Origin of the sequence: Meiothermus sp. CFH 77666, from assembly GCF_017497985.1 — a bacterium.
GTDB lineage: Bacteria > Deinococcota > Deinococci > Deinococcales > Thermaceae > Meiothermus.
Genome location: NZ_JAGDFV010000007.1, coordinates 56,864 through 112,387, shown reverse-complemented (window position 1 = coordinate 112,387; position 55,524 = coordinate 56,864). Strand labels below are relative to the sequence as shown.

56 protein-coding genes and 1 CRISPR repeat array (3 of these 57 cut by a window edge) are annotated in these 55,524 nt (G+C 61.7%); of the genes, 37 read left to right on the top strand and 19 right to left on the bottom strand.

The genetic code is table 11. The annotated features are described in order from the left end of the window. A protein-coding gene (locus tag J3L12_RS05725; protein ID WP_208014085.1) for a biotin transporter BioY crosses the window boundary here: on the top strand, positions 1-4 show its 3' portion. 593 nt of this gene lie to the left of the window's left edge; the window shows 4 of its 597 coding nt (coding positions 594-597); the start codon falls outside the window, past its left edge; the stop codon is at positions 2-4. Here J3L12_RS05725 and J3L12_RS05720 read toward each other — a convergent pair. Together J3L12_RS05720 and aroQ are read right to left on the bottom strand one after the other, a co-directional pair. Further along, a protein-coding gene (locus J3L12_RS05720; protein ID WP_208014084.1) for a hypothetical protein crosses the window boundary here: on the bottom strand, positions 1-236 show its 5' portion. 25 nt of this gene lie to the left of the window's left edge; 236 of the gene's 261 nt are visible here — the first part of the coding sequence; it begins with the start codon at positions 234-236; the stop codon falls past the left edge of the window. The two genes, J3L12_RS05725 and J3L12_RS05720, sit on opposite strands and share 29 nt — an antisense overlap. Further along, positions 233-673 (bottom strand): type II 3-dehydroquinate dehydratase, encoded by a 441-nt coding sequence (aroQ, locus tag J3L12_RS05715; RefSeq protein ID WP_208014083.1) that lies wholly within the window; start codon positions 671-673, stop codon positions 233-235. Before aroQ ends, J3L12_RS05720 begins: the two co-directional genes overlap by 4 nt. A gap of 180 nt (positions 674-853) precedes the next feature. Between aroQ and J3L12_RS05710 the strand changes: the two genes are divergently transcribed. The 3 genes from J3L12_RS05710 (at position 854) to J3L12_RS05700 (ending at position 4,312) form a co-directional block, all read left to right on the top strand. After that, a complete protein-coding gene (locus tag J3L12_RS05710; RefSeq protein WP_208014082.1) occupies positions 854-1,426 on the top strand; it encodes an LUD domain-containing protein in 573 nt (190 codons plus the stop codon). A 173-nt stretch (positions 1,427-1,599) separates the two neighbouring features. Continuing rightward, positions 1,600-3,021 carry a sigma 54-interacting transcriptional regulator gene (locus tag J3L12_RS05705; RefSeq protein WP_208014081.1) on the top strand — a complete coding sequence of 474 codons (1,422 nt, stop codon included), beginning with the start codon at positions 1,600-1,602 and terminating at the stop codon, positions 3,019-3,021. Between the two features lie 73 nt (positions 3,022-3,094). Further along, complete coding sequence (locus J3L12_RS05700) at positions 3,095-4,312, top strand: VWA domain-containing protein (protein ID WP_208014080.1); 1,218 nt, start codon at positions 3,095-3,097, stop codon at positions 4,310-4,312. A gap of 876 nt (positions 4,313-5,188) precedes the next feature. Here J3L12_RS05700 and J3L12_RS05695 read toward each other — a convergent pair. Continuing rightward, positions 5,189-7,333, bottom strand: coding sequence for a sensor domain-containing diguanylate cyclase (locus J3L12_RS05695; RefSeq protein WP_347708849.1), 2,145 nt, complete (start codon positions 7,331-7,333; stop codon positions 5,189-5,191). A 169-nt stretch (positions 7,334-7,502) separates the two neighbouring features. Here J3L12_RS05695 and J3L12_RS05690 point away from each other — a divergent pair, with 169 nt between their 5' ends. The 3 genes from J3L12_RS05690 (at position 7,503) to J3L12_RS05680 (ending at position 11,699) form a co-directional block, all read left to right on the top strand. Further along, positions 7,503-7,748 (top strand): hypothetical protein, encoded by a 246-nt coding sequence (locus J3L12_RS05690; protein ID WP_208014078.1) that lies wholly within the window; start codon positions 7,503-7,505, stop codon positions 7,746-7,748. 145 nt (positions 7,749-7,893) lie between these two features. Then, on the top strand, positions 7,894-10,284 hold the full coding sequence (locus J3L12_RS05685; protein ID WP_208014077.1) for a G8 domain-containing protein: 2,391 nt from the start codon (positions 7,894-7,896) through the stop codon (positions 10,282-10,284). Between the two features lie 62 nt (positions 10,285-10,346). Next, positions 10,347-11,699 carry a hypothetical protein gene (locus J3L12_RS05680; protein WP_208014076.1) on the top strand — a complete coding sequence of 451 codons (1,353 nt, stop codon included), beginning with the start codon at positions 10,347-10,349 and terminating at the stop codon, positions 11,697-11,699. A 43-nt stretch (positions 11,700-11,742) separates the two neighbouring features. On the opposite strand, the gene J3L12_RS05675 is transcribed toward J3L12_RS05680, so the two are convergent. The 5 genes from J3L12_RS05675 to paaA all read right to left on the bottom strand — a co-directional run bounded on the left by J3L12_RS05675 (position 11,743) and on the right by paaA (position 15,263). Continuing rightward, positions 11,743-12,333, bottom strand: coding sequence for a hypothetical protein (locus tag J3L12_RS05675; RefSeq protein WP_208014075.1), 591 nt, complete (start codon positions 12,331-12,333; stop codon positions 11,743-11,745). A gap of 100 nt (positions 12,334-12,433) precedes the next feature. Beyond that, complete coding sequence (paaD, locus tag J3L12_RS05670; RefSeq protein WP_208014074.1) at positions 12,434-12,931, bottom strand: 1,2-phenylacetyl-CoA epoxidase subunit PaaD; 498 nt, start codon at positions 12,929-12,931, stop codon at positions 12,434-12,436. 9 nt (positions 12,932-12,940) lie between these two features. Next, positions 12,941-13,699 (bottom strand): 1,2-phenylacetyl-CoA epoxidase subunit PaaC, encoded by a 759-nt coding sequence (gene paaC / locus J3L12_RS05665; RefSeq protein WP_208014073.1) that lies wholly within the window; start codon positions 13,697-13,699, stop codon positions 12,941-12,943. Continuing rightward, entirely contained in the window at positions 13,665-14,246 is a 582-nt protein-coding gene (locus J3L12_RS05660; RefSeq protein WP_208014072.1) for a phenylacetic acid degradation protein, read from the bottom strand. The genes paaC and J3L12_RS05660 overlap by 35 nt, the downstream gene beginning before the upstream one ends. Positions 14,247-14,291: 45 nt before the next feature. After that, a complete protein-coding gene (gene paaA / locus J3L12_RS05655; protein WP_208014071.1) occupies positions 14,292-15,263 on the bottom strand; it encodes a 1,2-phenylacetyl-CoA epoxidase subunit PaaA in 972 nt (323 codons plus the stop codon). A gap of 101 nt (positions 15,264-15,364) precedes the next feature. Here paaA and J3L12_RS05650 point away from each other — a divergent pair, with 101 nt between their 5' ends. The 5 genes from J3L12_RS05650 (at position 15,365) to J3L12_RS05630 (ending at position 19,443) form a co-directional block, all read left to right on the top strand. Further along, entirely contained in the window at positions 15,365-15,889 is a 525-nt protein-coding gene (locus J3L12_RS05650) for a Uma2 family endonuclease (protein WP_208014070.1), read from the top strand. 291 nt (positions 15,890-16,180) lie between these two features. Further along, a complete protein-coding gene (locus J3L12_RS05645) occupies positions 16,181-16,702 on the top strand; it encodes a DUF402 domain-containing protein (protein WP_208014069.1) in 522 nt (173 codons plus the stop codon). A gap of 51 nt (positions 16,703-16,753) precedes the next feature. Beyond that, entirely contained in the window at positions 16,754-17,905 is a 1,152-nt protein-coding gene (locus J3L12_RS05640; protein WP_208014068.1) for a pyridoxal phosphate-dependent aminotransferase, read from the top strand. Between the two features lie 148 nt (positions 17,906-18,053). Further along, entirely contained in the window at positions 18,054-18,284 is a 231-nt protein-coding gene (locus tag J3L12_RS05635) for a hypothetical protein (RefSeq protein ID WP_208014067.1), read from the top strand. A gap of 112 nt (positions 18,285-18,396) precedes the next feature. Continuing rightward, positions 18,397-19,443, top strand: a complete 1,047-nt coding sequence (locus J3L12_RS05630) for a hypothetical protein (protein ID WP_208014066.1) — start codon at positions 18,397-18,399, stop codon at positions 19,441-19,443. Between the two features lie 92 nt (positions 19,444-19,535). Here J3L12_RS05630 and lspA read toward each other — a convergent pair whose 3' ends face one another. Next, entirely contained in the window at positions 19,536-20,024 is a 489-nt protein-coding gene (gene lspA, locus J3L12_RS05625; protein ID WP_208014065.1) for a signal peptidase II, read from the bottom strand. A gap of 104 nt (positions 20,025-20,128) precedes the next feature. On the opposite strand from lspA, the gene J3L12_RS05620 reads away from it, so the two are divergent. From J3L12_RS05620 to J3L12_RS05605, 4 genes are all read left to right on the top strand, one after another. Then, entirely contained in the window at positions 20,129-20,425 is a 297-nt protein-coding gene (locus J3L12_RS05620) for a L28 family ribosomal protein (protein ID WP_208014064.1), read from the top strand. A 135-nt stretch (positions 20,426-20,560) separates the two neighbouring features. Beyond that, positions 20,561-21,274, top strand: a complete 714-nt coding sequence (locus J3L12_RS05615) for a M23 family metallopeptidase (protein ID WP_208014063.1) — start codon at positions 20,561-20,563, stop codon at positions 21,272-21,274. Between the two features lie 18 nt (positions 21,275-21,292). After that, positions 21,293-22,399: an AI-2E family transporter gene (locus J3L12_RS05610; RefSeq protein WP_208014062.1), complete on the top strand. Its 1,107-nt coding sequence runs from the start codon at positions 21,293-21,295 to the stop codon at positions 22,397-22,399. Between the two features lie 2 nt (positions 22,400-22,401). After that, a complete protein-coding gene (locus tag J3L12_RS05605) occupies positions 22,402-23,538 on the top strand; it encodes an AI-2E family transporter (protein ID WP_208014061.1) in 1,137 nt (378 codons plus the stop codon). Between the two features lie 232 nt (positions 23,539-23,770). Here J3L12_RS05605 and tgt read toward each other — a convergent pair whose 3' ends face one another. From tgt to J3L12_RS05590, 3 genes are all read right to left on the bottom strand, one after another. Then, complete coding sequence (gene tgt, locus J3L12_RS05600) at positions 23,771-24,925, bottom strand: tRNA guanosine(34) transglycosylase Tgt (RefSeq protein WP_208014060.1); 1,155 nt, start codon at positions 24,923-24,925, stop codon at positions 23,771-23,773. A 142-nt stretch (positions 24,926-25,067) separates the two neighbouring features. Then, positions 25,068-26,285: a hypothetical protein gene (locus J3L12_RS05595; RefSeq protein ID WP_347708848.1), complete on the bottom strand. Its 1,218-nt coding sequence runs from the start codon at positions 26,283-26,285 to the stop codon at positions 25,068-25,070. Continuing rightward, positions 26,282-26,788, bottom strand: coding sequence for a DUF4384 domain-containing protein (locus J3L12_RS05590; RefSeq protein WP_208014059.1), 507 nt, complete (start codon positions 26,786-26,788; stop codon positions 26,282-26,284). The genes J3L12_RS05595 and J3L12_RS05590 overlap by 4 nt, the downstream gene beginning before the upstream one ends. 82 nt (positions 26,789-26,870) lie before the next feature. On the opposite strand from J3L12_RS05590, the gene crcB reads away from it, so the two are divergent. From crcB to J3L12_RS05565, 5 genes are all read left to right on the top strand, one after another. Beyond that, positions 26,871-27,245: a fluoride efflux transporter CrcB gene (crcB, locus tag J3L12_RS05585; RefSeq protein WP_208014058.1), complete on the top strand. Its 375-nt coding sequence runs from the start codon at positions 26,871-26,873 to the stop codon at positions 27,243-27,245. Continuing rightward, complete coding sequence (locus J3L12_RS05580) at positions 27,242-27,574, top strand: DUF190 domain-containing protein (protein WP_208014057.1); 333 nt, start codon at positions 27,242-27,244, stop codon at positions 27,572-27,574. The genes crcB and J3L12_RS05580 overlap by 4 nt, the downstream gene beginning before the upstream one ends. A 54-nt stretch (positions 27,575-27,628) precedes the next feature. Then, complete coding sequence (locus J3L12_RS05575; protein ID WP_208014056.1) at positions 27,629-28,222, top strand: sulfite oxidase-like oxidoreductase; 594 nt, start codon at positions 27,629-27,631, stop codon at positions 28,220-28,222. Positions 28,223-28,625: 403 nt separating this feature from the next. Next, a CRISPR array of direct repeats spans positions 28,626-28,887; the repeat unit is 35 nt; unit sequence GTCGCAAAAAAATAGCCCCGCAAGGGGATTGCAAC. An 80-nt stretch (positions 28,888-28,967) separates the two neighbouring features. Then, complete coding sequence (gene plsY / locus J3L12_RS05570) at positions 28,968-29,600, top strand: glycerol-3-phosphate 1-O-acyltransferase PlsY (protein ID WP_208014055.1); 633 nt, start codon at positions 28,968-28,970, stop codon at positions 29,598-29,600. A gap of 200 nt (positions 29,601-29,800) precedes the next feature. Further along, positions 29,801-30,706, top strand: coding sequence for a GGDEF domain-containing protein (locus J3L12_RS05565; protein WP_243454972.1), 906 nt, complete (start codon positions 29,801-29,803; stop codon positions 30,704-30,706). Positions 30,707-30,709: 3 nt separating this feature from the next. Here J3L12_RS05565 and J3L12_RS05560 read toward each other — a convergent pair whose 3' ends face one another. Further along, positions 30,710-32,440 carry a VanW family protein gene (locus J3L12_RS05560; RefSeq protein ID WP_208014053.1) on the bottom strand — a complete coding sequence of 577 codons (1,731 nt, stop codon included), beginning with the start codon at positions 32,438-32,440 and terminating at the stop codon, positions 30,710-30,712. 379 nt (positions 32,441-32,819) lie between these two features. On the opposite strand from J3L12_RS05560, the gene J3L12_RS05555 reads away from it, so the two are divergent. From J3L12_RS05555 to murQ, 3 genes are all read left to right on the top strand, one after another. Further along, a complete protein-coding gene (locus J3L12_RS05555; protein WP_208014052.1) occupies positions 32,820-34,253 on the top strand; it encodes an amidohydrolase in 1,434 nt (477 codons plus the stop codon). Next, entirely contained in the window at positions 34,250-35,146 is an 897-nt protein-coding gene (locus J3L12_RS05550; RefSeq protein ID WP_208014051.1) for a BadF/BadG/BcrA/BcrD ATPase family protein, read from the top strand. Before J3L12_RS05555 ends, J3L12_RS05550 begins: the two co-directional genes overlap by 4 nt. A 68-nt stretch (positions 35,147-35,214) precedes the next feature. After that, positions 35,215-36,108, top strand: a complete 894-nt coding sequence (gene murQ / locus J3L12_RS05545) for an N-acetylmuramic acid 6-phosphate etherase (RefSeq protein WP_208014050.1) — start codon at positions 35,215-35,217, stop codon at positions 36,106-36,108. 183 nt (positions 36,109-36,291) lie between these two features. On the opposite strand, the gene J3L12_RS05540 is transcribed toward murQ, so the two are convergent. Together J3L12_RS05540 and J3L12_RS05535 are read right to left on the bottom strand one after the other, a co-directional pair. Further along, complete coding sequence (locus J3L12_RS05540) at positions 36,292-37,179, bottom strand: hypothetical protein (protein WP_208014049.1); 888 nt, start codon at positions 37,177-37,179, stop codon at positions 36,292-36,294. A gap of 271 nt (positions 37,180-37,450) precedes the next feature. After that, positions 37,451-38,101, bottom strand: coding sequence for a GntR family transcriptional regulator (locus J3L12_RS05535; protein ID WP_208014048.1), 651 nt, complete (start codon positions 38,099-38,101; stop codon positions 37,451-37,453). A 72-nt stretch (positions 38,102-38,173) separates the two neighbouring features. Here J3L12_RS05535 and J3L12_RS05530 point away from each other — a divergent pair, with 72 nt between their 5' ends. The 11 genes from J3L12_RS05530 (at position 38,174) to J3L12_RS05480 (ending at position 48,546) form a co-directional block, all read left to right on the top strand. After that, positions 38,174-38,518 carry a UxaA family hydrolase gene (locus J3L12_RS05530; protein WP_208014047.1) on the top strand — a complete coding sequence of 115 codons (345 nt, stop codon included), beginning with the start codon at positions 38,174-38,176 and terminating at the stop codon, positions 38,516-38,518. Further along, the gene (locus tag J3L12_RS05525; RefSeq protein ID WP_208014046.1) at positions 38,518-39,696 is read left to right on the top strand and encodes a UxaA family hydrolase; all 1,179 of its coding nucleotides are present in this window, start codon (positions 38,518-38,520) and stop codon (positions 39,694-39,696) included. The genes J3L12_RS05530 and J3L12_RS05525 overlap by 1 nt, the downstream gene beginning before the upstream one ends. Before the next feature lie 49 nt (positions 39,697-39,745). Beyond that, positions 39,746-40,672 carry a hydroxyacid dehydrogenase gene (locus tag J3L12_RS05520; protein WP_208014045.1) on the top strand — a complete coding sequence of 309 codons (927 nt, stop codon included), beginning with the start codon at positions 39,746-39,748 and terminating at the stop codon, positions 40,670-40,672. Beyond that, positions 40,669-41,667 (top strand): Ldh family oxidoreductase, encoded by a 999-nt coding sequence (locus J3L12_RS05515; protein WP_208014044.1) that lies wholly within the window; start codon positions 40,669-40,671, stop codon positions 41,665-41,667. Before J3L12_RS05520 ends, J3L12_RS05515 begins: the two co-directional genes overlap by 4 nt. Then, on the top strand, positions 41,664-42,923 hold the full coding sequence (locus tag J3L12_RS05510) for an ABC transporter substrate-binding protein (RefSeq protein WP_208014043.1): 1,260 nt from the start codon (positions 41,664-41,666) through the stop codon (positions 42,921-42,923). The genes J3L12_RS05515 and J3L12_RS05510 overlap by 4 nt, the downstream gene beginning before the upstream one ends. Before the next feature lie 103 nt (positions 42,924-43,026). Beyond that, a complete protein-coding gene (locus J3L12_RS05505; protein ID WP_208014042.1) occupies positions 43,027-43,932 on the top strand; it encodes a sugar ABC transporter permease in 906 nt (301 codons plus the stop codon). 77 nt (positions 43,933-44,009) lie between these two features. Then, entirely contained in the window at positions 44,010-44,837 is an 828-nt protein-coding gene (locus J3L12_RS05500; protein ID WP_208014041.1) for a carbohydrate ABC transporter permease, read from the top strand. A gap of 90 nt (positions 44,838-44,927) precedes the next feature. Continuing rightward, entirely contained in the window at positions 44,928-46,259 is a 1,332-nt protein-coding gene (locus J3L12_RS05495; protein WP_243454971.1) for a fucose isomerase, read from the top strand. Then, positions 46,253-47,095, top strand: a complete 843-nt coding sequence (locus J3L12_RS05490) for a PfkB family carbohydrate kinase (protein ID WP_208014040.1) — start codon at positions 46,253-46,255, stop codon at positions 47,093-47,095. The genes J3L12_RS05495 and J3L12_RS05490 overlap by 7 nt, the downstream gene beginning before the upstream one ends. Next, positions 47,096-47,560: an NUDIX hydrolase gene (locus tag J3L12_RS05485; RefSeq protein WP_347708847.1), complete on the top strand. Its 465-nt coding sequence runs from the start codon at positions 47,096-47,098 to the stop codon at positions 47,558-47,560. Then, the gene (locus J3L12_RS05480) at positions 47,557-48,546 is read left to right on the top strand and encodes a tagatose 1,6-diphosphate aldolase (RefSeq protein WP_208014039.1); all 990 of its coding nucleotides are present in this window, start codon (positions 47,557-47,559) and stop codon (positions 48,544-48,546) included. Before J3L12_RS05485 ends, J3L12_RS05480 begins: the two co-directional genes overlap by 4 nt. A gap of 126 nt (positions 48,547-48,672) precedes the next feature. Here the strand turns inward: J3L12_RS05480 and J3L12_RS05475 are convergent, their stop codons facing one another. Next, positions 48,673-50,025, bottom strand: coding sequence for a hypothetical protein (locus J3L12_RS05475; RefSeq protein WP_208014038.1), 1,353 nt, complete (start codon positions 50,023-50,025; stop codon positions 48,673-48,675). A 608-nt stretch (positions 50,026-50,633) separates the two neighbouring features. After that, positions 50,634-51,851 carry a Gfo/Idh/MocA family oxidoreductase gene (locus tag J3L12_RS05470; protein ID WP_208014037.1) on the bottom strand — a complete coding sequence of 406 codons (1,218 nt, stop codon included), beginning with the start codon at positions 51,849-51,851 and terminating at the stop codon, positions 50,634-50,636. A gap of 71 nt (positions 51,852-51,922) precedes the next feature. Between J3L12_RS05470 and glpK the strand changes: the two genes are divergently transcribed. Further along, positions 51,923-53,413: a glycerol kinase GlpK gene (gene glpK / locus J3L12_RS05465; RefSeq protein ID WP_208014036.1), complete on the top strand. Its 1,491-nt coding sequence runs from the start codon at positions 51,923-51,925 to the stop codon at positions 53,411-53,413. A 298-nt stretch (positions 53,414-53,711) separates the two neighbouring features. Then, complete coding sequence (locus J3L12_RS05460) at positions 53,712-54,050, top strand: dolichyl-phosphate-mannose-protein mannosyltransferase (RefSeq protein ID WP_208014035.1); 339 nt, start codon at positions 53,712-53,714, stop codon at positions 54,048-54,050. Between the two features lie 44 nt (positions 54,051-54,094). On the opposite strand, the gene J3L12_RS05455 is transcribed toward J3L12_RS05460, so the two are convergent. Both J3L12_RS05455 and J3L12_RS05450 read right to left on the bottom strand, forming a co-directional pair. Beyond that, positions 54,095-55,201 carry a DUF11 domain-containing protein gene (locus J3L12_RS05455; protein WP_208014034.1) on the bottom strand — a complete coding sequence of 369 codons (1,107 nt, stop codon included), beginning with the start codon at positions 55,199-55,201 and terminating at the stop codon, positions 54,095-54,097. A gap of 77 nt (positions 55,202-55,278) precedes the next feature. After that, positions 55,279-55,524: the 3' portion of a DUF4388 domain-containing protein gene (locus J3L12_RS05450; protein WP_208014033.1), read on the bottom strand. 513 nt of this gene lie beyond the right edge of the window; 246 of the gene's 759 nt are visible here — the last part of the coding sequence; its start codon lies beyond the right edge, outside the window — the gene reads right to left on this strand; its stop codon occupies positions 55,279-55,281.

The following is a 55,524-nucleotide window of genomic DNA, read 5'->3' as shown; positions in this document are numbered from 1 at the left end:
CTAGCTTGGGAGCCTTGGGCCTCCTTCCCATTGGGAAGGGGGTTTTCATTTTGGCCCCGGGCCGCCCAGCGAATCACCCAGGGCATCAGGAGGCCGTAAGCCACTCCCGCCAGCAACCCCAGCGGCAGGTTGACCAGCAGTGATAGCCAGAAGCCTTTTTGCTGGATTTGTGAGACGATGCCAAAAATCCAGACGATGGCCGCTACCATCGCCACTTCCTGCCAGTGAACCCTCATGGCTGGGCCTCCAGTAGATCCGCCAGGTATACTAGCGCCATCTTGTAAGACATGGGGCCAAAGCCCGAAACCAGTCCTCTGGCTCCTGCTGCCGTCACCGAGCGGCTGCGGTATTCCTCACGGGCATGGATGTTGGAAAGGTGCACCTCGACTACCGGCAGGCTTTGTCCCCGAATGGCGTCCAGCAGAGCGATGGAGTAGTGGGTAAGGGCGCCGGGGTTGAGTACAATGCCCCGGAAGCCCTCATCCCTGGCCTGCTGTATCCATTCCACAAGCTGTCCTTCAAAATTCGACTGCCGACAGACCACCCCCAGGCCCAGCTCCACCCCCCAGCCCTCGCAGAGCTCTTCCAGCTCGTCCAGGGTGGTTTTGCCGTATATTTCGGGCTCGCGCTTGCCCAGCAGGTTCAGGTTGGGGCCGTTCAAAACCAGGATCATTTGCCTCTATGCTAAGGGGGCAGCGTTGCGATGGGCAATTGCAGAAGCAAACACCTGGCCTGAACCCGCTTCGAGTCATGTCGCATGTCGCAGGTCAGCCTGGGCTTTTGACCATCTGGCGCTAGCTTGGGGAGCGCACTCAGACAAAGGGGTTCAGGGTCGGGCCGTTATACTGGCGCTATGCGCGAACGGATTCTGGGCCGTATCCACCGCGCCCTCGAGCACCGTCCCAAAACCGCCCTGCCCGAGCCCCTCTCGGCGACTGTTGCACCATCGGAGGCTCTAACCCTCTTTACCGAGCGCCTGAGCGGGAATGGGGGCGAGGTGGTACGGCTGGAGGGCCTGGGGGCTGCCCAGGAGTGGCTTGGCCACTTTGCCCAGACCTTTGCCGGGGTATCGGTGGGCCAGACCGTACCCGAATCGCTTCGCCCCGGGTTGCCCCTTCTGCCCCCCGAGGAGGCCCCGCTGGGCATCTCCTGGGCGTTGGGGGCGGTGGCCGAGACCGGGACGGTGCTTCTCTGCAGCCAGGAGGGCCGTCGCAACCAGCTTTTGCCGCCCACGCATCTGGTGTTTGTTTCCGAAGCCCACATTTACCCCACCCTTCTTACGGCCCTGAACGCCCTGAAACCCTCGCTGCCCTCGGCCATCGGGCTGCACTCCGGCCCCAGCAAGTCTGCCGACATCGGGCAGATTATGGTCAAAGGGGTGCACGGGCCGGGGCGACTGGTGGTGGCCGTGCTATCGGGTAGCTGAAAGCCGAAGGCCCCAAGCTTGGTGAAGCCGTTAGGCATTCTCCACGAGCCACGCGCTACAAGCCACTTGCCAATGCACAAGCCCCTCGACCTGCATTGAGCTTGCAACCCGTTACCTTCTCAATCCCAATCTGATTTACACAATCTTGAGCCATACCGGACTACACTCGAGCAATGACCAAGGCCCGAACCCTCGGCGAACTCAAGCGCACTTACCCCCTGGAGAAGCTCCGCCGCAGCGTCAAGGACGAGGCGCGGGAAAACCTGATTGGAAAGCTCAGGGCCGGGGAAAAACTCTTTCCGGGTATCCAGAGCTACGACGACTCGGTCATTCCCAGCCTGGTCAATGCCATCCTGGCCCGGCACAATTTCATTCTGCTGGGCCTGCGTGGTCAGGCCAAGAGCCGCATTCTGCGTCAGCTTACCGAGCTGCTGGACGATGAAGTTCCGGCCCTGCCCACCGAGATCCGCGACAACCCCCTGTTCCCGCTCTCGGCAGAGGCCAAGCGCCTCCTGGAAGAAGCCGGCGACGAAGCGCCCATCGTCTGGATTCCCCGCTCCGAGCGCTACGTGGAAAAGCTGGCCACCCCCGACACCACCGTGGCCGATATCCTGGGCGATATCGACCCCATCAAGGCCGCCAAGCGGGGCACTGGTCTGGGTGACCTCGAGGCCGTTCACTACGGCCTTTTGCCCAGGGCCAACCGGGGCATCTTCGGCATCAACGAGGTGGCCGACCTGGCCCCCAAGGTGCAGGTGGCCCTCTTCAACATCCTGCAAGAAGGCGACGTGCAGATTCGCGGCTACCCGGTGCGGCTGGAACTGGATGTCTGGATTGCCTTCACCGCCAACCCCCAGGACTACACCGCGCGGGGCAAGATCGTCACCCCCCTCAAAGACCGCATCGGTTCGGAGATTCGTACCCACTACCCGCGCACCCTCGAGGAAGGTCTCTCCATCACCCAGCAGGAAGCCTGGATTGCTCGGGAGGAGGGGATGTACGTACCGGCCTACGTGGCCGAGGCCTCGGAGGCGGTGGCCTTTGTGGCCCGCGAGGATAAGCGCGTAGACAAGACCTCGGGGGTCTCGCAGCGCCTCTCGATTAGCTTGCTGGAACTGGTGGCCTCCAACGCCGAGCGCCGCGCCCTGCGATACGGCGAGCGCCCGGTGGCCCGGCCCCTCGACCTGTATGCGGCCCTGCCGGCCATCACCGGCAAGATTGAGCTGGAATACGAAGGCGAACTCCAGGGGGCCGAGCGGGTAGCCCGCGACCTGTTGCTCAAGGCCTTTGGTCTGGCCTATGGCGAACGGGCCCGGGGCCTGCCGGTGGACGAAATCGTGCAGTACTTTGCCGACGGCAACCTCCTTACCCTGCCCGAGGGCAGCGCCAAAGCGGTGTTGAAGGAAATGGAAAAAGTGCCGGGCCTGCTGGCTGCCGCAAAAAAATTGGAACCCCAGACCACCCCCGAAGCCCTGGTGGCCGCCGGGGAGTTTATCCTCGAGGGCCTGGCGGGCCGCCGCAAGATTGCCAGGGGTGAGGAGAGCTACAGCGCCCCTATCGAACGGGAGCGCGAGCGGTGGGGGAGCGGGAATTGATGTACATAGCACATAGCCAATAGCTAATGGCAGAACCAAAAAGCTATCCGCTATTAGCCATCAGCGAGGAAATATGCGTGTCCGATACTCCAGGTACGAGCCCGGCTTCGACGACCTCAGCGGCGCCGACCTGATGGATATGATTCAGGATTTTCTGATGGACTCGGGCTTTTCCGACCCATACAACCGCTACCAGCCCGACCCCAACCGAAGCCCCACCGCCGAAGACCTCTACGATGCTCTCCTGCAAGCCCTGCTGGAGCAAGACCGCATCCCCGAGGAATGGTTGCGCGAGGCCCGCTTCGCCAACCGCAAGGAGGAAACCCGGCTCTACCAGGAGATTCAAAAGCTCATACAGCGCCTGCAGGACGAGGGCTTCATCCGCCTGCCGGGCGCCGACCCCTCCGAGACAGGACAGGGTTTCCAGAGCGAAGCGCAGGAGACGCGGCTCGAGCTCACCAACAAATCAGTAGACTTCCTGGGCCTCAAAAGCCTGCGCACCTTGCTGGGTTCGCTGGGCAAGAATGCCCCCGGCGCCCACGTCACCCGGCACTACGCCTCGGGGGTGGAGTCGAGCGGCGAGACCAAGCCCTACGAGTTTGGCGACCAGCCCAACATCAATATCGGCGAAACCCTCAAAAAGGTGGTGATGAAGGGGCTGGAAAACATCGAAGAGCACGACCTGACCATCGAGCTGGCCGAGTACACCGCCGCCATGAACACGGTGGTGCTGCTAGACTGCTCCCACTCCATGATTCTGTATGGTGAAGACCGCTTTACCCCCGCCAAGCGCGTGGCCCTGGGCCTGGCTCACCTGATTCGCACCCAGTACCCTGGCGACCAGGTACGTTTTGGGGTCTTCCACGACAGCGCCGAGGAAGTGCCGCTGGGCAAGTTGCCCACCGTGCAGGTCGGGCCCTACCACACCAACACTGCCGAGGGTCTCAAGCTGGCCCGCAAGATGCTCAAAAAGATGAGCGGCGAGATGAAGCAGATCATCATGATTACCGACGGCAAGCCCTCCGCGCTCACCCTGCCCTCGGGCCAAATTTACAAGAACGCCTGGGGCCTCGACCCGGTCATCCTGGCCGAGACCCTTAAAGAGGCCACCCTGGCCCGCAAGGAAGGTATTCCCATCCACACCTTCATGCTGGCGCGGGAGCCCGAGTTGCTGGCTTTTGTCAAGAAGATCACGCAAATTACCAAGGGCAAGGCCTACATGACCACACCGGGGAACATCGGACGATACGTGCTGATGGACTTTTTGAACCGTAAGGTGAGCCGGAACTAAGTACAGCGTCGTAGAGATGTCCGTACACCTCCGGGTTTCCAGGAGGGATTGACATAGAGCCCCCTCCCTACCACGTAGGGAGGGTGGGGGAGGGTATTGGGTGAGGCCCTGAACCGACCTGCTGTGTGAAGGCGCTGCTCAGCAACCCCACCTAACCTCCCCTATACGGTAGGGGAGGAACGAAAAGGTTTCTGCTACGGCTTTTGCAAGAGCGTACTGCATAGTTCGTGCCGCAATGAACACTTTGTACGGGTATTTATACGACTGTGCACTAAGTACCTCCCGCCCATGTTTTGGATAATGGCATGATCGAAAATCATTCGGGTATTGCGCCCGGAGCATGATTTTCTAGCGTGGCCTGGATTCATCTCTAAACCTTATACAGGCGCAACTTAGTGCTCTGGTAATAAAGTAATCGGGATGCTTCCAATGAACCTAACCCCAGCTCTAGACTTCTTTTTGCCATTCCGTGGCGCACGCAGTGCAACGAGGAACCTGATGCTGCATGGGTACAGTGGATACCCTGGACTGGGTCGCATCAGATTCTCCACTTCGCTTTGCTGCGTTCGGAATGGCCAGTAAAGTTACCTGACCCTAAGAATCCTTTGTCCTAAACAGAATATTGGCCGTCTGAAAACTCGAAACCCAAGCACCCCTGGGCCGGGCCGGGCCCGCGCTTGGGTGCGTAACCTGCGTCCGGGCCTAGACGCATTCTCGTTTTCGTGAGCGGCCAAGTCTGGTATTCGAACAAGCACCATACAGGTCAGCCGTATCAACGACCTGCATACTCCTCGCAGAGCCTTTGGCTTTGCGCTTTCGGCCCTGGGTGTCGCCGCGTGTGGGGATTCATCAAAGCTGAGTGTTCAGGTGAAGCTGTTACACAGCATCGCCGGCTTTTTTAATGTCGTACATTCGTTGGTCGGCCAGCGATAGCAAGGCATCGGGGGTGTCTGCTTCTGTAGGGAACGTAGCCTGCCCAATATCAACTGACAGGCACATGTTTTCAATGCAAACTTTTGTGATGCCTTGGTAAAGGCGATGCGACAGACGCTGTGCTCCTTGCGCGTCGGTCTGGGGCAGCAGCACGGCAAATTCATCCCCACCCCAGCGGAAGGCTATGTCTTCTGCTCGCAGCTCACGGGTGAGGACATTTGCGACCTCTCGGAGCGCTAAGTCACCCAGGGCATGACCCAGCTGATCGTTGATGGGTTTGAAGTTCTTGAGATCCAAAATAAGTAAAGTAAGGGGGTGGCCAGATCGGGTAGCCCGTGAGATCTCCTCCTGTAGCCGTAGATTGAATGCGCGGCGATTGTATAGCCCGGTCAGGCTATCCGTCAAAGACGCTTTTTCAAGTTCAGAGCGGTAGCTGAGCTCGTGGATCAGGGTGGCAAGGGGTGCCGCGAAAAGCTGCACAGCAGCCAAAGAGTCTTCGGCAAATGCGGCAGGGTCTTTGGTGCTACCCAGGTTCAGGTATGCTAACACTTGACCTTGATGACCTACCGGCAGGCAAAGGCTGGCCTTGAGCCCGTGGAGCTGGGCGGCATGCGTCGTTAATATTCGTGGAAGTCCCTTTAGGGCTTGTGATCTAGAGCCACCATACCAGGCAAGGAGTTCAGTTTCGCTTTGCGCGGGGCACTCCGTGGATACGCCTAAAGCCGCCTGGCAGGAGTAAGCTTCACCGACCCGCACCCAAAGGCTTCCTACCTCACCTCCGGGCACCAACTCCACAGCAGCTTCCAGAATGTGCTGATATACCTTCTCTGAGGGGTACGACCAGGCTTCCGTTAGCAGTTGGTTGATGCGTTGCTGCTGCTCATCCAGCAATACCCGCTCCAGCGCGCTGCTCAAAAGCCGCTCCACCCCTAGCAGAATTTCTCTTCTTTTGCGGCTCCAAGGAATATGTTTCCGATGACCTAGTACCAGCACCGCTCTGCTCTGAAAAGCGTCACGGCTGTGGATGGGGTAGGCTGCAAAGGTTTGAATACCTACCTGCTTTAGTACAGGCAAGCCTTCGGGAAGCGCCGGGTAGCTTTCGATGAACAACGGTGTGCCGGTTTCCAAAGCCCGCCAGGTTATGCCCTGGTCGCGCTCGAGCCGTTGAGCCAGGGGTGCCAGGATGGGCTCGAGGCTCTCTGGTAACTGAGAGGACAGGGCCTGTAGGACTCCTTGACGGTAGAGCATGACCGCTCCTGCTTCCATCTCCAGAGCGGGCAGCAGATGGCGCAAGGTCACCTCGGCAATCTTCCTTTTGTCATTTTCGTTTGCCAGGGCACCTGCAAGCTCGAGTAGCAGGCGGCGTAGCTCGAGGTCGTACAGGCGCTCGAGCTGATAGGCAACGATGCGGGCTAGCCGATGGAACAACTCGGCCTCCTCCTTGCGCCAGGCCTCGCCTCGGGTGAATTGCAGCACTGCTATAACCTCTTGGCGAACCCGTAGAGCAACAGCAAGCTCAGCGGGCTTACTGGTCTTGGTGGTACGATGCCCAATAGTTGCTTTGGTAGTGGAACCCTCCGAGTAGACTAAACCATCCTCATTTAGAGCTCGTAGTACCAGAGGTGGCCCGCTTGAAGCATCCTCATGCCCAACTGCATTTTCTAGCGGATGCACCAGGTTAGCCCCAACAGGTACCCAGACGCGAAGCGTAGTTCCTCGTAAAAGCGACGAGAGCATGGTGGGCAAATCTTGCAAGAGCTGCTTTTGCGTGAAGTAGCGCGGTATGAGTTCTAGTCCCTGTAATAAGACATCCTGAATCAGGACAAGCTGCTTGGCTCGGCGATGGGCCTGACGCAGGCTATCCCCTACCAGAAAAGCAAGATACGCCGATAAAAATAGGATCAAGATCATCGCGTAAAAATCTGGGTATACCGAAGGAAAAAAGGAAAGAGCCAGCACCGACCCCAAAGCCGCCGCCAGTCCGACCCACAGGCCTCGTACGCTGGCCAGGGTAGCGGTCAAAAACATCAACCAGGGCAGGGCGTAGATACCTGCCATACCCAGGGCATGTACCACCACAACCCCCACCAGGGACAGGATCAGGGTGAAGTAGTACACAGAGGCCATATAAAATCTCAGAGCCCAGTAAAACCAACTTTAGCAGAAAGACGTTGTCCTGCTTCCCAATTTCAACCCGGGTGTTGTTTGGGCGTACCCCCACATAACTGCTTCCTGAATCTCTGCTACACTTCCCGCTATGAAATCGGCCCAAACCTGGGGAATCGCAGCCTTCCTGGCGCTCCTCATTGATCGTATATCGCAAGCTGTGCGGCTTCGGCCCTGGCCTGTCTTCAATCCGGCGCAAATTCGGCGCTACGAGGGTGCCACGCGGGAGTTACGCCTCGACATGCCTTATTACCCTGCGCAAACCGCCAGGGGCTATGTGCTGATTCCCAGAGATGGTTACTTTCAGCAGACCGAGGAGGTTCTGGAGCAGCTTTAGGTGTAGCTGTGCGACAGGACAAAAGCCCTGTTTTTGCGTGTCATGCGACGTAACCTTAAGTTGAGCGATTGAGGTTTTGCCAATACCCCAGCTACTGTATGAACTAATAGCAGCATGTTTGAGAGGGTGTGCTGGCTGAGTTCATATGAATTTACGCTTCCCGTCTCTACTCCTCCTGGTGGGTCTGAGTGCTTGCCAGCTTGGTTCGCCGTTGCCGGCCAATTCGGGCTACTGGTCGGATGCGCGTTTCTGGGCCAGCCTCAACCTGCAAAAGCCCCAAGCTGGCGACTCGGTGGTCATTCCGGCGGGTAGCAGGGTCATCCTGGATGAAGACCCGCCCCCCTTGACGGGCATTACGGTGCTGGGGGAGTTGGAGTTTGCGCGAAAGAACCTCAACCTCAGTACCGGCTACCTGATGGTGCACGGCCCCGGTAAGCTCAGCATTGGCTCGGAGGCCCAGCCCTTCACCCATCGAGCGGTCATCACCCTCACCGGATCCAACCCAGAAGAAAACATCATGGACATGGGAACCAAGTTTCTGGGGGCCATGATGGGGGGCAAGCTGGAAATTATCGGGGAGAACCGGGTGGCCTGGACCAAACTGGCCGCCACGGCGCCTGCGGGAAGTACCCAGATTGTCCTCAGCAGTCCGGTGGACTGGCGGGTGGGGGAGAAAATCGTCATCGCCTCCACCGCGCTTGACCCCCACCAGGCCGAAACCCGTATCATCCGGGCTATCAGCGGCAACACCCTCACGCTGGATCGGCCGCTAGACTACGGGCACTTTGGCCAGTTGCAGACCTTTGAGGGTCGGGTTCTGGATCAGCGGGCCGAGGTGGGGTTGCTCTCGCGGAACATCGTGATACAGGGCGACGACCACCATGCGGGGGGCTTTGGCGGGCACGTGATGGTGATGGGCTCGAGTCCCCTGCACCGCGAAACCAACCCGGCCATGCGCAGCAGTGGCAAGGTGCGAGGGGTGGAGTTTCGGCGGCTGGGTCAGTTCAACCGGCTGGCCCGCTATCCCTTCCACTGGCATCTGAACGGGGATTCAAACGGCGACTACCTGGAAAACTGTAGCTTCCACAGCAACTTCCAACGCGGCATTGTGGTGCATGGCACCGACAATGTGCGGGTCAAGAACAATGTTTTGTACGACACCCTGGGCCACAGCATCATGACCGAGGACGGTTCGGAACAGGGCAACCGCTTTGAGGGCAACCTAGCCGTGTTGACCCGGGCCTTCCCGTACTTGCCTAGCAACCCTATCCAGGTTGGGCAGAACGATGATCAGGCGGCCACCTTCTGGGTCAAGGGCCCCAGCAACCGTTTTGTGGGGAATGTGGCCGCCGGGGGCGAGTTTACCGCCTTCTGGTTCGACAATGTGGGCTCGGTGGATGCCAGCCGCTTCGAGTTTCGCGACAACGTGATTCACTCCTACCTGCTGGGCAAGGCCATCGGCGCTCCGGGCAACGTGGGCGACCTGGGGGCGTTGTGGATTACAGGCAACCGGGCCGCACCTACCACCCACGGGCCGTTTTTGCTCGAGCGCACCACCATCTACAAAACTCGCTCGGCGCTGTGGGCCAACCCAGTAGGTGACCCAGCCGGCGAGGTGATCATGGAGGTGCGCGACTCGATTCTGGCAGATAATAGCGTGAGCATCGGCAGTCACGGTATCCGCGATTCGCTCATTGTGGGCAGGAGTGCCAACCTCGACACAGAAGGGGAGATTGGCCGGTTGGGGGTGCAGGAGTATGGCGGTACCACCACCTTACAGAGTGTAACCTTCGTGAATTTTGAGCCGGGCACCAGCGCCATCCAGACCCGTACCTGCCTTCGCGAAGGGCCGAACATGATCACCCAGAACATTCGTCTGGTGAACGCCCAGTTTAGCCTCTGCAACGGCAGCAGCGATCTGGCGGTGCAAGACCTCGATGGCTCCCTGAGTGGAAGTGGGGTACCCAGTGTGGTGGTACCGGCATCGGTGGGCTCGAGGGCCATGTACACCGAGGCTTGTGCACTCTGGGTGGCGGCAAATGCCAGGGTTTGCCCCGGACAGATGGAATACCTCAACCTAATTCCCGAGACCAACACCTTTTTCCGCAGCTACGCGCCGGGTGCGCCCACTCTGACCCGTGACGATGGGGTACAACAGAGCGGTAGCGACGTGACCAATGCGCCGTTCTACTGGACGCTAATTCATGGGCGAACCTATACCCTGGACACTGACCTGAGCCTCTGGCAGTACTTCCGCTTACGTCTTTATCCCAAATACAAAAACCACGATGGAACCCCCCGGGCAGCGCGGGTGGTACTGCCTACCAGCACATCTTCCTTCACGGTGTATCGCTGTGCGCTGGAATCCTCGCAGCCCGGCACCAACTGCGCCGGCAAAACCGCGCTCACTTCGCTCACGAGCCTGGCCGAGCTGGACGCCGCTACCCAGCCTGCTTACTTCTACGATTCGGCTGCTCAGCGTATCTACCTGAAACTGTTTAGCAACACCAATACCTCGCTGCTGGTACAGCGCTAGGCATCTGTCGCAACGTGTACTGAATCCTACCTACTCCAGGTTCCATCCGCTACCCTGAACCCATGCACTGGGTGTGGGCGGTAAGGCGGGCATGGCGGGTGCGGCTCTTGCTGGCTGCAGGGCTGGCGCTTTTGCTGCTGCCTCTGGCCTGGTTGGTACATCCAGCCTGGGTTTTGCTTTCGCTGGTAGGGTTGCTGTACCCCACCCGCTGGGAAGAGCCCAAAGCCCTGGCCGACCTCGACCGACGCTATGGTCTGGCCTACCGCAGTGCCCTCGAGGCGCCCCTCAACCACCCCTGGCGGAGCCAACTGCAAAGCGAATCGGAGGCCAGCTTGCGCGAGGCCCGACCCCCGGCTTGGCCCTGGGTTTTGGTGGCCCTCTACCTGACCCTGCTGGGCGTGGTGTGGGTCTTGCCCCCATTGCAACTACCTTTTGTATCGCCGGTAGTGGCTCCTGCTCCTTCCAGCCCAACTACCCCCGCTTCACCCGAGACAGGTAGCCCGACCAGCCCGGCACAACCCAATCCCAGCCCACAAACCAGGCAACCCCTGTTGCCGGAAGGTTCGCCGCAAAGCCAGCAGCAAGGCCCGGATGCAGCCAGTCCTTCGGAAAGGCCCGAAAGCCCGCGTAGCCAGGAAGCGCAGGATCGTGCGGGCGAGGCCTCGAGCCAGGGAGACTCCCAGGAGGCTGCCAACCAGGATGCGGCCCGCCCTGGCCAACCCGCTGAGAGCCCTCAAAGCCGTGAGCAGCCTGCATCCAGCCAAAATGGTCAGGGCTCCACGGGCCAGCCCCAACCCGACCAGACCGGTCAGCCAGGTCAAAATCCACCGGCAGCCCAACCTGAACAAGCGCAGCCATCCCAACCTGGACAAACGCAGCCCCAACAACCAGGGCAAGCACAGCCCCAGCAATCGGGGCAAGCACAGCCGTCTCAAACAGGCCGTTCGCCCTCCGAGCAAACCCCGCAGGGGCAACCCGCGCCTGGTTCAGAGGGCAGAGAGCCCAGCCCGTCCGGGCAGCCCTCCCCGCAACCCGGACAAGCACAGCCATCCCAACCAGGGCAAGCGCAGCCATCCCAACCCGGACAGGGCCAGGCTTCCCGAGAGAACCAGGGGCAGAATGCCGAGGGCCAGGGTCGGCCAGGGGGCACTGAGCCGGGCGGCACCGGGGCCCAGGGTCAGCAGGCCCGACCACCCAAGAGCCCTCCAGCCAGCCCGCAGCGTCCGGCGGGAGAAGCGCCACTCAGCCGGGGTGAAAACCGGCAGGGAAGACCCCAGCCCCTGCCCAGCCCCTGGCAGGCGGGCCAGCCCCCGCAAAATGTGCAGCGTCAGGCCGAAAAGTACCTCGAGTCCGAACCCTTGCCCCCCGAGGTACGCGACATTGTGCGTCGCTATTTCGAGCTACCCCAGCGATAAAAACCCACTCCGCCAGGAGTGGGCTTTGGTGTATTGAAAAACGCTAGAACTTGAGAACGCCCTGTCCACCGCCCCAGGTGATGGTCATGGTGCAGCCCGCCAGATCAGGGCTGCTGGTGGTGTTAACAGTACCGTTCAAGGTAGCCGTGTTCTGGCCGCCGTTTTGCAGAATATCCAGAAGGGTGTTCAGGTTGGAAAAGCTGATGGTACCGTTGCTGAAATTGCTGGGAGTGTAGTTGCTGCCTGACTGGGTAAGGGTAAATTGCACGTTGTTGGCATTCGCAGAAGCCTGCCGTTGACCCGTAGGCGGATTGTCGGACACGGCCAGGCTTATGCTCATCGAAACGCTGATACTGGAAGGCAAGGTAGACGGACAACCGCTGCCGCTCAGCGAAACATTCGAAATTGCCAGGTTGTAGTTGAAACCGGTGGGTGTAACAGGAAAGTTGAGGGTAGTGTCGTTGAAAGTTGCATTAACGTTCAACGTACCGGTAGCTGCACTGCTTGGGCCCAAGCTAATCTGGCTTTGTTGTCCTGCCAATCCAAAGGGGTTATCAATGGGGGGGCTGCTGATCATTCCACAACCCGCAACAACCAGAGCCATAACACTACCGAGTAAGGCCAAACGTTTCATAGATTCCTCCTGCTCGCTATTTGAAGCAAATCAAATTGTATACCCAAGATTTGGAGGAAGGTAGTTATATTTGACCTAAAAAGGGTTCGCTGGCGTTACATCAGACCGTTTTGAAGCTCTCGAAGGGCTCTTTGCAGTTGTTGCAGACGTGGATGGCCTTGCACAGGGTGGGGCCAAAGGTGTTCTTGACCGAGGTGTTGAGGGAGCCGCAGCGCGGGCAGCGGGTGGGGGCGGCCTCGAGCTGAATCAACACCCCTTCCTGCCCCGCTCTGGGTTTGGGAGGCGCAATCCCGTACTGGCGCAGGCGCTCTTTGGCCTCGGGGGTGATCCAGTCGGTGCTCCAGGGGGGCGAGAGCACGGTTTTTACCTCGACCTCTGCAAAGCCCAGCGAGCGGGCGGTGGCTTCCAGTTGCTCCCGGATCAGGTGCAGGGCCGGGCAGCCCGAGAAGGTGGGGGTCATGGAGATAATGGCCCTGGGGCCCTCTATCTGCACGTCCCGCACAATGCCCATCTCGACGACGTTGATGACCGGAATCTCGGGGTCGGGAATCCGGGCCAAGGCCTCCCAGACTTGCTCGGTGTTGGGTAGGGTGGTCATATCACCAGATCACCAGACTTTGGCCTCGGCGTCCCAGCGGGCGGTGGACTGCATCTCGGCCAGGATGCTCCACAGGTGCTCGGTGTGGTAGGCGCGGGAGGTGGGCTGGTAGCCGGGGTTGATGGGCAGTTTGAGGCCGGCGTTTTGCAGGTGACGGGTGGCGAGCTCGAGCCAGCGCTCTCTTAAGGGCGAGAGGTCGGGCACGATGCCCTCGGCCACCAGGAGCTCTTCGCCGGGGATGGGCACAAATAGCTGCTGGGCGTAGCCCCACTGCATATCCAGGGCCTGCTGCAAGCGCCGGTTGGATTCCTCGGTGCCCAGGCCCAGCCGCTCCACCCAGGCGCTGGTGTGCTGGAGGTGGAAGCGTTCCTCGCGCACGATCTTCTGCACCGCCTCGGCCAGGGGTTTGTAGGTGCTGTGCTGGGCGGCCTCGAGCCACAAGGACTCGTAAAGGTCGAACAAAAACTGCCGCAGCATGGTGAAGGCCCAGTCCCCCTTGGGCAACTCCACCAGCTCACAGTTGCGATACTCGTAAGCATCGCGGAAGAAAGCCAGCTGGTCGGGGTCGGAGCCATCCAGCGCTTGACGCAAGCCATACCAGAGGGTGGCGTGACCCAGCTCGTCCTGCACAATGTTGGCCAGGGCAATGTCCTCTTCCAGAATGGGGCCGTGGCCCGTCCATTCGCTGTTGCGTTGGGCCAGGATGACCTCGTCGTCGGCCAGCGCGGTCAGCTTAGCAACTAGCGCATTCTTCACCTGAGCGTTCATCTTCTACCCCCCGCCCCCCTTTGTGCTTGCTTACATGGGAGCCGACTGTGGCGTAATACTGCTGCTGCTTGTAGGTTTTGTCTTTGGCCGGGGCAAACCAGCTCTCGATGGTTTCTGGACTGGGGTCGCTTTTGACGATTTTAGCCGCGGGCACCAGCCACCAGGCCAGGGCCTCGGCGTCGGTAAAGGTTGCCTGGGCCTTTTGCAGGGCTTCTTCGGGGCTGGCCGCCTCCACCTCGCCCACGTAGTCCACAAAGGTCATGGAGCGCTTATGGCTGGTTTTGCGGAATGCGGCAAAGGCTTGTGGCTTGTGGCCTGTGGCTTGTGGCTCGTGGTTTGCCTCGAGCAGCTCTTCTTTGGTAACGGAAAAAACATCCTCGGCTCGTACCACCCACATGCTCACCGCCTGGGGCCGGCGGGCGAAAACGTTGCGGGCCGTAAGCAGGGCGTGCTGGGGGTCAGCGGCGTGAACTGAGCCGACCGCCTGGTGGGGCTTATTTGGGGTGTCTTGCTTGAAGACTTCCCAGCGGGGCCACTCTGTGTCCATATTGCTCCTCCAGAGCGCCTGTAGCAGATAGCTTCTTGCTACTGGCTAGACTGCGACAGCGGTTTTGTGCTGCTTGGCGGCGTAGGCCTCGAGCGCCTCGCGCACCCAGGCCCCTTCGGCGTGGGCGCGGCGGCGGGCTTCCAGGCGCTCTTTGTTCATGGGGCCGTTGCCTCCCACCACCTGCCAGAACTCATCCCAGTTGATGGGGCCGTGCAGCCAGTTGCCGCTTTTTTCGTCGTAGCGCAGCTCGGGGTCAGGAATGGTCAGGCCCGCTTCCAGAATTTCGGGGGCGTGCTCGTTGATGAACTCCTGGCGCACGGTGTCGTTGGATTTGGTCTTGATGCCCCAGCGGGTCAGGATTTCGGTGTTGGGGCTGTCTTTGTCGTGGGGGCCCATCATCATCAGGGCGGGCCACCACCAGCGATTGATGGCATCCTGGGCCATCTGGCGCTGCTTGGGGGTGCCCTTGGCATAGAGCAGCACCATCTCCTTGCCCTGCTTGTGGTGGAAGGTTTCTTCGGCGCAGATGCGCACCATGGCCCGGCTGTAGGGGCCATAGGAGCAGGCCGCCAGCATGGTCTGGTTCTTGATAGCCGCCCCGTCCACCAGCCAGCCGATGGTGCCGATATCGGCCCAGGTCAGGGTGGGGTAGTTGAAGATGGAGGAGTACTTGGCCTTACCCGCGAGCAAGGCTTCCAGCATGGCCTCTCGGCTGACGCCCAGGGTCTCGGCGGCATGGTAGAGGTACTGGCCGTGTCCGGCTTCGTCCTGCACCTTGGCCACCAGGATCATCTTGCGCTTGAGGGTGGGCGCGCGGGTAATCCAGGCCCCCTCGGGGAGCATCCCCACCACCTCGGAGTGGGCATGCTGGGAAATCATGCGAATAAGCTGGCGGCGGTACTCCTCGGGCATCCAGTCACCGGGCTCAATTTTCTCGCCCCGGTGGATGCGAGCCTCGAACTCGGCCAGGCGCTCGTTGTAATCAGGGTCGCTGGGTACTCCGTACTTAACTGGCATCTCTCCTCCCAAGAACCAAACTAACGCTCGTTAGTTTTTGCTAGTTTAGCTCGAGGCAATCAAAATTTCAAAGTGGCTAGGACAGGCGCTATACTCAGGCCATGGTGAAGCACCGTTTCACCGTCGAGGACTATCACAAAGCCTATGCCGCCGGGGCTTTGGGGCAGGGCCGGGTGGAGCTGATTAATGGAGAGGTTTACATTATGTCCCCCATGGGCCACAAGCACCGCCGCTACATTGGTGCTCTGAACTACGAGATCGTCACCAAGCTGAAGGGTAAGGCCTACATGTTCTGCCAGGTTCCAATCCAACTCGACAACAGGTCGGAGCCTGAGCCGGACTTCGTACTCACCGTGCCGCCTGCATCGCGCTACGACGACCGTCCACCCGGCCCCGCCGACATCCTGCTGGTCATCGAACTGAGCGACTCGACGCTGATCTTCGACCGCACCGTGAAGCTTCCCCTGTACATTCGAGCGGGCATTCCCGAGATCTGGATTGTGAACCTGCTGGAAGAAAAGCTCGAGGTCTACCGCGCCCCGGACTACCAGCCCGTTTACTTCGAGAAAGGCACGGCGGTGGCGCCGCTGGCCTTTGGGGAGGATAGGCTCGAGTGGTGGGTGTGAACTCGAGCCCGTGGGTGGCACACATCATCCGAAACAGCTAAGTACCTCCCGCCTATGTTTTGGATAATGGCATGATCGAAAATCATTCAGATATTGCGCCCGGAGCATGATTTTCTAGCGTGGCCTGGATTCATCTCTAAACCTTATGCGGGCGCAACTTAACTCCAGTGTTTTGCTGCTTCACTTCTATGCCGTAGGGGGAGCTGGGTGGGGGGGTGCTAACCGGCTTCTTCACCCAGCATGCTGGATTCACCCTGGTTTTTGCGAAATGATCGGGTTTGGAGAGTCTGCATGGATTACCAGATAGGCCAGATGGTGCGCGTGGAGTTCTGGAAATACCCTGCCGATACCCTGCACTACTGGTGGGAGGCCCAGGTGTGCGAACAGCGAGAAGATGCCGTCCTGGTTCACATGCCCTGTGGCTTTACCTTTCACCACGAGAGCAAAAACCGGGTGCTGCGGGTGGATCACCAGGCCTATGTGGCCTTTTTTGTGGGGCGCTGGTACTCGGGGGGGCCCGACCTGGACGCCGAGGGAAAGGTGCTGGAATACTACTGGAATATCCAGACCCCCCCACGTTTCGAGCAGGGCCGCATCTGGCAGTACGACCTGGAAATAGACGTCAAGTGCCGGGCCGACCACCACTGCCAGACCTTCGACCTCGAGGAGTTCGCCGCCAAGGCACCGCACTATCCCGCCGAATGGGTAGAGCAGGCTACCGGCGCGGTGGAGCAGGTGCAGCGCCACATGCGAAGGCGGCAGTGGCCGGTGTTGCCGCCGGGGCCGGGGAGATCCTGGCTCGAGCGGGTGTAGCAAGCCTGTAGCTCTTGACCCTTGCCCCTCGACCCTGGACAATCTACTGGTATGCGAGGCCTGTCCAAGCGCGTCAAAACCATGAAGCCCTCCTCCACGGTGGCGGTGAATGCCAAAGCCCTCGAGCTGCGTCGTCAGGGGGTAGACCTGATCGCCATGACTGCCGGCGAGCCCGATTTCGATACCCCGCAGTTCGTCAAGGACGCTGCGGCCAGGGCCATGGCTGCGGGTAAAACCAAATACGCCCCGCCTGCGGGCATCCCCGAGCTGCGCGAAGCCATCAGTGCCAAGTTCAAGCGCGAAAACGGCCTCGAGATTCCCCCCGACCAGACCGTGGTAACGGTAGGCGGCAAGCAGGCCCTCTTCAACCTCTTTCAGGCCATCCTCGACCCGGGCGACGAAGTGATTGTGATTGGGCCGTACTGGGTCAGCTATCCCGAAATGGCCCGTTTTGCCGAAGGGGTGCCGGTGGAGGTCAACACCGGCCCCGAGTCGGGCTTCATCCCCGACCCCGCCGAGGTCGAACACAAGATTACCCCCCGCACCAAGGCCATTGTGCTCAACTCGCCCGGCAACCCCACCGGAGCGGTCTACCCCAAAGAGGTGCTGGTAGCCATTGCCGAACTGGCCAACAAACACGACCTTTATATTGTTTCCGACGAAATCTACGAGCACCTTATTTACGAAGGTGAACACTTCTCGCCCGCCCACGTGGCCCCCGACCGCACCATCACCATCAACGGTGCAGCCAAAGCCTACGCCATGACCGGCTGGCGCATCGGCTATGCCGGTGGCCCCAAAGACGTCATCAAGGGCATTATTGACGTTTCCAGCCAGTCCACCACCAGCCCCGACACCATCGCCCAGTGGGCCATGGTCGAGGCCCTGAACAACGTGGAGGAGGCGCAAAAATTCATCTCTATGGCCCGCGAGGCCTACCGTGCAAGGCGGAGCATCATTGTGGACGGTCTGAACGCCCTGGGCCTGCCCACGCCCAGGGTCAACGGCGCTTTTTACGTGCTCTCCGATGTGTCCAAAATTGACCCCGATGAGAACCAGGCCGCCCTCAAGCTGCTCAACGAAGCCCGGGTGGCGGTGGTGCCCGGCACCGACTTCGCGGCCCCCCACCACGTGCGCTTCAGCTACGCCACCAGCGAGGCCAACATCCGCAAGGCCCTGGAGCGTATCGCCTCGATTCTCTGAGCCTTGCCGCGCCTACCTCTGCTCACCTTTTCGTAACGCTAAAGTAACGCCCTCGCTGTTACGCTGGTCGAACGGTGTTTTCCGCCAGCACCGAATTGTTGCCCCGGGTGCTGAATGTGCGGAAGTGTCCGGGGGGAACGGAGGGGGTATGACCGAGGAGACCCTACAGGTGCTCATCGACAAACACACCCCTCGCTTGCTGGCCCTACCCAATGTGGTGGGGGTGGGGCGGGGGGAGGAGCAGGGCCGTGCGGTGGTGGTGGTGCTGGTCAGCCGTAAGCTGCCACTCGCTGCTTTGCAACCGCACGAGCGGGTGCCCAAGGACCTCGAGGGGGTACCGGTGCGGGTGCGGGAAGTGGGTTCGGTGCAGGCTCAGTAACGGGGTTTTCCGGTCGCAAGAACGTCGAGGCCACTTGGCTCAAAGCCGCCTCTGAGATTCTTCATTGCGTTGGAATTTGCAGGGGACTATTACCCAAGTGCAGGGGGACGATATGCCTATTAACGAAGCAAAAGCCATGCTTTCGGCCAGCGCCCAGGCCGAAGCCGAAAAAGCCAGGCTGGCTGTGCAGGACACCTTTTTAGCGCCCGAGGCCATGCGTTTGAATGTGCGGGGCATGGGTGTGGGGGTCAAGTGGAAGAACGGCGAGCCCACCGGCGAGCCGGCTCTGGTAGTTCTGGTCAGCCAGAAATTAGAGCGCAGCCAGCTCAGCCGGGCCGACCTGATTCCGGCCAAGCTGGGCGATATGCAGACCGACGTACTGGCTATTGGCGAGGTGTTTGCCGGCAACGCCGAGGAAGCAGGGGTACAGACCCTCACCCGGCGCATTCGGCCCGCCGAGGGCGGTTATAGCGTGGGGCACTTTAGAATCACCGCAGGTACCATGGCTACCGCCGTCTACGACCTTCTGCCGGGTGCGACCGTCAGCCCCCCCGCGCACGGCCTGGGCATTCCACCGCGTTTTTACATCCTCAGCAACAACCACGTGCTGGCCAACTCCAACGATGCCAGCCTGGGCGACCCCATTTTGCAGCCGGGGGTGTTCGATGGGGGAACCCTCCCTGCCGACCTGATTGCCCGGCTCAGCCGCTTTGTGCCCATCACTTTCGAGCCTCCGGTGCCCCGGGCTCAGCACCGCAACCTGGTGGACGCGGCCATTGCCGAGGGCCAGTTCCACGACCTAGACCGGGAGATTTACTGGAACGGCTACGTGCAGGGCTGGCAGCCCCGCTCCAAAACCCTGGTGGGGCAGCGGGTCAAAAAGACCGGACGTACCACCAACATGACTACCGGGCGCATTACCGTGCTGGGGGCAACCATTGACGTGAACTTTGGGGGTGGACGGGTGGCTCGCTTCATAGACCAGATTGTCACCACCAACATCTCGGCACCCGGCGACTCCGGTTCGCTGGTGCTGAGTGAGCGGGGTAATCTGGCCCTGGGCTTGCTCTTTGCCGGCTCGTCTGTAGCCACCATCGTCAATCACTTTGAGCACGTGCGCTCGTTGCTGCGCATCGAGGTAGCGGAGGGCGTGGGCTAGCGCTGAACCGCCGTTCAGGGTACAGGGCTCACCTTCAAGCCTTCGGCCCTGCCCCTCTCCCCTGGGGAGGGGGGTTTTGGTATGCCTGCTCTTCAGTACCGCCGCCTGCGCTGGGGCAGTAATAAAAGAATGACCCCGATGACCACCAGGCTATCGGCCAGGTTCCAGATGGGAAAGTTGTCCAGGATGGCCAGCCCGGTGCGGTTGATATCCACATAGTCCACCACCCAGCCGTGGCCCAGCCGATCCACCGCGTTGCCGAGGGCGCCTGCGGCAATCAGGGAAAAGGCAAGCTGGTTCAGGAGCGAAACCCGGCGGTGGTTCATGCTCAGGTAGATTAGAATCCCGATACCTACCACGAGGCTCACCCAGACCAGAATGCGGGCGCCCCCCTGGAAAATGCCAAAAGCCGCGCCGGTGTTTTTGATAAAGGTGGCGTCTACAATCCAGAACAAATTGGCCAGGAAAATAGCGCCTACCTCAGGATCAAAGATGCGAGGGCCCACCGCCCACAGCACCACCAGTTTGATGGCCTGGTCGGCGACCAGCAGGGCAGGAACCAGCCAGGTGGCAATATTCATACCGCTGGGAAGTCTAGCACGGTAGCGTGAGGGTATGCTATACTCGCCAATGTTGCCCTAAAACAAGGGGGCTTCCCCTTGTGTCGGCAGTTAGGAGTCCTGCGATGTCGAAGATTTGCGAAATTAGCGGCAAGCGCCCCACGGTGGCCTACAGCATCATCACCCGTGGTAAGGCCAAGCGAGAAGGCGGGGTAGGCACCAAGATTACCGGCTACACCAAGCACTGGCAGGAGCCCAACATCCGCAAAGTGACCGTGAATGTGGCGGGACAGCCCATCACCTTCCGGGTAGCGGTGAGCCACGTACACAAGGTCTACGAGCTGGTTGAGCGCTCTAAGGGGATGAAGCTCGAGGGCCTCACCGCCAAGCAGATCAAAGCTCGGCTGTTGAGCCTGCTATAAGGAAAAAAGTCCTGAGGGACACAGCGTGCTGTGTCCTTTTTTATTTGGTTCAGAGCGGCCTCCCAGGTATGCTTATGAGCAAAGTACCTGCTGGGTGAGGCGGGAGTTTTCTGGCAACCGCGATACAATGAACTCATGCCGATCAAGCCCGGCTGGATCGCGCTGGCTCTGGTAACGCTACTGGCCCTCTGGCAGAGCGTTCAGCTATCCAGTGCTCGCAGGCAGGTGGCGGGTTTACAGGCCGAAATTGCCCGGCTCAAACAAGACCTGCAAAAAGGCCCGGAGGGCTTTACCCTGCCCTTGCCGGGGGCTTGTTTGCCCAGAACCGACAGCAACCTGCCCGGCGCCCCCCGCGAGTACCGCAAGGGCACTAACCCCGGCTTTGTTTTTACCGGCGATGACGCCTGTGTGCCGGTGCGCTTTGGGATGGGGGTGGTGGCAGCAGCCGGGGGTGAGGTGGTCAAGGCCGAGACCAACTACAAGGAGTTGACCCGCGCCGAGTTCGAGGCCCTGATTCGTGCGGTGGCTGGGGGTGCTAGCCCTGAGCAAATGGACAAACTGCGGGGGCGGGAGGTCTGGATTCGCCACGCGGAGGGCTTTACCACGGTATATGCCCATCTTTCAGGAATTGCCCCAGGGCTAAAAGTGGGCAGCAAGGTGTTGAAGGGTCAGTGGATTGGGCGGGTGGGCAACAGTGGTACTGAAGCGGCGCTGCGGGGCACGGGCGAGGGGGCCCGTCTATTGTTCGAACTTTGGGATGGCGAGCCTGACAAGGACAAATATTTTGGTCAGGGACTTACGGCCGAAGCGGTGCGGGCCCGGGCCAGGCTCGAGTTCGGCCTTCCCTGATGCGGTATTGTAGTGCCCATGCGCCAGGACTTTGCCGAAATCTGGAAGCTGTTGTGGGTGCGAATCGCGGTCTACGCGGTTCTTTTTTACCTGCTCATCCAGGCGCTGGGGGTGGTTTTGGGTGGAGCCCGGGCCGCTTTGGTCACGCTGGCTCTGGCGTTTGTGTTCGCCTACCTGACCTCTCCGCTGGTGCGGGCGCTGGAGCGCAGGGTGCCCCGCTTTGTGGCGGTACTGTTGATTTATTTGGGTTTGCTGCTGCTGATGGGGCTGGCTTCGTTTTTGATAGCCGATATGGTCAATGTGCTGGCCCGTTTTGCAACCGACCTGCCCCGCATTCTGACGCCCCTACTTGCCTGGATTGAGAACCTGCCCTCGAGGATCGGACAAATCGAAGTTCCACCTGCCCTCGAGGGTGCTTTTGCACAGGCCGCTCAGAACCTGCAAACCCTATTGCAAAGCTTCAACCAGACCCTTTTGCAGGGCCTGCGGGCGCTCTTAGCCCAGGGTGGCAACCTGGTGGGCTTTCTGGCCTCCCTGGTGGGGGGTGTACTCCAGCTTTTCGCCGCGCTGATTATCTCGATTTACCTGCTCTACGACCTCCCCCAGATCTCCAAAGCCCTGTTTCAGGCCATCCCCCTGCCGTATCAGCCCCTGGCTGCGGATATTCTGACCAAGCTCGACCGGGCTGTGGGGGGCTACCTGCGCGGGCAGATTCAGGTGGCCTTCTGGGTGGGCCTGCTGGTGGGGGTGGGGCTCTGGATTTTTGGCATCCCCCTGGCGGGTTCGCTGGGCCTCTTGGCGGGGGTGTTCAACCTCATTCCGTTTGCCGGGGTGATTATTTCCACCGTACCGGCCTTGCTCCTGGCCCTTACGGTTGGGTGGCCGCAGGTTCTGGCGGTGCTGGGGGTGGTGGTAGCGGCCAACCAGATAGAGGCCCACCTCCTGAGCCCACGCATTCTGGGTCAGGCCACCAGCCTGCATCCGGTCAGTGTGATTGGGGCTATTCTGGTGGGCTCGAGCCTCTACGGGCTGGTAGGAGCCCTGCTAGCCGTTCCGCTCCTGGCGTTCTTGAAAGTGATCTACACGGAGTTTTACCTGAATAGCCGGTTTTATCGGGAGGGCTGAGCATGCGCGAAACCCTGGCCTGGGCCTGGCAGAACCGTTGGCTGCGCTTGTTCGTTTATCTGGCGCTGGTGGGGCTGGTCTTGTGGCTGCTGGCCTGGCTGCTAAACGGCGCTCGAGCGGCCCTGGGTATTGTGATGGCGGCCTTTGTCTTTTCCTACATGGTGAGTCCGGTGGTGCGCTTTTTTGAGGCCCGCAGGCTGACCCGCGCCCTGGGTGTAGCGGCGGTTTTTGTGGGCATGCTTTTTGTGCTGGGCCTCTCCACGGTCATGCTGGCCAGCATGGTGGGGCAGTTGGCCCGCTTTGCAGCCCGACTACCGGCGCTTTTTCAACCGCTCTTGAGCTGGGCGCAGGGCCTGCCTGAGGCGCTGGGTCGGGTTGAGCTACCGCCTCTGCTGCGCGAGGCGCTGGCCCAGGCCACCCTCAACCTGCAAGACCTGCTACAGAGCTTCACCCAGGTGTTGCTACAGGCTTTGCAGGGCATATTTGCACAGGGGGGTAACGTCCTGGGCTTCCTGAGCGGCTTGCTGGGGGGCGCCTTTCAGCTTCTTACCGTCATCACCATTTCTATCTACCTCCTCTACGACCTGCCCCGCATTGGAGCAGCCCTGTTCCGGGCCGTACCCCAGCCCTACCAGCCCCTGGCCCAGGAGCTGGCCCACAAGGCCGACATGGCCTTTGGGGGATACGTGCGGGGCACCATTCTGGGCGCCCTGGCCAACGGCGCAATAGTGGGCCTGGCAATGTACCTTTCCTTTGGGATTTTTCAGGGTTTTGGTTCGTTTGTACTGACCCAGGCCATCTCGCTGGGTTTTTTGGCTTTCATCTTTAGCTTTGTGCCGGTGTTGGGGGTGATTATCTCGGCTATTCCGGCCCTGGTGCTGGCCTTGCCGCTGGGCTGGGTGGCTTTTTTGGTCGTCAGTGTGGCCCTCTGGCTTTGCAACCAGATTGCTGGGGTCATCTGGCCCATCATCATGGGTCGCACCACCAGCCTTCACCCGGTCACGGGCATTGCTGCGGTGCTGATTGGGGCCTCGCTCTTTGGGGTAGCCGGGGCGCTGCTGGCGGTGCCGCTGGTGGCATTCCTGAAGATTCTCTACACCGACTACTACCTGAAGAGCCGCTTTTACCAGGAGGGTTGAAAGACATACCGGTAAAAAGATTGTTTGCCAAAAAGAAAAGCCCCAGAGGCAACCGTACTCTTCATATACCCTCTTCGCCTGAAGACTTTGCATATCGCGGGAACGGTGAAGTAGGGGGCAGGGGTTTGGGGGTAGGGCAAGACGTTTGACAACCGCAACCTACCACCGACCACCCACTCCCACCCTGAGTGTCGTTGAAAGTTGGGTGTAGGGGCTAAAGTTGGTATCTGCATCAGTCCCAGTGTCCGCCTTCTTGAAGGGCCCTGGTAAACCAGGCTGGAATATCGTGCCCGAAGCGCCTTCCGGCAAAGTCTTTGGCGAACTCGCCGTAGTCGCCCGACTGGATAGCGGCCCTGGCCGCTTCCATCAGGCGGTGCAGGTAGCGCAGGTTATGCAGCGAGATCATGCGGGGGGCCAGCATCTCCTCGGCCCGCACCAGGTGCGAGAGGTAGGCCCGGCTGTAGTGAGTGCAGGCGTAGCAGTCGCAGCCTGGTTCAATGGGGCGGGCGTCGTCGAGGTGGCGGCTCAGCTTCAGGTTCAGCCGCCCTTCGGGCGCCAGGGCATAGCCAAAGCGCCCGGTGCGGGTGGGGTACACACAATCGAACATATCTACCCCCAGGGCCACCGAGGCCACCAGGTCTTCGGGGTGGCCCACCCCCATCAGGTAGCGGGGCTTTGCTTCGGGCAACAGCCGGGTGGAAAGCTCCACTGCCGGGTACATGCCTTCCTTGGGCTCGCCCACCGCCAGCCCGCCAATGGCAAAGCCAGGGGTATCGAATGCCACGGTGGCCTCGGCGCTGAGACGGCGTAGCTTCAGGTCAACCCCTCCCTGGGCAATGGCAAAAAGGGCCTGGTCGGGGCGGGTTTTGGCCTTCAGGGAGCGCTCGAGCCAGCGCAGGGTACGTTCGATGGAAGCCTTCAGATACTCCGGAGAGGCCGGGTAGGGGGGGCACTCGTCAAAGGCCATGATGATATCGGCCCCCAGGGCTTCCTGTACCTCAATGCTGTACTCCGGGGAAAGCTCAATCAGGTCGCCGTTCAGGTGGCTGCGGAAGGTCACGCCCTGTTCGCTGATTGTTCGCAGGTCGCCCAGGCTCATTACCTGAAAGCCGCCCGAGTCGGTGAGCCAGGGGCCGTCGTAGGCGGCGAACCGGTGCAGCCCGCCCAGCGCCCGCACCCGTTCGGGGCCGGGGCGTAGCAGCAGGTGGTAGGTATTGCCCAGAATAATCTGCGAACCGATTTCGTTTAGCTCCCGAGGCGAAATCCCCTTCACGCTGCCCTGGGTGCCTACCGGCATGAAGAGTGGGGTTTGCACCACGCCGTGGGGGGTGGTAAAGAGCCCAGTGCGGGCCCTGCCGGACTGGGCGGTAATGGAAAACTCGAACACCTGGGTATTTTCGGGGTTGCGGCGCTTTCGTGCAAGGCCGAATATAGACCGCTAGAAACTTGCTGCGGCAGGAATCATCACCAGTGTTCCGGCGAGTCCAAACCCTGCATTGCTTAGCCTTCAGCTTTGAGCTTTCGGCAGCCTAATTTGCGGTACACGTGCTGGGAGCCTGGCAACTGAAGGTGCGGGCATGCTCGATGCTGGGGCCGTTGTAGGCGGCCTCGAGGCCCTTCCCCAGCACCTTAAAGCCAGCCTCGACCTTGCTGCTGCCGTTGATGCCGCTTTTGAGCGTAGCCGCGCCGTTGTTGCCGGAGAGGGTCAGGTTGATGAAGGGTTTGGCCTCGAGGCTGGGCCCCGCAACACCATAAAACTTGATGTCCATCGCCAACCCAGCAAAGGCGTTGCCTGAACCCTGCACCGGTACCGCGTAGTTGAAGGTGGGGTTGAGGGCAAAGTTGGCGGTAAAGGTGTTGTTCCAGCCGCCGTTGGTGGTGCGGCTGCGGTTGTAGTCGAGCTGGAGGTTGGTGGTGAAGGTGGGGGCGATGCCCACCGTTACCGTCACCTTGCCGCTGGCGTTGCTGCTCACCCCGGCAATCAGCTTGGGCTGCAACACCACCACCACCGGCACGCTCCCCACCAAAAAGGCCCGTTTGATGTTCCAGGAGGCCAGTTCGCGGCTGACGTCGAACGCGCTGTAGCTGGCGTTGGCCTGGATGGTGGCGGTGATCTGGGCCTTAAGGGTGCCGCTCATCCCGGCCTTAAACACCTCGATGCTGCCGCTGCTGAACTTGAGGTTGAAGTTGGGCTTGAGGGTTTGTTCGATAAAGCCGTTCAGGGTGATGGAAGCGCCGGGCACTCCCTGAATATCGAACTTGACGTTGGTCAGGTTGATTTTCCCGGTGAAGTCCTGCACGCTCACCCCGTCCAGGGCCTGCACCATGTTGGCCTCGCCGATGGTCAGGTCGGTCTCGAGGGTCACCTCGCCCGAGGCAATGGCATCCTCGAGGGCAGCGTTCTCGGTTTTGAGGTAAACCTTACGTACTGCCTGGCTGGAAACCCCATTACTACCTACAAACTGTGTTGAGACCCCGGTTACTTTGCGTAATAGACCGTCGTTGCAGTTGCTGACCAGCAAATCTCCCGCATTTGCGCTAAATGCACTGTCGGTAACCACCACCTCGCTAGGCGCAACCTCGGTTTTGTCGGGGTCGAGTACCTTGAGTGTGCTGACCGGTGTAAGGCTCCCGGTCACGGTGCCCAGATCGGTTACGGGGTTGCACACCTGGGTCTGTGGGCCTGGAGGGGTACAGGCCGATAGCCCCAAAACCCCTACCAGTGCAATCGGTAGCCAGCGTATCACTGCACCGCCTCCATCCAGGTCTCGGCCACGTCGCGCACCGGGGCCTCGCTCAGGTAGGCCTGGGTGTGGCGGTTGAAATCCTCGTTGCTCAGTTTGCCCCGGAATAACTCGCGGTTGGTGGCCGGGATATTGCTGTACAGGAGCCTAAAGCGGGAGGGCCCCAAAGGCGGCACCACCAGGTAGGTGGCCTGGCCCTGGGCGTTGCGGTCGGTGGCCAGGGGGAAGGTGTGCCGTCCGGCGGGCAGTTGTACGTTGCGCTCGAGTACCACCGTAGTACCGTCGGAGTCCATCGTGACAAGCGTCACGTAGCCCGGCTGGCTCAGGGTAAAGCTGAAAAACACCCGTTCGCGCAGCTTGTACTGGCCCCCCTCGCCCCGGTCGGGCGCAAAGCCGCTAATGATGGGCTGCAAACCCCATTCCCGGCGCTGATTATCGCTAACTCCAAGCTGCGGGGCACAACCTGCCAGCAAGAGCAAGACCAACGGGATACCCAAAAATCTCATATCTCTCAAGTCTACCCCGGCTTTGCTGAGAGCATGCCAGAGGGCTGGATTAAGGTGGCCTTTAGGGAAGATACTTGGCAGTGTGGAGCGCTACTTGCTGGTCATGCTGGGCGGGGCCATTGGCGCGATGTTGCGCTATGGGCTGGGGGCCTGGGTGCAGGGCCTCAGTGGGCCGGGGTTTCCCTGGAGTACCTTTCTGATCAACCTAACCGGTAGCTTTCTTATCGGCATTGTGCTGCGCCTGAGCCTGGAAGGGGCCCTGAGCCCGGAGTGGCGGCTGTTTCTGGCGGTGGGGGTGCTGGGGGGTTACACCACCTTCTCCACCTTTAGCTGGGAAACCCTTACGCTGGTGCAACAGGGAGAGTGGTTCAAGGCTTTCTTGTACGTGGTGGGCAGTGTGGTGCTGGGGTTTGGAATGGTCTTTTTGGCCTACCGCTGGGCTGGGAGGTTGTTGTGAAGCTACAAGGGGAAGCCAAGCTGGTGCGGATTTTTCTGGGCGAGTCGGACAAGTGGCAGGGGCGGCCATTGTACGAGGCGATTGTCCTCGAGGCCAAAAAAGCGGGCCTGGCCGGAGCCACAGTCTTCAAAGGCTTCATGGGTTTTGGCGCTCACTCCCGCATCCACACCGCCAAAATTTTGCAACTCTCCGAAGACCTGCCCATCTGCATCGAGATTGTAGATGCCGAAGAGAAAATCCAGCAGTTTCTACCCACCCTGGACCAGATGGTGCGGGAGGGGCTTATCACCATGGAAAAAGTCGAGGTGATTCAGTACCGTTCGCGCTAAGGTTTTGTGCCCCCGCTTACCCGAGTGCCACGGCCCTGCGGCTATTCTTCGGGTATGTTTGGCAACTTCTTCAAGCCCAAAAACCTCGACACCCACCGTGTACCCCCCGGCCAGGTGCTCACCGAGAAATTCCCGGTACTGACCTACGGCCCCACCCCCACCGTACGCCCCGAGGAGGTGCGCTTTGAAATCAAGGGACAGGTGGAGGAGCCCAAAACCCTGAGCTGGGCAGACCTGATGGCCCTCCCGCAGTCCAACCTGACCGCCGATTTCCACTGTGTAACCCGCTGGAGCAAGCTGGACGTGCAGTGGAGCGGTATTCGCGTGCCGGACCTCATGCAGCAGGTCAAACTCAAACCCCAGGCCCGGGCGGTGCTGGTTCACTGCTACGGCGGCTACACCACCAACCTCACCCTGGAAGACTTTTTGCTCGAGCAAAACCTGCTGGCGCACACGCTTTTTGGCCAGCCTATCCCCCGCGACCACGGCGGCCCCCTGCGACTGGTGGTGCCCCACCTCTACGCCTGGAAAAGCGCCAAGTGGGTGCGGGCCCTCGAGTTTCTGGACAAAGAGGAACTCGGCTTCTGGGAGGTCAACGGCTACCACCGCCGGGGCGACCCCTGGAAAGAAGAGCGCTTTAGCGACTAGCCCGCCCCAAGCCAGGCCAAAGCCGCCCTGTTACAAGTTGCGTTGCGTGCAATAAGCCCAACAAAAATGCTTTCGCAAACGCACCTTTCGCCACGGTTAGTAAGCGGAAAATGCCCTTCCAAACGGCATAAAAGCGCTTCCAAAATTTGACCCATTATGTTTTGCGCAAAATGCTATACTATAGGTGTTGGAAGTTTCCAACGCGCTTCTTGACAGCAAGTTTTGGCGATGCTTATCGCAAAGCACCGCCACAAAAAATCCAAAAGTGCAACTTTGTAAGTATCCATCGCAACAAACCGCACTTTTTGGAGAGTTATCCACAGGCAACCTGTGGATAACTGGTAGTTCTCATAAATACCCCCCTCGAGAGCCCTTTACAGAACGGCACTTAACGGGGTATGCTGTCGCAAAAAAATAGCCCCGCAAGGGGATTGCAACCTGTAGAGCGTGGCGGGGGCAAAGCCCTGATCCCTGGATCCCGTCGCAAAAAAATAGCCCCGCAAGGGGATTGCAACCCCTCTTCAAATCCAATCCACTAAAAATCCTGTAGGAAAGGTCGCAAAAAAATAGCCCCGCAAGGGGATTGCAACGAACCCTCTAACAGCAGGAGCGCTACCCCGAACCCTTACAGTTGCAAACAAATAGCCCCGTAAGGGGATTGGTCCGAAGTTTGCCTGACAACGGGCTTTGTGGTGGCCCTTGCCGGGGTCTCGGAGAAAAGCCAAAGTCCATATAAAATGCCCGTGTGGAGTGGACAACCTGGCTCATCTTGCTGCTGGCCTATTTGTTCGGCGCGATTCCTGCGGGCGCCTGGGTGGCCCGTTACTACGGCGTGGATATTCAGAAGGTGGGCTCGGGGAATACCGGGGCTACCAACATTCTGCGCACCCTGGGGGCAGGCCCGGCAGTCTTGGTAGCTGCGTTCGACGTGTTCAAGGGGGGTATTGCGGTTTTGCTGGCCCGCTTGTTCGGCATCGAGGACTTTTTGCTGGGGGGGGTGGCCCTGGCTGCGGTGCTGGGCCACAACTACTCGGTGTTTTTGCGCTTTACGGGGGGTAAAGGGGTGGCGACCAGCTTTGGCACCCTGCTGTTCCTTGATCCCCTGGTAGCCGTGCTGGCCTTTCCGGTGGGCATACTGACCATGTGGCTCACCCGGTTTGTATCGGCGGGTAGCATGATTGGCGGTCTGACGGCGGTGGTGATTACCATCGCGCTGAGACGGCCGTATTGGGAAATCCTGACCGTGCTGGTGCTGGCGGGGCTAATTTTCTGGACTCACCGCGAAAACATCAAGCGCCTGCAAGCCGGCAACGAGCGTCGCCTGGGGGAAAAATCCTCCGCCGCGGGGGCGGGCGGGCAAACCTCCGTTACGCAGTGACTGTGCCTCACTACAAAATTTGAACCGAGGTTCCATCCTTTGCCCTCTAAACTGATACTGTGCAGGGGTTGCGACTGGGAGATAAGAAAAGAAGCGTCTACTTTTGGGGCCTGATATTGGCCATTCCGGTTTTTGTCTTAATTTGGGCGTTGCGTCCAGAGGAAGAGTTTATTCGCTGGTTGTATCCCGTGTTTATGCTGATGTGCGCTGTCTGGGCCTGGCGGTTATTCCGCAAGGCCAGCCTGAGCCGCATTGAACAGGAGACCATCGGGTTTACCGCGGCATTCTTTACCACCAAGCTGGGCTACTCCCTGTTCTGGGGTGACCTGCGGGAGAACTGGGTCGAGATTGAGAGTACCTACTGGGTCATGGCCTTTGTGATGATCCTGCTCTACATTGTTCTGGACGCCCGCAGGGGACTCATCTACAGCCTGGCCCTGGTGGGGGTAACGCTCAGCCTGGGGTTGTTGCGCCTGGGGGGGGAGGTGGCGCTGGGGCAGCACCGGGAGGAGTTTTTAGCCTTTGTGCGCAGCGAGATGCGCTTGTTTGCCATGGCCGGGCTGCTCTATGCCCTGGCCATCGTGAAGGATCAGCTGGCCGATGCCCACCGGCAGGTGTTGCAGATGCACACCCTGGCCCGCACCGACCCCCTGACCGGGCTGCCCAACCGCCTGGCCCTGAGCGAGTACCTGGAAGGGGAAGCAAACCGGGCGCACGGGCTCTATGTGGTGCTACTAGACCTCGATCACTTCAAGCAAATCAACGACCGCTACGGTCACGCAGTGGGGGACGAGGTGCTCAAGGAGGTGGGCCGACGCCTGCGCTCTTCTTTGCGGAAAGACGACATGCTGGGGCGCTGGGGCGGCGAGGAGTTCATGATTGTGATGCGCGGTGAAAACCAGCACGATGTGCTGGCTGCGGTGGAGCGGCTGCGCGAGGACATTGCCTTCTGGCCTTTCGAGCAGGTGGGGGCTGTCTCGGCCAGCTTTGGGGTGGCCGAGGGGCATATGGGCGATAGCATTCACAACCTGCTCGAGCGGGCCGACAAGGCCCTGTACCAGGCCAAGCACCTCGGGCGCAACCGGGTGGAGCTCAGCCCGGCATAGGGGCTACCTCGAGGCCACCTCTTCGGCTGGAGCCGGGGGTTGGGGCCCGACCTGATAGACCGCCCGCCAGGGGCGGAAGTTGGAGTTGAGCACATCCACCGCCACCTGGCCATCGGGGCGGGTAATGGTACGGGTGATGCGGGTACGGTAGCCGTCCACCGCCCAGTCTACCTGCTTGACCTGGCCAGGTCGCAGGCTATTGTCCACGATGTACTGCGGGGGTGGATGCGGGGTGCGGGAGAGGATGGTGGGCTTGGAAACCGAAACCTGCCGTCCGTCGGGAATGCCATAGAGCCGCACCGTGAGGGTGGAGCGGGTGAAGGCGGTGCGTACCACGATGGGGCCTGGGGTGTCGTTGGCGGCCCGCAGGTTGAGGTAGGGCTGGTACACCGCGGCGTCGTAGCCCACGATGGGGTCGTACCAGCGCACCCGGTAGGCGTGCTGGTGGCGCTCGAGGATGGGCAGCCCGGCCTGGTACAGGGCCCGGAAGGCGGTGGTGGAGACCTGGCAGACCCCGCCCCCCACGCCCTTGATGGTGCGCCCCCCGGAGATGACCAGGGCCTCCATGAAACCGTTCTCGGGGCTGATGTTGCCGATGGCGTTGTTGAAGTTAAAGACCCCGCCTGCGGGCACGATGTAGCCATCCAGATTGCGGGCGGCGGCGTGGACGTTGGCAATGCGCTCGTTGCTCGAGCCGCCGTAATAGGTGGTGGCTTCGGCCAGCAACTGAAGGTTTTGGGCCTGGGGGAGGTCGGCAGCCCGCACCTGGGCTGTTTTGGGTACTACGGTGAGCCTGACCTCGCTCAGATCGGGGCGCAGCAGGGCCAGTTCCAGTTGCTTGCGGGTTTCGGGCTGGTTCATCTTCCAGCCCTCCACCTCCGGGCGCACCACCAGTTGCCCCTCGGGGTTCAGCACATACCGCGCATCCACCGGCAGCCGGTCGTGGCGGGCCATCTGGGTCAGGATTTTGTTCAGGGCCGTGGGGTTAACCCGCACGTCTTCCTGCACGTTCAGGAGCGTGGCCACCTCGCTAACCTTCAGGGTGCGGCGGTGAACCTGTCCCCCGCCGGCCAGCCTGGGTTCGGCGTAAACCAGGGTGAGGGGCCGCAGGAGCTCGTTGGCCCGCTGGGCTACCGGTTCCAGCATGGCCGCCGTAAGGCGGGGGGTGAGGGTTTTGGGGAAAAACTCGAGCACGGTCTGCTCGGGGTGCTGCACATAGGTTTCAATGGCGCTCTGAATATCCAGCTTCAGCCCGGCTTTTTCGGGGGTCACCCGGTACTGCCCGTTTTGGAACACCACCTGGGCGTTTTTGGGGGGGTACTCGAGGGACTGGGCAATGGCTTGCAGCCGTTTTTCCAGGGCGGCAGCGTCCACGCTGGGTACAAGAGGTATCTTGACCTGCCCCAACAAAGCCGCTGTGCGCTCGGCAAAGCGGGTGCGACCCACGGCAAAGGCCCGCTCAGCGGTGGCGCGGGCGTCGGGCTTCCAGCCGAGCTCGGCAGCGGAGACCTCGAGGGTCTTCTCGCCTGCCTTGAGGGTGAGGCGAGGCGGGGTGATGCTCTGGGTGGCAGCGGCAATTTTGGCGGCAGCCTCGTCCAGGGTCAGGCCGCCTACTGCGACCCCCGCAGCCTCCACGCCCGCAAACACCCGCTGGTGGTGGTAGCGCTCGAATACCGCCCAGCCCAGTACCAATCCGGTGAAAATGCCCAAACCAATCAGCAATCCCCGTCTCATTCGGTTCTGAGTATAGCCTGGAGATGTGGGCAGGATATGAAGGCAATGACCCAATCAGCGTCTCATGTCGCAGGTCTCAGGTCGCGAGTCCAGTACCATGAACGAGAAAGCAGGGAACAGGGGTCAGGGGATAGGGGACAGGCTTTTCAAAACCGCAACCTAATACCAACTCTGCGCGTGAGCGGCGCTAAACGCGCCCCTCACTTGCCGCGCCAGGGGGCGCGTCCGAGGGATTTGTATATCGCTTTTGGGTCACCTCTGAGCAGATTTGGTATAACTCCTGCCGGACCTGCTGCTTGAGCGTTGGGGACGATCCCCTATCGGGACAGAGCCCTGACGGGCCTGTTCACCCAGGGGGCGGGCGGGATAGGATGCCCCCATGCTGCTCTTTGGACGTGTAGACACCATGACCGAGATTGGGCAGGCTGAGGCGGTGTATCTGGAGGGCGAGCGCATTGCCGATGTGGGCCGCCTGGAAGACCTGAGTGTGCGTTATCCTGGGGCTAAAAAGCAGGCTTTTGAGCAGATTACCCCCGGCCTGCACGAAGCCCATGCCCATCCGCAGATGTGGGGCCTGCAACTGGAGAGCCTGGATCTCGAGGGCCTGACCGAACCCCAGGCCGTGGCGCAAAAGGTGGCCGAGAAGGCTCGCAGCCTGCCCCCCGGCGCCTGGATTCGCGGCGGGGGCTATCTGTTTCGGGCCTACCCCACCGGCGAACTGCTGGATGCTGCCGCCCCCCATCACCCGGTGTTTTTGCAGAGCCGCGACCGGCACTCGGCCTGGGCCAATGGCCTGGCCCTGGAGCGGGCGGGCATAACCCCAGAAACCCCCGACCCTCCCGGGGGAGCCCTGGTGCGGGATGCGCAGGGCAGGCCCACCGGGTATCTGCTCGAGAACGCCCAGGAACTCGTCAACCGGGTGCTGCCCCAGCCCGGCCTGGCCGAACTCGAGCGCGGTCTGCAAGACCTGGCCCGCCGGGGCTACACCGCCGTTCATCACATGGGCTGGTGCCACTACCGCCTGGCCGAACAACTCGCCGCCTCGGGGCGGCTGCCGGTGCGGCTATGGTGGGCGCTGGACCGCGACCACTGGCGCGAAACCCGGCCCGGCTGGCGGGGCGACCGGCTGGAGGTGGCGGCGGTCAAGTTCTTTGCCGATGGGGCCCTGGGCAGCCGCACCGCCTGGATGATCGAGCCCTATCCGGATGGTACGCACGGCATCGTTCTCGACCCCTTGGAACTCATCGAAAGCGAGGGGCAGGCGGCCTTGCAGGCAGGGTTTGGCCTGGTGGTGCATGCCATTGGCACACGGGCGGTACAGGGGGTGCTGGAGGTCTTTCACCGCCTGAGGCCCCAGGCCCGCCGTATTTTCCGCCTCGAGCACGTCCAGCACGTGCGCGATGCCGAGCTACCGCTTTTTTCCGGGCTGAACCTGGCCCTCTCGATGCAGCCCATGCACCTGTTGGGCGACGCCGAGCTGGTGCGACACCACCTGCGGGGTTTCGAGCTCGAGGCCTTCCGCTTGCGCGACCTGTGGAATACCGGCCTGCCGCTGGCCTTCGGCTCGGATGCGCCGGTGATGCGGCCCCACTTTGAACTGAACCTCGAGGCCGCTACCGCCCATCCCTTGAACCCGGCCCAGAACCTGACCCCCGCCGAGGTGCTGTGGGCCCACACCCGGGGAGCTGCCCTGGCGGCAGGCTGGCCCGAACATGGCCAGATTCGCCCCGGCGCGCCCGCCGACCTGACCCTGTGGGACCAGGGTCGTCCGGTGGGGCGGGTGTTGGGGGGGGCGCTCGAGGTGTTTGCATGAAACATGTGCTGGGTATTGACGGTGGCGCCAGCAGCAGCAAGTGGGCCGTGCTGGATGCAACAGGTACGCTAGTAGCCCAGGGGCGCGCGGCACCCATTGTTGGGCATCTGTTCAACGAGGAGATGCGAGCGCAGGTATGGGCCGCGCTGGACACGCTGCTATCGGAGACCAAACCCTACGCGCTCGAGGCCGTGGTAGCGGGCATTACCGGCCTGGATGCGGGTACGAAAGAAGCCCGGCAGATAGCGGCTCATATCGGGCAAGCCCTGGGCCTCTCGGAAAAGCGCGTGGCGGTGTTCAACGACATGGATCTGGTCTACCGGGCCCACTTCGCCCCCGGCGAGGGGGTGGTGGTCTATGCCGGAACCGGTTCGGTGGCCTACAGCATTGCTCCGGATGGCACCGTCTACCGGGCAGGGGGGCACGGCTATCTGATTGGCGACGAAGGGGCCGGTTTTTGGATTGGCAAGACCGCCCTGCGCCACCTGATGCGCTGGCACGATGCGGGACTGGACACGGCTTCGTATCCGCTGGCCCGGCATCTGTATGCCGTGCTGGAGGGCCGCGACTGGCCGCGCATCCGCGAGTATGTGTATGGCGGGGGGCGGCAGGCCGTGGCAGCACTGGCCCCGGCAGTGGGCCGGGCCGCCGAGGAAGGCGACGAAACCGCTATCCAGGTACTGCTCCAGGCCGGGCGCGAGCTGGCCGACCTGGCTCTGACCCTGCGGCGCCGCCTGGGGCCGAGGCCGGTGGTGTTGTGCGGGGGGGCCTTGCAGGTGAGCCCCCTGATTGAGCAGGGGGCCCGGGAACTGATTGAGCTTTCGGTTCAATACGCCTCGAGCGCCGAGGCAGCGGCCCGTATGGCCCTGGAAATGCTGAAACAGACGGGCTAAACGGAGCTTGCAGCCCTATTCGGATGGCGAAAAGCCATAAGCTTGATTCCAACTTGATACGGAGCCGTATGAATAAACCCCTCCTGGCCACCGAACAAATCAGCGAAGCCCACCGCGACCTCGAGACCCGCTCTACCCCCCAGATCGTGCAGGCCCTGGTAGACGATCAGTTGCATGCGGTAGAAGCCGTGCAGCGGGCTGCCCCCCAGATTGTCCGGGCCGTCGAACGGGCTGCCGAACGGATGCTCCTGGGGGGGCGCTTGATTTATGTGGGGGCCGGAACCAGCGGACGCCTGGGGCAGCTCGATGCCTCCGAACTCCCGCCCACCTTTTCCTGGCCGCCGGAGCGGGCTTTGGCCTGTATTGCCGGAGGCCCGGAGGCCCTCTGGCGAGCGGTGGAGGGCGCCGAAGACGACTTTGAGGCCGGAAGGCGAGACGTGCTGGCCCTGCAACCCACCTCAAGCGACGTGATTCTCGGCATTGCTGCCTCGGGCACCACGCCTTATCCGCTGGGGGCTTTTGCCGCCGCCAGGGAGGTGGGGGCCCTCACCATTGGCATTGCCAACAACCCCGATACCCCCATTTTGCTGCAAAGCGAGGTGGGCATTGTGCTGGATACCGGCCCCGAGGTGATTTCCGGCTCCACCCGGCTCAAAGCCGGCACAGCTCAGAAGATTGCCCTCAACACCTTTTCCAGCGCCCTGATGGTGCGCCTGGGCAAGGTGTACGGCAACCTGATGGTGGACGTGCAGGCCACCAACGCCAAGCTGATAGCGCGGGCGGTGCGGCTCACGGTAGCGGCCACCGGGGCCACCGAGGCAGAAGCCAGGGGGGCCCTCGAGCGCTGCGGTTACCGCGTCAAGACCGCCATCGTGATGCTGAAGAAAAACCTGGACGCAGCCGCGGCCGAGGCACTGCTGGACAAGGTAGAGGGGAATGTGCGGCGGGCGCTGGGGGGCTGAACGCGAACATTTATCGGACTACTACCCAGGCTTGGTTAATCATGTCCTTCAAACGTGACCGATTATCCAGGTGGCCGCTGCTGTGTCCAAGACAAAGACCTAAAGACCTTTTAGAGCCGCCTAGCTCCAAATACAAACTTGGGGCGGGCCTTGCCCACCCCAAGTTCATCGGACATGCGCTCTCTAACGTGTTACCGGGACGTTGCGAACGACAATCTGTTTGTTCTTGCCATTGACATAAAGATCCAGGCGAAGCCGCGCCACACGATCACTCCCACTATCCCACCTGTAAACAGCATTTCCTCTCACCGTGAGTCCCGCAATTAGAGTGTAGTCGCAGCCATCTCTGTTTCCGAGAGTGACTGAACCACAAGTTGAAGTAGAGTAAATATTTCCATTCATGTCTACGACATCAAGCGCACTAACGAATAATTTAGAATCACGGTTTTCTGGGGCAACGACCTCGAACGCACATCTGATTCTCTGATTTTGGCTATCAGCCGTGCAGGACAAAAATCTCAGCTTGACGTCCTCGAAAACTTCCTCGTGGAGAACACCGGGGTCGTTCGCAGCTGCAGATGGCGCAGGGGCGCTGGGCTGGGCGGCGACGGGGTTGTTGGCGATGGGCAGGCCGCGGAACTCATAGCCGGCCATGCTGAGGTAGGGCACAAAAGCTACGCTCTCGGGTACATTTGGGAACACCAGCCTGATGTTGCTGGTCTGACCCCGACCAAGGTCGAAGGTGATGCTGTTGGCACCCGGACGGCCACCCTCCACAACGGCATAGCCCTGATAGCGGAACCCGGTAGGCGCTACGAGGTAGTGCTCCAGCAGTGGTAGGGTTAGGCTAAGGTTGCTTTGAGCCAGGCTCCGTACGGTTACGGCACATACAACCTGTTTTTGAGTATCACGTGTGCAACCTGGTATGCGCAATGCCCAGTTACCGTTTTGAGCGGTGGCTTCAAACACCGGACCCACAGGTTCGGCCACACGGGGAGGTGTCTGGGCCAGTCCAGGCACACATGAAGTCAGGAAAATCGCAGTCGAAAATAGCGTAAGCCAATGAGTCATGATTCGCCTCATATTCTTCTCCCAATGGCCTTCTGGGCCGGTTTTATAATATCCACATCTAACAACTCTCAAGAAAAGCTATAAACAAAAAAGTTGTTACGTGTACTATGTATAAAATGTGATTGAACGAGGCGTTATTGCATTTTGCCATTTGGGTGCAACAGGCTCAGGTTTGCTTGCGTTGAGAGGTACTACTTGGCGGCTGCGCTCAGGCAAAAAGTCGCCTGGTCGCCGTAATAGGCAACCACCGTAAATCTAAGTTGAGGATTATCTATTTATTCAACAAAAAACCCTCCAGCGCCCGCCCTGCATTGCGAACGTGGGTTCGCATGGCGGCTTCTGCGGCGTCGGGGTTCTTGTTCCGCACCGCCTGCAGAATGGCCTCGTGCTCGGCGCGGGAGAGCGGCAGGCGGCCCGGGATGGCAGCGGAGCTGTTGATCAGCATGCGAATCTGGCCGTCTATGGTCTCGGCGGTGGCCAGCAGGCGCTTGCTGCCGGAGGCCTCCCAGAAGGTGCGGTGGAATTCCAGATCCAGGTCGCCATAGGTGTCTATGTCGCCTTTTTCGGCAGCCTCGCACTGCTTGGTGAACAGTCGTTCAAGCCGACGCTCGAGGGTTTTGCCGTTCTTTTCCACCGCCAGCCGGGCCGCCAGCCCCTCCAGCACCTCGCGCAGGCTGTAAATTTCGCGTACGTCTTCCAGGCTGGGCTCCAGGACAAAGTAGCCCCGGTGGGGCACGGCCACCACCAGCCCCTCCCGCTCCAGGGCGCTCAGGGCCTCCTTGACCGGGGTGGGGGAGAGCCCCAGGTCTTCGGCCAGCACCCGCACCACCAACTTTTGCCCTGGCGGGATTTTGCGGGCCAGGATAGCCTCCCGGAGGGCTTTATAGGCTTCGCGGTTGAGGGTGGTTCGCGCCAGCGCCATATTTACTTTAGCTTAGCACATTGACCATAAAAGATTTTAGATATAAAATCCCACCAAAGCAAAGGAGGGTTTGTGGCACATAGAGCCTTAGCGCACAAGAGCACCGATGATGTGGCAATCGCCGTCGCCGACCTGAAGGCCGGTGAGGAGCTAACCATCCATAGCCTGGAAGGCGGCAAGCCGCACAAGGTCAAGCTGCTGGAGGATGTTCCCCTGGGGCACAAAGTGGCCCTCAAAGATTTGCCCAAGGGCCATGTGGTCATCGAGTACGGCGAGAAAGTGGGCCAGATGACCCAGGCCGTGGCCAGGGGAGGTTACGTGCACGTGCACAACATTCGCACGCTGCGCTGGAACTACGGCGAGAAAGCCAAAAGCGCAAAGCCCAAGGCCTCGAGCCGGGCAAAAGGGGGCCGCTAATGGCCAGAAAAAGCCCTTCTAAAGCCATGCAGCTCACCGGCTACCGCCGTCCCAACGGCGCAGTGGGGGTACGCAACCATGTGCTCATCCTGCCGGTAGACGACCTTTCTAACGCAGCCGCCGAGGGGGTGGCCCGGCTGATCAACGGCACTACCGCCCTGCCGCACCCCTACGGGCGCTTGCAGTTTGGTGAAGACCTCGAGCTGACCTTCCGCACCCTTTCGGGCCACGGGGCCAACGCCAACGTGCACGGGGTGGTGGTGATCGGCATCGAGCCCAAATGGACCGACCGGGTAGCCTCGGCCATTGCCAAAACCGGCAAGCCCGTCGAGACCTTCTCCATCGAACGCCACGGCGACCTCAACGTGATTAACGCTGCCAGCCGGGTGGCCTACCAGATGGTGCAGGATGCCTCCGAGCTGCGGCGTGAACCCATCGAGGTTTCCGAACTGGTGCTCTCCATCAAGTGTGGCGAGTCCGACCCCACCCTGGGGCTGGCGGGCAACAAGGCCCAGGGCCGGGCGGTAGACCGACTGGTGGATATGGGGGCCTCGGTCATCTTTGGCGAGACCTCCGAGCTTACCGGCGGGGAGCATCTGATTGCCAACCGTTGCGCCACCCCTGCCCTGAAGCGCAAGTTTATGCAGATCTACAACGACTACATCGCCATGATTGAGGCCCAGGGGGTAGACCTGCTGGGCTCCCAGCCCACCGAGGGCAATATTCGCGGGGGCCTTTCCACCATTGAAGAAAAAGCCCTGGGCAACATCCAGAAAACCGGCACCCGCCCGGTTAACGCCGTACTGAACTACGCCGAGCCGGTGAAGCCCGGTCTGGGGCTGGTCTTCATGAACAGCTCCTCGGCGGGGGCTGAACAGGTCACGCTCTGCGCGGCGGGGGGCAGCGTGCTGCACTTCTTCACCACCGGCCAGGGCAACATTGTGGGGCATCCCCTGATCCCGGTTATCAAGGTCTCGCCCAACCCCATCACCTGTTCCACCATGAGCGAACACATCGACGTAAAGCTGCCCGACCTGCTGGTGGGTGACATCAGTCTGGATCAGGCTGCCGACCGCATCCTGGACGTGTTCGCCCGCACCGTCAACGGACGCCTGACCGCTGCTGAGTTGCTGCGGCACAGCGAATTCGTGATTACAAAGCTGTACCCAAGCGCCTAGCGGATAGCCGACAATCTTTTTTTCGCTATTCAGCTATGAGCCATACGCTATGATCATCGTTTGCGAGTTCATCACATCCAGCGGCCTGGAACGTCTCCAGCAGGGGGGCCTCGAGGTCTTCTACGACCCCAACCTCTGGAAGGACCGCGAGGCCCTCAAGGCCAGGCTGGCGAACGCAACCGCCCTGGTGGTGCGCAACCAGACCCTTGTGAACGCCGACCTGCTGGCCGCCGCGCCGAACCTCAAGGTGGTGGGGCGGCTGGGGGTGGGCCTGGATAACATCGTGCAGCCCGACCTTAAGGCCCGGGGGGTGCAGCTTTACTTTGCCCGGGGCATCAACGCCAACGCCGTGGCCGAGTACGTACTGGCGGCCATGTTGCATATGGCCCGCAACATCGCGGGGGGGGCTGCCCATGTGGCCGGGGGCGGCTGGAACCGCGCCGCCTTTGGGGGCTTCGAGCTAGCGGGCAAGACCCTGGGGCTGGTGGGCCTGGGCGAGGTGGGTTTGCGCGTGGCCCGGCGGGCCCGGGCCTTCGGTATGAAGGTAGTGGCCGCCGACCCCATGCGCCTGCCCTGGGAGAGCGCGGTGGAAGACCTGGAGATTCGTCTGGTCTCCACAACAGAGGTGTTGCGCTCGGCTCATTTCCTCTCGCTGCATGCGCCCCTGACGCCCGAGACCCGAGCGCTGATCCGGGCCGAAACCCTGGCCTGGATGCCCAAAGGCAGCTATCTGATCAACACCGCGCGGGGCGAACTGGTCAACCAGGCCGACCTGGTGGCCGCCCTGCGCTCGGGGCACCTGGCCGGAGCAGTGCTGGACGTGGTAGACCCCGAGCCCCTGCCGGCGGAGCACGTGCTGCGGGGTGTGGATAACCTGTGGATAACCCCCCATGTGGCCGGCTTAACCGCCGAGGCCCAGGAAGCGGTGGGACTGCGGGTGGCCGAGGGCGTGTTGAATCTTTTGGGGGTGGCATGAAGGTTCCTTATGCCGAGCTAAGGCGGGCGGTCTCGAGCCACTTCCACCACCTGGGGTTGGCCCTTGACCATGCCGACGAGCTGGCCGAGGTGATCCTCGAGGCCGAACTCGAGGGCAACGTGGGGCATGGGCTGACTCGAATTGCCCAGTACACCGCCCAGCTCCAGGCCGGTGGGATCAATCCAAAGCCACAGATGCGCCTGGAGCGCACCAGGCCCGCGGTGGCGGTGCTGCACGCCGATGACGCGCCGGGGCCGGTGGCCGGGTTGTTTGCGGTGCGGGCACTGGCCCCGATGGTAAAGGAGCAGGGGAGTGCAACCCTGGCGGTGCGCGGTGCGGGGCATTCGGGTGTCTTGTCGGCTTACGTGGGCCGGCTGGCCCAGCAGGGGCTGGTGGCCCTGGCCTTTGCCAACACCCCACCCGCCATTGCGCCGGGGCCGGTGCTCGGCACCAATCCAATCGCCCTGGGTGCGCCTGCCTACCCGCAGCCCGTCATCATAGACACCTCTATCTCGGTGGTGGCCCGGGGCAAGATTATCGCTGCTTCCAAGAAAGGCGAGGCTATTCCGGAGGGCTGGGCGCTCGACAAAGAAGGCCGCCCCACCACCGATGCCAAAGCCGCCCTGGAAGGCTCCTTGATTCCCATAGGAGACGGGAAGGGATATGCCCTGGCGGTGCTGGTGGAAATCCTGGCCGGGGCGCTGGCGGGGGATGTGCTCTCGCCCGAGCTGCCCCTGCCCTGGATGCCCCCCGAGCAGGCCGCCAAGCCAGGGCTTTTGTTGCTGGCGCTCGAGCCCGGTGCATTTGGCGCGGGTTATGCGGCGCGGGTGGCCCAACTGATTAAGGCTCTTGAAGCGGTCGGAGGCCGGATTCCCGGCGCTCGGCGAGCCGCTTTGCGAGAGAAAGCTATGCAAGAAGGAGTGGAAGTCAACGAAACGCTGCTGGCCGAACTCGGTAAACTAGGTTTGCGTCTACAAGGAGGAGGAAACCCATGAAGAAGCTCTTTTGGCTACTGGTCGCTGTGTTGCTGGCATCTACTGCGCTGGCGCAGCAAACCCGCTTGCGGGTGTTTGTGGGGGGGCAGCAACGCCCCGATGTGATGCGGAAAATTTTCGACCTCTATCAGTCGCGCAACCCCGGCATACGGGTAGATGTGGAGGTAGGGGGCGCTACCTCCGACCAGCAGCAGCAGTACCTGACCACCGTGCTGGCCTCGCGCGACCCCAGCATCGACGTCATTCTGATTGACGTGATCCGGCCCGCCCAGTACCTGGCTAGCCGCTGGGCCGACACCATCGACAAGTACCTGCCGGCGGCCTCGAGGCAGGCCCTCCTGCGCCAGTACCTGCCGGCTTACTCGCAGGCCAACGTGATCAACGGCCAGCTGGTAGCCCTGCCGGGCTTCGCGGATGCCATGTTCCTCTACTACCGGGCCGACCTGCTGGAGAAGTACGGCTTCAAACCCCCCACCACCTGGGACGAGGCCATCCAGCAGGCCCAGACCATTTTGCAGCGCGAGGGTAACCCCAATTTGAACGGCATTGGTTTCATTGGCGCGCCAGCCGAGGGCGCAGTTTGTACCTTCCTGCTGCCTGTATGGGCTGCTGGGGGCGATGTCACCAACGCCCAGGGCCAGTTTAGCCTCACCGTCGAGCAGGCCCAACGCGCCTTGCAGTTCTGGGTCAGTCTGATGGATCAGAAGGTCTCGCCGCCCAACATGGCCGAAAAACCCCAGGACACCATCCGCAGCGAGATGCAGGCCGGACGCTGGGTGTTTGGCACCATGTTTGCCTACGCCTGGAACAGATTCCAGAACGATGCCGACAGCCAGGTCAAGGGCAAGATTGGCGTGGTGCCCCTGCCCGCCTTTGCCGGGGGCCGTCAGGCCAGTTGCCTGGGGGGCTGGCAGTGGACGGTTTCGGACTTCAGCCGGAACAAGGCCCAGGCCCACCGCCTGGTGCGTTTCCTCTCGAGCCCCGAGGTCTCCAAGATTCTGGCCATTGAAGCCTCCAACCTGCCGGTCTTCCCAGCACTTTACCGCGACCCCGATATTTTGCGTGTCAACCCCTGGTTTGGTCAGGCCCTACCGGTGGTACAGGCCGCCAGGGCCCGTCCGCAGCACCCGCGCTACGCCGAGATTTCCGAGGCCATCCGTGTAACCACCAACCAGGTGCTGGCCCGGCAAAAAACCCCAGAGCAGGGCGCCCGCGAGATTGTGACCCGCTTGCAAGCCATCTACGGCGGTAGGTAAGGGTTTTGCCCAGCTTCCCACGGGAAGCCACCTTTTGCGGCTCAGGCCCTTTGTGTTGGCTTCCCGTGGACTTTTCCAAACCCAAAAACCAAGGATGTGACTTATGACCCAGCCCCAGTCCAGAATCCGCCGTAGCTTTGGCGACCTGAGCGAGCGCGCCCTGGCCTTTTGGTTGCTGGTTCCGGCAGCCCTGCTTCTGGGCCTGGTGGCGCTGTATCCGGTGGGGCGGCTTTTGTATACCAGTCTTTTTCGCCGTCGCCTGACCGACGAGACCGGCAACAGTCCGGTTTTTGTGGGCTTCCAGAACTTCGTGCAGGCCTTTGCGGATGAGCGTTTCTGGACGGCCCTCTGGAATACCCTGCTGATTGTGCTGGTCACGGTGCCCGGAGCGCTGGTGGTGGGGCTTTTGCTGGCCTTGCTGGCCAACCTGCCCTTTCGCGTCAAATGGCCGGTGCGCCTGGGTTTGCTCCTGCCCTGGGCGCTGCCACTGGTGTTCGCAGGGCTCATTTTCAGGTGGTTTTTTGATAGCCAGTATGGCGTCGTTAACGATGTGATTGTGCGCCTGGGCGGCGAGCGTTTGCTCTGGGTGACCACGCCGGAGCTATTGTTCTGGGCCATCTGCATAAGCATCATCTGGAAAAGCAGTTCCTTTGTGGCGCTTATTCTGCTGGCGGGCTTGCAGGTGATCCCCAAGGAACTCTACGAGTCGGCGGCGGTGGACGGCGCCAACCGTTGGCAGAGCTTCTGGCGCATCACCCTGCCGCTCTTGCTACCGGCCATCCTGGTAGCGGCCATCTTCCGCACCATCACCGCTTTTCAGACCTTCGATATCCCCTTTGCCATGCAAAACGGCGGTAGCTCGTTCGAGACCCTGGCCATGTACGTGCGTACTATGAGCATCGAAAACCTGAACTTTGGCTATGGTTCGGCTTTAGCGGTGCTGATGTTTTTGATCAGCTTTGCGGTCACACTGGTTTATCTGCGCTATGTGAGGGGGGCCGATGACTAGCCAACTGCCTGAGGCTAAAAGCTCCGAGCGAGCAGATCGGTATTTGGTTTTGGGCATCTCGCCTGCTGGAGGGCTGTATGAAATGGGATAATCCTCGGATATGGCTCTGGGTGGCGGCGGGCATTGTGGTGATCAACGGCTTCTTCCCGGCGGTGTGGATTCTGCTCACCTCCTTCAAAACCGAGGGCGAGTTGACCCGTATCCCCATCACCTGGCTGCCGGAAAACCCGACTTTACAGAACTACGTGCAGGCCTTTACCAACGCGCCCATCATGCGCTACTTCCTGAACAGCCTGATTGTGGCGGGGGGAGCTACGCTGTTGTGCGTGTTGGTATCGGCGCTGGCGGCCTATGCCCTGGCGCGGTTGCGGATTCCCAACAAGACCCTGATTTTTTCCCTGCTGGTGGGGGTCTCGATGTTCCCTACGGTCACCTTGCTGCTGCCTTTGTTCGAGATGGTGCTGGCCCTGGGGCTGCGCAACAACTACATCGCCCTGATTCTGCCCCATGCGGCCCTCTCGATTCCGGTGGCTACGCTGGTGCTGGTGAGCTTTTTTCAGGGCATTCCCAAGGATCTGGAATCTGCGGCCATGGTGGACGGCTGCTCCCGCCTGGGGGCGCTGTGGCGCATTGTGGTGCCGCTATCGGCACCGGGGGTGTTTACTGCCAGCATTCTGGCCTTCGTGAACAGTTGGGACGAGTTTCTGCTGGCCCTGACCCTGATGCCCTCGCAGGCCATGCGTACCCTGCCGGTGGGCATTCAGTTTTTGCAGGGCGAGTACAGCTTTCCCTGGCCGCTCATCTCGGCGGCGCTGGTGATTGCCCTGGTGCCGGTGGCGCTGGTGATTGCCATCTTCCAGGAGCGGGTGGTGGGCGGTTTGACGCAGGGAGGGGTGAAGGGATAAGGGTCTATAGCCAATAGCCCATAGCTAATAGCCTATAGCCATCAGCTATCAGCTATCAGCTGTCAGCTATCAGCCAATACGTTATCGGCTATGCGCCATCTGCTTATGCTACGAATCGGTTTAGTTCCCATCGTGCGGCCCCTTTTTCGGGGGTCGCGGTTTGGCCTCGAGCACACCTCCAAAGAAGCCCTGGAAGCCCTGGGCCGCGAGCTGGGCTTTGAACTGGCTTATGTGTCGGAGCCGGTGGCCGAGGCTGCCCAGGCCGAGGCGGCGGCCCGTGCGGCGCAGGCTGCTGGGCTGGACTTGCTCCTGGTGCAGCACGTGACTTTTGCTACCGGCGACGCTTTCTTGCCTCTGCTCGAGCTGCCCATCCCGGTAGGGCTCTGGGCATTGCCCGAGGTGTGGGAAAGCGGGCCCTTGCCACAGAACGCCATCTGCGGGCTCAACCTGGGGGTTTCGCTGGCCCACAAACCGACCAAGTGGTTTTACGGGGCGGTGGAGGATGCCTGGTTCCAGGCCCGCCTGAAGCTCACCTTGAAGGCCCTGCGCGGCGCAAAGGTGCTGCGCGAGGGGCGGGTGCTTGCCCTGGGCGGGCATGCACCGGGGTTTTTTGCCTTTTCAGCGCTGCCGGAGACGGGCCTGACGGTAGAGAAGGCCAGCCTCGAGGAGCTCTGGGAGGCCCTGGCCGCCGTACCGGAAGCGGAGATTGCGGAGCGTATGGCGGCCTTCCGCGAGCTTTCCGAATACCCGGTAGAAGCGCTCTGCGAGCTGTTTCGCCTCGAGCTGGCCCTGGAGAAGCTGGCCCAGCCCTACGACGGGGTAGCCCTGCGGGAGTGGCCGGAAATTCCCGACAAACTGGGGGTAATGGCCTATGCGGCCATGGCCCGCCTGGCCGACCGGGGCTATACCCTGGCCCCCGAAGGCGATGTGATGGGCCTGGCGGGCATGCTGGCCTTGCAGGCCATCTCGGGCCAGCCGGCCATTCTGCTGGACATCTCGCACTTTTCAGCCAAAGGGGTGATGCTCTGGCATGGCGGCGAGGCCCCCCAGGCCTGGGCCGGGGGCCCCACCCGGCTGGTGCCGCACTTCAACCGCAACTTGCCGGCGGTGCGCGACATGCCCTTGCGAGCCGGGCCCATCACCGGCCTGCGCCTGCTGCCAGGGCGCAAAGCGGTGGTGCATGGGGGCCTGCTGAATGGCGAGAAGGGCTACGACGGCGACTCCGGATACCTCACCCGCCCCACCTGGGCCACCGAACCCCTCACCCCCCGGCAGTTCTTGACGAGCTGGTTCAACCACCGCATCCCACACCACCTGGCGGTGGGCATGGGCGCCCACGAGGAAGCTCTGCTGGAGATGTGTGCCTGGCTGGGCCTCGAGGTGCTGCCCGCCCGCCCGGAGGAACATAGACTGGTATGGTGAAGGTTCTGACCATCGGCTGGGCCAACCTCGACCAGCGCTACTACATCGAAGCGTTTCCCCCCCGCGAGAGCCGCACTGGCGTGCGGGCTTACCGCGAGACCCTGGGCGGCCCCGCAGCAGTCGCGGCGGTGGCTGCCGCCCGCCTGGGGGCCGAAGCCCACCTGCTGAGCCGCCGGGGCGACGATGCCGCCGGCGAGCGCCTGGAGGAGATGCTACGGGCCGAAGGGGTTAAGCCCCACTTCCAGCTGGGCGCGGCCACCCCGGTCTCGGCGGTGCTGGTGACGCCGGAGGGCGAGCGGTTTATTTTTCCCTACCGGCCTGCCCTGCCGGAGGAACTGGTGCTGAACGAGGAACGCCTGCTCAAAGGGGCGGGGGCTTTGCTGCTGGACGGACGCTGGGCTGCTGCCGGCTATGGGCTGGGCCAGGCCGCGCGGGAGCGGGGTATTCCGGTGGTGCTCGACCTCGACCGCGACCGCGACGACGACTGGATGCTGACCCAGGTGGCCACCCATGTGGTGGCCTCGGAGGAGCTGGCCGCCAAGCTGGGGGGGGTCGAGGCCCTGCTGGCCCGCTTGCAGGGGCTGGGGGTGTTTGCCGCCGTGACCCTGGGGGCCGAGGGGGTGGCGTATGGGGGAGGGCAGGTAGCAGCCCACCGAGTTCACGTGCAGGACACCACCGGGGCCGGGGATGTGTTCCACGGGGCCTTTACGCTGGCCGTGGCCGAGGGCAAAGGGAATGTGGAGGCGCTCGAGTTCGCCAGCGCGGTAGCCGCCCTGCACTGCGCCAAGGGCCAGCCGCCCACCCTGGCGGAAGTACGGGCCTTTTTGGGGGCTTGAGTGGGCTACCTGAGCGAACTGCGAGCGGCGGTGGGCGCACGTCCCCTCCTGATGGTGGGGGCCGGGGTGCTGCTGCTGGACGCACAAAACCGCGTGCTATTGCAACACCGCACCGATACCCACGACTGGGCCACGCCGGGAGGCGCTTGCGAGCTGGGCGAGAGCCTGGAAGAAACCGCCCGACGCGAGCTGCGGGAAGAAACCGGCCTGGAGGTGGGCGAGCTGCGGCTTTTTGCCCTGCTCTCCGGCCCCGAATACTACTACCGCTACCCCAATGGCGACGAGGTGTACAACGTGAGTGCAATCTACCTGGGCCGTTATGCAGGCCAGGCTTTCCGCCCAGACCCCAAAGAAACCAAAGAGGTGCGTTTTTTTGCCCTGAACGACCTGCCGCCCCTGATGGGGCCGGTTAACCAAAAAGCTTTAGCACTGCTTAAGCAAGCTGTAGAGCGAGGAGAACTATGAAAACCACCCCGGCCAAAGCTCGAGCGTTTGCCCGTATCGGTGATGGGGCCATGCGGTTTGGCACCCTGGCCATTGACCAGCGCCCCCCCTTGATGCACCTGGTGGCCCAGGCCCTGGGCCGCGACCCCGAACAGGTAGGGCCCCAAGTGACCGAGCTAAAGGGCCTTCTGGCCGAGACCCTGGGCCGCGCCGTGACCGGCATTTTGATAGACCCGCACTACGCCTTTCCGGCAGCCATGCCCACCCTGCCGCGCGAGACCGGCCTGATGCTGACCCTCGAGCACCACCGCTTCGAAACCGTGGAGGGGGGCTGGCGCAAGAGCGCAATCATTCCGGGCTGGAGCGTGGAGCAGGCTGTGCGGATGGGGGCCGATGGCCTGAAGCTTCTGGCCTGGCACCGGCCCGATGCACCCCCCGAGGTGGTGGAGCACCAAATGAACCTGGTGCGCGAGGTGGGGGCACAGTGCCGGAAAGCCGACCGACTGTTCATCTTCGAGGTGCTGCCTTACCCCCTTCCCGGCGAGGACGCCGCAACCTACCAGGCCAGGCTGCGCGAGATGTCGCTGGAGATTGCCGCCGCCTTTGCCGACCCTGGCTTTAATGTGGACCTCTACAAGCTGGCCTTTCCGGGGGCCGCCGAGCTGGTGAAGGAGTTTGGCGGCAGCGGCTATTCGCTGGACGAACTCGAGGCCGATATGCGCGAATACACCCGGCTGCCCGCCCCCTGGCTGCTGCTTTCGGGGGGGCTGGGGGCCGATCAGTTCGTGCAGATGCTGGAGGCCGCCCTGGCCGCCGGGGCCCGGGGCTACCTGGCAGGCCGTGCGGTCTGGCAGCACCCCCTGCGCTTTTACCCCGACCGCAACCGGGTGCGCGAGGCGTTGCGCGAGGAGGGCCTCGAGACCCTTGACCGCTTGAACGAACTCCTGCGTACCATCAAGCCCATGTACCCCGAGGCAGACTGGCAGCTCGCCGGGGTGGCCGGGTAGTACCAACTTTTGGCGTATAACCAACTTTCAGCGACGCATGGGCTGGGGCGAGAAGTGGGAGGTATTTTCCAATGCCTACTCCCTACCTCCCACCTCCTACGACATGCAAAATGCTCAAGGACGGTATTACTCCCGCGTTAACCGATAGTGAATGCCCCTGGCATCCACCTGAATCAGGTGCAGCACCGGCCCGGCCCCGGTCATCTCGAAATAGGCCTCGAACACCTCGTTCTTGTTGTTGAAGCGGTTGGTCAGGGTTAGGCGCCAGTCGCTCAGGGTCATGCGGCCCTGGTACTTTTGCGAGTAAAACTGCTGTGAACCCACAAAGCCGCTGGCCCCGCTGTGGCTGGAGCTGTAGGTTCCACCCTGGTTGAAGGTGAAGGTATCGGACTTGCTCACCGCGTTCATGCCCGCATAGGCTCCCGTGACCGAGTTGTAGTACTGCCCGGCGGCAGCACTGCTCGAGGTCCATTTGCCGGTCAGGTCGGCGGCCTTGACCGCGAACTTGTTGTAGCCGTACATCTTACCCACCGCCTCGATGTTGGGAAACTCCCTCTGGAACGCGGCAAAGCTCGGGGCCACCACCTGAATGGCATACCCCAGACCCTTGTCGAAGCCGATGTACAGCGCCACGTGCTTGCGGGCCCCGGTGGCTATCTCGGTGGCGCTGCCCTCGCCAAAGTAGAGGCAGAAATAGCAGGTGTCGTTCTTGAACACCTTGAGCTCGTCCACCTTGTAGCGGGGAGCCACCAGGCGGCTCCAGTAGTAGTTGACCCTGTCCTGCTCGTTGCCCGTCACCCACATGTTTTCGGGCAGCGGCATCCCGTAGTAGAGCAGTACCACCAGGTCGCCCTTAGCTACCCGCACGAAGCCGTTTTCGATGGTGGCCACCCAGCCGTCGTTGAAGCGGGTGGTGGGGGTGGAGATGCTGCGGACGTTGGCGGGGGCGTTGCTGGGCGGGCGGGCCACGTTTTGCGGCGGGGCCTGGGCAGCTTTGGGCTTGTTGAGCTTGAGCGAGCTGTTGAAACGGTCGAACAGGTCGAAGAGCTTCTCGTCGGTGGTGATGTAGAGGATGCTGGCTACGCGCCCGTTGCCGGTAAAGGTGGACAGCAGCACCACATAGTTGAGCCCATCCTGCGAGGCCGCAATGCCCCCGGCCAGGTTCTGGTAGTCGCCGTTGGGCGGCCCCATCTCGGTGGTGGGCTCGCCCGAAAGCCCCAGACCCTCGGCCACCAGCCGCTTCCACTCGCCCCTGAAGTTTTGCTCGGGGTTGTTGCCCGCTGGTACACTGGCATACAGCACAATGCTGCCAAAGGACTCCTTGGTTTGCAGCGCCAGCATGACCCCCCCTTGCAGGTTGCTCTTCTTCCAGCCCTGGGGCGGGCTGTACTCGAAGATGTCGAAGGTATCGGCCAGGGCACCTCCCCAGCCGAACGCCATCAGAAGAATTGCACCCACCAGGCCACGCAGCAGTTTCATCCACACACCTCCTTGGTTTGCTACCAGCTTACGCGAGGATGGATGACTGAAGCATGACCAGAACGGTGTTTGGGGGCCCTTGGGATGAGAAAGCGTTAATTGCCTGGGTTTAGAGGTGCATACTGGTTGGAAGAGCGGATCAGGTTTTGGGTAAAAGTGCTTTGATACCTTCTTGAGAATGGCGAAATAACAGGAACATTTTCTAGTGGTATCGTCTGTCCGCTTCTCCCGTGCCTCTGCTTTTTTTTATGGCGGAGGAGGGTTTATTAGGCATTCTAGATGGTGTTTCTTGTGCCCCCATAAGAGTCATTGTCGGTGCTTCCCCAGGTTATGCGTTAGACTAGGCACACTCAAACATGACCAACCGACCCCTCAAAACTTGCGATGAGTGCGGAAGCTTGTTCTTTGTCGACGCGTCGCGCATGGATTCTTTGTGCCCAGAATGTGCGCATCTACTCTACGGTTATGAGCCTTGCGTGCATACCTTTGTGAACGGGCGTTGCTCGAGATGCTACTGGGACGGCTCCGTTTCGGATTATGGTTGGAAGCTGAAACAAGAGCAGGGCGACGGCGGTTTGGGTAACTGACCTGTGCGCTGGGTTTGGGTGTCAGGCCAGGTGGCCCAGCCCGTTGGCCTCGAGCAGCTCCTTCACCATCACTTTGGTTCCCCGCTTGACCGACTCCTCCGCCGCCACCCCCACCACCACGCTCCAGAAGCCCTCTTCAGCGGTGGCGGCGGAGCTGGGCTGGCCGTCCATGGCCTCGATCCAGCGCAGGTGCTCGTAGTAGGTGGCCCCGCTGTGGCCGGTTTCCTCGATAACGGCGGGGTAGCTGGGGGTCATGGTGCGGGAGGTGCGGTCGGGGAGGGCAATCACCTCGAGGTAGTTTTCCCACTTGGAGTAGGCCTGGCCGTTCACGCCCTCGCTGGCCTTGAGGCGGCCCTCGTCGCCGCAGATGACCAGTTCTTCGTAGACCATGGGGGCAAACATGCACAGGTTGAAGTTGGCCCGCACCCCGTTTTGGTATTCCACAATCACAAAGGCGTTGTCCAGGATGTCTGACCGCTCGCCGCCGTACTCGAAGTCCTTGAAGTTGACCGCCTGGCTGCCCGAGGCGTACACGCTCACCGGGCGCGACCCGGCAAACAGGTTGAACAAATCGAAGTAGTGGCAGCACTTTTCTACCAGGGTGCCGCCCGAGTACTTAGAGAACTTGTTCCACTGCTTTACTTTGTCCAGGAAGGGCTCGCGGTGCTCGAGGATGGTCAGGGTCTTGATCTCGCCCAGGCTGCGCCGCTCCTTGGCCTCGTGGATGGCCTCGACGTAGATGGGCTTGTAGCGGTACTGAAGGCCAATCTGGAGCACCCTGGGGTAGGCTTTCGCCATCTGCCAGATTTCGTAGGCATCCGGCAGGTTGGTGGCCATGGGCTTTTCCAGCAGGATGTGCTTGCCGGACTGCACGGCTACCTTTAGCACCTCGAGGTGGGTGTGGTTGGGGGTGCAGATGATCAGGCCGTCCACCGCCGGGTCGTTGCAGGCGGCCTCGAGGCTCTCGTAGACCACCAGGGGCTCGGGGGTAAACTGGGCCTTGATGCGCCTGGCGGCCTCCACGCTGCTTGGGTTGGGGTCGTAGACCCCGTGGATGGTGCAGCGGCCCTCGAGCAGCGTTACCTTGAGGTGCTCCTGGCCGTTTACCCCCACCCCAATCACGTTGAAGCGGTACTTGAGGGGGCCGGGGTTCATCAGGAAGCGGTCTTCCTGCGGCACATAGGCAAACTTGGGCGACAGGGCATGGAGCCGGTTGGCGAACTCCTTGTTGCGTTTCATGCTTTTTAGATTATAAATCTAAAATCTGTTTTGCGATAGATTTGGGATACAATCGGAGCACAGGAGGTTTTATGCCCTACATCCTCGCGCTAGACCAGGGAACCACCAGCAGCCGGGCCATTGTGTTCGACCTGGAGGGCCAGCCCAGGGCCATGGCCCAGCAGGAGTTCATGCAGCACTTCCCCCAGCCGGGCTGGGTGGAGCACGACCCCCTGGAAATCTGGCAGACCCAGCTTCAGGTAGCCCGCGAGGCCATCCAGCAAGCCGCCATCCAGCCCAGCGAGATTGTGGCCCTGGGCATCACCAACCAGCGCGAGACCACCGTGCTGTGGGAGCGGGCCACCGGCAAGCCGGTACACCGGGCCATCGTCTGGCAGGACCGCCGCACCGCGCCCATCTGCGACGACCTGCGTAAAGGCGGCTACGAGGGAGTGTTCCGCCAGAAAACCGGCCTGGTGCTGGACGCCTATTTTTCCGGCACCAAGGTCAAGTGGCTTTTGGAAAACGTGCCGGGGTTGCGCGAGCGGGCCGGCAAGGGCGAGCTGTGCTTTGGCACCATCGATAGCTGGCTGATCTACAACCTGACCGGGGGCCAGGTACATGCCACCGATGTCTCCAACGCCTCGCGCACCCTGCTCTTCAACCTGCACACCCTGCGCTGGGACGAACACCTGCTGGGCATTCTGGGCATTCCCAAAGCGCTGCTGCCGGAGGTGCGGCCCTCGGCGGGGCTCTTGGGCGAAACGGTACCGGAGCTATTTGGGGCGGCCATCCCGATTGCGGGCGTGGCGGGCGACCAGCAGGCTGCGCTCTTTGGGCAGGCCTGTTTTACCCCCGGTATGGCCAAAAACACCTACGGCACCGGCTGCTTCATGCTGATGAACACCGGACAGTCGCAGGTAGAGTCGAAGCACGGCCTCCTGACCACGGTGGCCTGGCAACTGGAAGGGGCGCCGCCCGAGTACGCCCTGGAAGGCTCGGTGTTCATGGCCGGGGCGGTGGTGCAGTGGCTGCGGGATGGCCTGGGCATCCTCCAGACCTCGAGCGAGGTGGAGCCCCTGGCCCGCCAGGTGCCAAGCACCGAGGGCGTGTATCTGGTGCCGGCCTTTGTGGGGCTGGGCGCGCCCTACTGGGATGCCTACGCGCGGGGCACGCTGGTGGGCCTGACGCGCGGGACGACCAAAGCCCACATTGCCCGCGCGGCCCTGGAGGCCGTTGCCTACCAGAGCCGGGATGTGCTGGAAGCCATGGAGGCCGACTCGGGGCTGCAACTTTCCGAGCTGCGGGTGGATGGCGGGGCCACCGTGAACGATCTGCTGATGCAGTTTCAGGCCGACATTCTAGGTACCCCGGTGGTGCGGCCCCAGGTGACCGAGACCACCGCGCTGGGGGCGGCCTACCTGGCGGGGGTGGGGGTGGGGATGCTCTCCAAGGAGCAGATTGCCGAGCGCTGGGCGGTGCAGAAACGTTTTGAGCCCGCCATGCCGCAGGCCGAGCGGGAGCGCTTGTATGGCGGCTGGAAGAAGGCCGTGGAGCGGGCTAAAAACTGGGTGGATGCCTGATACCAGATTCGGTTGGTTAGTTGCTGAGCGGGGACGAACCAACCCGACCGAAGTTGTACGCGTAGTGGAGGGCGATACCGCCCCTTGGAGCGGGAGACACTCTTTTCGCCGACCGCTAGAGAGGGTGCTCTAGGATTCAAAAAGACAGCCTCCGGAACTTTTGGGGTTGTCAACTGTCTTTTGAATCCGGAACGAAACGACGATCGGGCCTGCAACCTGTGACCTGGGACGTGCGACCCTTCGCTTTCATACCCCCGTCACACCGGGGTGCTACGATTGAGAACGGAGGGAGACGATTATGGATTTCAGGGAACTGGCCAACAAGGCCCGCGAAGCGGCGGAAAACGCTCTCAAGCAGGCTGAAGCCAAATTCAATGAGGTGAGGGCTAACCTCGATAAGGACGGCGACGGGGTGCCGGATCAGCTCGAGGGGGTCATGAACCAGGCCAAACAGGCTGCCGAACAGGCCAAAGCCAGGTTCGAGGAGCTCAAGTCCAACCTGGACAAAGACGGCGACGGGGTGCCCGACCAGCTCAAGCACCTGAGTGAACAGGCCCAGCACGCCGCCGAACAGGCCAGGGCCAAAGCCGAGGAACTGGCCAAGGCTGCGCAGGAGCGCCTGGGCAAGAAAAGCTAAAAAAGCCCTCAGCCCAGGAGCCTGAATGGCTCCTGGGCCTTGTTTTACCGGGCTACCGTCAGGGTTGCCCCGCCGATGGGCAAGGTGCCTTCCAATAGGTCGAAGGCGCTGTCGGTTTCCACCACGGTGACCTTCAGGCTGTAGGTGAACGCGGTGGGCTCGGGCTGGGAGGGGGCCGGCTGGGTGCAGGCCCCTAGCACCAGGGTTGCGAGCATCATCAGCGACAAGAGGGGCCGCCTGCGGCGTTGGGCCGGGCCCCCGGCTAGGAACCCCAGGGCCAGGAGGCCCAGACCCAAGCCTGCGGCCAGGGTGCCCAGGCTTCCCGGGCGTACCTGATCGTCGAGGTCGTAGGTGACCAGGTAGGTGACCTGCCGGGATTCCGGCGAGTCCGGGTACAGGCTGGGCCTGCCCAGCACCAGGGTGCCGTCGTCTGTGGGGAACACCAAGGTTTGCACCAGCCGTTCACCGGCATCCACCCTGCCGTTGGCGTTGGTGTCTTCGTAGAGCCGCACGGCGGTCAGGTCTTTGGCCTCGTGGCCGGTGCCCGATGCCTTCAAGAAGATGCGGTTCACGTAAATGGGGGGTTTTTGATCCACATCGTCGAAAATGGCGGGGAACTCGGTTTTGTTGGTAAGGGTGAACTGCAAGACCGGCAGGTTCTTTTGCCCTTTGCTGGCTTCGCGGGGGGCCGGGTTGGCGCTGCCCGCTTTGACCTCGAGGACGTTCTGCGGAAAAACGTAGGCGTCGTAACCCGCGCGGTTGTTGGTGGGGTTGTCGTCGTTGCTACCCAGAACCTCGAACTCCACCCGCACCTTGGCTACGCTGCGCGGAATAAAGCGCACCCTCTGCGAGACGCTGCGCCCCACCGCCAGGTCGGGCAGGGTGCAGGTCACCTCTGCGCCTGCTTGTGTACACCCTGCGCTGGGAATCAGCTCGGCTCCGTCGGGCAGCGTGGTTTTGAGGCGCACATTGCTGGCAGGGTCGGGGCCGGTGTTCTCGAGGGTGACGCTAAACCCGTTGGGGGCGTTGACCGTCATGTTGGGGTTGTAGCCATAGCTTGAGATGCGCAGGTCGGCGGCGGCCAGCCCCAGGGCCGAGAGCATCGCGGCGGCCCAGGCTGCCAGTTGGTTGAAGCGGAAGGGTGGTTTCACCGGTACCTCCTTGTATCGCTTGTTTGCGATGGGTAGAGGTTATCCCGGAGGGCATGACTGGAGGATGACTGTGGGGTTTACAAAGACGGCCAGACCAGCACCTCCTGCCCTACCCGCAGGTTGTAGAAGAACAGGGCATCGGAGGAGAGCAGCAGTTGTGGCCCGACGTTGCTTCTGGCCTCGACGGGCATTTGCAGGATGCGTTCTTCGGTGCGCACTTCAACCTGGCTGAAGGGGCCAAAATGGCTGCGCCAGGCCCGGAGAAGATCGGTATCGAGGCGGGCTGCGCTCGAGCCCTCCAGGCGGCCCACTACCAGACGCAC

Bases quoted from the DNA above. Each gene is read 5' to 3' on its own strand.
- J3L12_RS05490 (WP_208014040.1), top strand. From the start codon at position 46,253: ATGGTGAAGGTTCTGACCATCGGCTGGGCCAACCTCGACCAGCGCTAC.
- J3L12_RS05535 (WP_208014048.1), bottom strand. From the start codon at position 38,101: ATGGCGCTGGCGCGAACCACCCTCAACCGCGAAGCCTATAAAGCCCTC.
- J3L12_RS05690 (WP_208014078.1), top strand. From the start codon at position 7,503: ATGAAATCGGCCCAAACCTGGGGAATCGCAGCCTTCCTGGCGCTCCTC.
- J3L12_RS05705 (WP_208014081.1), top strand. From the start codon at position 1,600: ATGACCAAGGCCCGAACCCTCGGCGAACTCAAGCGCACTTACCCCCTG.
- J3L12_RS05700 (WP_208014080.1), top strand. From the start codon at position 3,095: ATGCGTGTCCGATACTCCAGGTACGAGCCCGGCTTCGACGACCTCAGC.
- J3L12_RS05640 (WP_208014068.1), top strand. From the start codon at position 16,754: ATGCGAGGCCTGTCCAAGCGCGTCAAAACCATGAAGCCCTCCTCCACG.
- J3L12_RS05620 (WP_208014064.1), top strand. From the start codon at position 20,129: ATGTCGAAGATTTGCGAAATTAGCGGCAAGCGCCCCACGGTGGCCTAC.
- lspA (WP_208014065.1), bottom strand. From the start codon at position 20,024: ATGAATATTGCCACCTGGCTGGTTCCTGCCCTGCTGGTCGCCGACCAG.
- J3L12_RS05540 (WP_208014049.1), bottom strand. From the start codon at position 37,179: ATGACTCATTGGCTTACGCTATTTTCGACTGCGATTTTCCTGACTTCA.
- J3L12_RS05510 (WP_208014043.1), top strand. From the start codon at position 41,664: ATGAAGAAGCTCTTTTGGCTACTGGTCGCTGTGTTGCTGGCATCTACT.
- J3L12_RS05650 (WP_208014070.1), top strand. From the start codon at position 15,365: ATGGTGAAGCACCGTTTCACCGTCGAGGACTATCACAAAGCCTATGCC.
- J3L12_RS05470 (WP_208014037.1), bottom strand. From the start codon at position 51,851: ATGAAACGCAACAAGGAGTTCGCCAACCGGCTCCATGCCCTGTCGCCC.
- J3L12_RS05710 (WP_208014082.1), top strand. From the start codon at position 854: ATGCGCGAACGGATTCTGGGCCGTATCCACCGCGCCCTCGAGCACCGT.
- J3L12_RS05550 (WP_208014051.1), top strand. From the start codon at position 34,250: ATGAAACATGTGCTGGGTATTGACGGTGGCGCCAGCAGCAGCAAGTGG.
- glpK (WP_208014036.1), top strand. From the start codon at position 51,923: ATGCCCTACATCCTCGCGCTAGACCAGGGAACCACCAGCAGCCGGGCC.
- J3L12_RS05555 (WP_208014052.1), top strand. From the start codon at position 32,820: ATGCTGCTCTTTGGACGTGTAGACACCATGACCGAGATTGGGCAGGCT.
- J3L12_RS05605 (WP_208014061.1), top strand. From the start codon at position 22,402: ATGCGCGAAACCCTGGCCTGGGCCTGGCAGAACCGTTGGCTGCGCTTG.
- paaA (WP_208014071.1), bottom strand. From the start codon at position 15,263: ATGCCAGTTAAGTACGGAGTACCCAGCGACCCTGATTACAACGAGCGC.
- J3L12_RS05480 (WP_208014039.1), top strand. From the start codon at position 47,557: ATGAAAACCACCCCGGCCAAAGCTCGAGCGTTTGCCCGTATCGGTGAT.
- J3L12_RS05495 (WP_243454971.1), top strand. From the start codon at position 44,928: ATGCGCCATCTGCTTATGCTACGAATCGGTTTAGTTCCCATCGTGCGG.
- J3L12_RS05615 (WP_208014063.1), top strand. From the start codon at position 20,561: ATGCCGATCAAGCCCGGCTGGATCGCGCTGGCTCTGGTAACGCTACTG.
- J3L12_RS05575 (WP_208014056.1), top strand. From the start codon at position 27,629: ATGTTTGGCAACTTCTTCAAGCCCAAAAACCTCGACACCCACCGTGTA.
- paaD (WP_208014074.1), bottom strand. From the start codon at position 12,931: ATGACCACCCTACCCAACACCGAGCAAGTCTGGGAGGCCTTGGCCCGG.
- J3L12_RS05460 (WP_208014035.1), top strand. From the start codon at position 53,712: ATGGATTTCAGGGAACTGGCCAACAAGGCCCGCGAAGCGGCGGAAAAC.
- J3L12_RS05475 (WP_208014038.1), bottom strand. From the start codon at position 50,025: ATGAAACTGCTGCGTGGCCTGGTGGGTGCAATTCTTCTGATGGCGTTC.
- J3L12_RS05505 (WP_208014042.1), top strand. From the start codon at position 43,027: ATGACCCAGCCCCAGTCCAGAATCCGCCGTAGCTTTGGCGACCTGAGC.
- aroQ (WP_208014083.1), bottom strand. From the start codon at position 673: ATGATCCTGGTTTTGAACGGCCCCAACCTGAACCTGCTGGGCAAGCGC.
- J3L12_RS05500 (WP_208014041.1), top strand. From the start codon at position 44,010: ATGAAATGGGATAATCCTCGGATATGGCTCTGGGTGGCGGCGGGCATT.
- J3L12_RS05590 (WP_208014059.1), bottom strand. From the start codon at position 26,788: ATGAGATTTTTGGGTATCCCGTTGGTCTTGCTCTTGCTGGCAGGTTGT.
- J3L12_RS05645 (WP_208014069.1), top strand. From the start codon at position 16,181: ATGGATTACCAGATAGGCCAGATGGTGCGCGTGGAGTTCTGGAAATAC.
- J3L12_RS05630 (WP_208014066.1), top strand. From the start codon at position 18,397: ATGCCTATTAACGAAGCAAAAGCCATGCTTTCGGCCAGCGCCCAGGCC.
- paaC (WP_208014073.1), bottom strand. From the start codon at position 13,699: ATGAACGCTCAGGTGAAGAATGCGCTAGTTGCTAAGCTGACCGCGCTG.
- murQ (WP_208014050.1), top strand. From the start codon at position 35,215: ATGAATAAACCCCTCCTGGCCACCGAACAAATCAGCGAAGCCCACCGC.
- J3L12_RS05635 (WP_208014067.1), top strand. From the start codon at position 18,054: ATGACCGAGGAGACCCTACAGGTGCTCATCGACAAACACACCCCTCGC.
- J3L12_RS05675 (WP_208014075.1), bottom strand. From the start codon at position 12,333: ATGAAACGTTTGGCCTTACTCGGTAGTGTTATGGCTCTGGTTGTTGCG.
- J3L12_RS05685 (WP_208014077.1), top strand. From the start codon at position 7,894: ATGAATTTACGCTTCCCGTCTCTACTCCTCCTGGTGGGTCTGAGTGCT.
- J3L12_RS05610 (WP_208014062.1), top strand. From the start codon at position 21,293: ATGCGCCAGGACTTTGCCGAAATCTGGAAGCTGTTGTGGGTGCGAATC.
- J3L12_RS05525 (WP_208014046.1), top strand. From the start codon at position 38,518: ATGGCCAGAAAAAGCCCTTCTAAAGCCATGCAGCTCACCGGCTACCGC.
- J3L12_RS05520 (WP_208014045.1), top strand. From the start codon at position 39,746: ATGATCATCGTTTGCGAGTTCATCACATCCAGCGGCCTGGAACGTCTC.
- J3L12_RS05565 (WP_243454972.1), top strand. From the start codon at position 29,801: ATGTGCGCTGTCTGGGCCTGGCGGTTATTCCGCAAGGCCAGCCTGAGC.
- J3L12_RS05680 (WP_208014076.1), top strand. From the start codon at position 10,347: ATGCACTGGGTGTGGGCGGTAAGGCGGGCATGGCGGGTGCGGCTCTTG.
- J3L12_RS05515 (WP_208014044.1), top strand. From the start codon at position 40,669: ATGAAGGTTCCTTATGCCGAGCTAAGGCGGGCGGTCTCGAGCCACTTC.
- J3L12_RS05560 (WP_208014053.1), bottom strand. From the start codon at position 32,440: ATGAGACGGGGATTGCTGATTGGTTTGGGCATTTTCACCGGATTGGTA.
- J3L12_RS05660 (WP_208014072.1), bottom strand. From the start codon at position 14,246: ATGGACACAGAGTGGCCCCGCTGGGAAGTCTTCAAGCAAGACACCCCA.